Here is a 57,671-nt window from a genome sequence, read left to right as displayed (position 1 = left end):
CACAGATAAAGAGGATAACTAATAAAAACACAAAACCTCACTGTAGATGAGGTTCATAAGCTGGTTGACCTTGATGTCAGTCTTATCACAATATCATCATATTTACGTACGTAAAGTTTTATATGATTTTTTCCACGTATCGATCCATCTCTAATGGAACATCTAGCATCATTAACATACCTTCTATTATCCCCTCTGCCTTTTGTAATTTTTTACCTATATGCCCATCAGAACAATTGTGCTTGTTAGCAAGTTGCATAAATGTCATTCCGAATAAATAGTAATCAAGCAATAGGTCATGCATATCACTATTCTTTTTATTCAATTGCGCCATACAACTAGAAATAATTATTGCATCGTCTTCACAACATTGGGGGCGAGCCTTAACTTTACTTGGTATTAATCCACTAAACCCCGCAGCAACCGAATACCATTGGACCGACTCTGTATTATCTGCCGACCATGCACCCCATCTTTCTAATACCTGTTGTATATCACGCATTATGCCACTTCCTTATGTTGTCTTGAAAATACTAACTCTCTTACTTCGCAGGCATCAGTAAGCATATCGTTAAAGTCACCTCTATCGGGCCATCTCACTCTTACTGTCTCTACATCATTATTGGAAAGTAGGTTTTTATGCGCGCACTCCATAGCAGCTGCATGACCCGCTGCGTTCCAATCCATATCTGTAAAGATAACAAGATGAGTAACACCCTTCGGTGCTTTGAATTTTTTCATGAAGTTAGTATTGATGACCGACCAAGTATTTACACCATAGAGTTGCTTACAAGAAAGTGCGGTCTCTATACCTTCAGCAATGCCAAGTGTAGTATCGACAGGAAACATTCTTATCGCGACAGATTCTGCATACTCTAAATAATTGTCATCCTGCACAGCAGTCATTTTCTTCACAATATCAAGAGGTGCTTTTTTATCCCCTTGTAAATACGTTCTATGTAAATAACAGAGTTGCCCTTTAGCATCAGTAGCTAGTGACCAGATAGCTTGAAATTTGTCAGAACTATTACGAACAGGTTGATGATCACAATAACGGACGTTATCAAGTGGTAACTCAAAAACACCTCGATTCTGCAAATACTGCATGGCTGGTGTATTTTTAAGTATGGGTAGTTTGGAATAACAGCCAGTGATGCGTTGGAATAAATTATTCTTATTTATTTTAGTTGGCAAAATAGCTTCTTTTTCTCGCTGATTACCAATCAACACATCAATTTCATCTGCTAATGTTTTAAAGTCTTTGCCTTGTGTTCTTTCTAACAATTGAAAACCGTTACCCGAACCACACGTACAGATATAGGTTCCTCGCCCGTCTTTATCATCAATACGAAACTTTCCTTTTTGTCCGCAGATAGGGCATTTCCCTTTAAAGTGCTTACGCCCTGTTATAGGAGGCAACCCATAATGTGCAAATATTTTTGCCCATAGTCCTTTTACCGCATCAATGGTATTCACAGTAAACCTCCTTGCTGTGGCTGGTGGCTAATTTGAGTGCGTAAATTTTGAATATTGACTTGCGCCTTCTTGCGAGATTTAGCAAAGGCAATTTGTTTATATTTAATGAAGTTGCTCACTTCAGGTGTGATTTCTTGTGGCGTGTTGTGAAAACCTTGTGGCCATACACCAAATTTATCTTTGAAGGTATTGGATACCCAACCATCACTGATGGGCTTGCCCTGTGTCGCACGTTGATTCTGGTAGTATTTCAATTGAGACCACCAGCTTTGCTTATCTTCTCTGGTGTAAGTGCGCTCTTTTTTATTCAGTTTTTTTATGTTTCGGCTGGTATCAACATCGATATCTTCACCCACTAAAGGTTTAAACCCACATTTAGGGCAAACATAAACACCTGCAGGTTTCATGTAATGGCAAGAGGAACATTCTTTCGGTTTCTTCTCTCGTTTTTCTTGCTCTCTGCTAGACGAAGATTCACTCATACCGTCGTTTTTGGTAGGCAGTTCGTCATATTCAATATCATCGGGATAACCTAAGCGGTGAACTGAGCCGGAGTGATCAAAAATAAGGCAAGTCTCTTTTCCTGGTGCGGTACGTAATCCTCTTCCAATAGCCTGACACCAACGAATCTCTGATTTAGTTGGACGGGCGTAAATAATGCAACGGACATCACTATCAAAGCCGGCAATCAATGTTCCCACGCTCACAAGCACCTTGGTCGCGCCTTGCTCAAACCGATGAATAATGATCTGACGCTCATCATGTGGCGTATCTGCGGTGATCACCTCAGCATTGACACCTGCACGATTAAACTCGACGGTGACAAAATTGGCATGACTGACTGTGACGCAAAAGCAAATCGTAGGTAGATTTCGACCATTCACCAACCAGTTATCAACAATATCCCCCACCAAGTCCGCACCACTCATGATTTCAGCAATTTCAGCTTCTTTGTAATCACTGCCGAACTCTGCGTTGCTGGACGATTTTACTTTTGATAGATCTGGTTTAGTTGGTGCATAGAACTCGTATGAACTTAAATCACCACGTTTGATTAACTCTTTCATGGTGGTGGGTTTGATTAATGTTTCGTAGTAATGACCAAGGAATGGGGCAAAAGGCGTACCAGACAAACCAATTACCTTAAATTCACACTTACTGATCACTTCTAATATTTTTTTACGGCGTAAATGCGCCTCATCGATAATGAGTAAATCGATATTGTCTGGAAAGTCTCTACGAATCACGGTATCTGCTGATGCGATTTGAATTAAACGAGTCGGATCATAATTGGGATGATCGCGCCATACATAGCTAATTTCTTCTGCTGGCAATCCATACTCAATAAAACGACTAACCGTCTGATCAATTAAAATGGTGTAAGGAACAAGAAACATCACTCTCATTCCACGCTGAACATGTCCATCAGTAATAAACGCAGCTAATGCCGTTTTTCCGCTTCCTGTTGGGCTATAAATCATGAATGTTCTATTTTGCTTCCATGTCTGACGTAACATCGTCAATCCGCGTTCCTGTGCAAAATTTGGTGTGATTGTTAACATCGGTTTCCTCATCTGATAATTAGCACTGCCAAAGGAAGGGATTAATTTTGTTTCTTTGGACGTCTAAACGGCCGTTGGCTTTTTAACTCCTATAGAGATCTATATTTAAGATCTACTCACTCCCTTGGCTGTGCCTTCCCTAACACCCCTTTCAAAGATCACCCCCCTTTCCCCCCTAGAAAGTTTTCCCCTCTTCCCCAGAAAACAATCTAGACGGCTAAACGTCTTAGCTTCCAACACCTCCTAAATCCAATCACTGTTAAATCAATAACGGCTTTGCTGTGTACCCTTGCATTGCTCTCTGATAACGCTTTATGAACTCTCTTAATCTGACGTTAGCTTCATGGCGAGCTTTGTTAGCCTTACGGTAGGGAACTTGTTCACGTTCCCATTCCGCTTGATAAACTTCCGAATATTTAATTAATGCCTTCTGCCTCATGCTTGGACTTAACTTCATGAGTTGTTCCTGAATCCACTTAGCATCATCAGGAAAGTAATGTTCAGGCATCGGCATGTTGATTTGGTGCATGATTTAATCGCTCGTGTGTGTATGGAATTTCAGGATCGTAATGACAGAGAATTGCCACATCTTCAGGAACACCACGCCACTTCCATTTACCAACACCTTGGCTACTACGAGGCTTCCCTTTTAACGGGTAAGCTTTACCTATCGCAGCATTCGTTTTATGAATGCCTTTTAAGATTTCATATAAATTCATAATTTATCCTTGAAAGTTTTCTTTCGTTAAATCATATTAAAAAGAAAGTTAAGTTTCAATTCTTTTTGATATATTAGTTTCGGAATAACTTTTTGAGGCGAAAAAATGAGTACATTTGGAGAAAGATTGCTTGAGCGGCGAACTGAGCTGGGTATGTCGCAAGATGACCTTGCAAAATTAACAGGTGTGTCGAGAGTAACAATTAGTAAAATTGAACTCGGTGAATCTCAAGATACAAGATCAGCAAATCTTTTCAAGATTGCAGCAGCGCTGAAATGTTCACCAAAATGGTTACTTCATGGGAAAGAACCAAAGCAGGAAGTTACTGAGCAATTTGATAGAAATGTATCAAACCCAAGGCCATACAAACCGTCCCCAAAATATCCAGTATTGAGCATGGTTCAAGCAGGGAATTGGAATGAGGCTTGCGAGCCATATACACTAGATCAAATAGATGAATGGTATGAATCAGAGGTCAAAGTACATGGCTCTGCATTCTGGCTACGGGTGGAGGGCGATTCAATGACTGCCCCTATTGGGATTAGTATTCCTGAAGGCTCGCTTGTGCTTGTTGATACAGGTAGAGAACCTATAAATGGAAGCTTAGTGATTGCCAAACTGACTGATACCAATGAAGCTACTTTTAAAAAACTAGTAATAGATGGAAGTAGTCATTTTCTCAAGGGTTTAAACCCAGCATGGCCAATGATATCGATTAATGGTAATTGTAAAATTATCGGTATTGTGGTTCAGATGATGATGCGTTTCGTATAATATCTTAAACTTGCAAAACAAACTGCTGTATTTGATTGTTATTGTTTAAAACTCAGGGCACACATGCCCTTTGTTTTATTTAAATCTTATTAGCTCTGATAAAGTCTGATAAAGAAAGCCCTAAAAACTTAAGCTAGTTGCTGCAACTTGATTCTGGAAGGTTCAAAGCGCTATTCATGGAATTATCAAGAAAATGTACGAGAGTGAGTGGTAACAGATATCACATTAATTATAAGAATTACTGTATAAAAAACAGGAATGTAAAATTTTTTAGTACCTGTAATATAATCTGACACTTTCTTTGGAGCCTGCACATGACTGCGCCTGTAATTAGCTTTATTAATATGAAGGGTGGAGTGGGAAAAACCACTCTATGCATTAGCATTGGTGAATATTTAGCAAACTATAAAAATAAAAAAGTATTAATAATAGATATTGACCCTCAGTTTAACGCAACTCAATCTTTTATGGGGAAATTCGATAAAATTGATGAATATTTATCTTTGGTAAAACAAAAGAAAACGATAAAGAGAATATTTGAAGTAAACTCATCTATTTACGATGAGGATGAGCTTATAAAAAAAGAAGATATTATCTACAGTGTGTATCCTAATCTTGATATAATTCCTGGTGACATAAATATAATGTTTGAACACAATACTGTGGATAACATTAGGTTGATTAGAATCAGAAACTTTATTGAAGATAATGATTTAAGAAATACTTATGACTATATTTTGATTGATTGTCCTCCAACTATTTCTATGTATACTGAAGCATCTATTATGGCGTCAACACACTATATAATGCCAATGAGAATAGATCAGTACTCAGTCTTAGGTAGTAGCAATCTGTTATCAATAGTTTCTAAATTATCTAGAGATCAACGATTGTCAATAGAGCCGCTAGGTGTAATTTATACCGATACTGCTAAGAAGTTAACTAAGAAAACTAGAATAATTAAAACTGCTATAGAGACGGAGAAAGGAATCAGAGACCTTTATTTTTTTAGTAATCATTTTTCAAGGATTAGAAATCTGCAGGTTGGTCAACAACTAAATTTTGCATCAGCATATTCACAATCTAAGGATATTATAGATCGGATATGTTCAGAGTTGGAAAGCAGACTTAATGGAGATAAAAATGAGTCAGAATAAATTAATAACCAAAAAAAAATTGATGGAATTGAAGGACTCTGATTCTGTTGAGTTTATGGTTGGCTTTTTATCATTGGTTGTTTTTTCTAAAGAATTATTTAAATCTAACATGGAACTATATGCTTTTATTAAGCGTGTTTTCAAAGTTGAATTTAAAAATTATGTCATATCTTCTAGAACTCTGATGTTTTCTAGAGTTTCCAAGGATATTATAAGTAAATATTCAGAAGAAAATTATTCATCTGCTAAAAATGCTATTATTAATATTATTTATGAAAAACTAGATCAACAACCAGTAAATGAAACTAGTGTAGAAATAAAAACCAAGAGCAATAAGAAAAGAAAAGGCAAAAATACGACAACAGAAAGCATTTCTAAGTGGATTAAGGGATTTAGAGGTGAATAATTTTCTATCTACTGACCCTCATAATATATTAAAAACAGTATCTAAATTTAAAGATGATTTAAATACGATCCCTAGCCAGTATGTCAAGGATAGCCTGTTATCCACTTCAAAGAAAATAATTTTTCTAAAAATACTGCATGAAAAATCTTTAATGAAAAACAGGCACTTATTGAGTATGGTGTATGACTTCTTAGGATGTATTTCAACAATAAAAAACAATGAATACAGATACTTTTATTTCAATATCAGATCATGTATTGAAAACTCGATAAGATTTTTCTTGAACAAGGATAATGATGATGAGATAGGTGTAACTAAGATGTTCACCGAATTTAAAGAGCTTTATAAGGGAGTGCCTGGGGTTAGCTCAATAGCTAGAGTGTACTCTGATGCCTGTAACTACGTTCACAATAATATAAAAGCAGACATTGATATATCTAGAAGTTATAAATATATCGATGGAAGAAAAGAATTTAATGAAAAAAAAAGTAAACAATTGTGTAAAGACCTACTATCAGTGCATTCCTCACTAAATAACCTTCTAATTATAAATAATAGTGAAGACATAAAATATTCTTTCTTATATCTAAATGAAAATATTGAGTATTTAATAAATAAATCTTTTTTAGAAAAATTATACCAATCAGAAACAGCATTGTAATCTATCCAACCTGCTCCGGCGGGTTTTTTATTGTTCAAAATTCATCACTCCTATCCGCACTCAATCAACCGAAACTTTTCTTTCATTTCTTTGTTGACACAAAACTTGGATTTTTGTAACCTAGGTTTCGAAGGGTGATTATTGAGGGCGAGTCATGATCCAGATTATTGATGAATCAAAATTGTTACGAACAAATTCTCAGGTACAAACTCTGCTATGTTGTGCGCTTGAATCAAGCTCATCAAGTGAAATTCAATCACTGATAGAAATGGCAATAGAGAAAAGTAAGGCTATTAACTCTATTATCGAAAATAAACCTGAATCTTACCAGCAACCAAAGACTCCAGCGATAGAATCTCTCACTGCTTGCAACTCATTTGCAGAACGTTTACGTCTAGCGCTTGCTTACTCTGGAATGACTCAGGATGACTTAGCTTGGAAGATTGGATTATCACAAGGAGCTATTAATTCGTATGTAACAGGAAAAGTAAAAGAAGCTGGCATTGCTCGTGCAGGTGAGATTGCAGAAGCGATAGGGATAAATGCTGGCTGGTTACGTTACGGCGAAGGCGAAATGACAGATTTTTGCACCTCAAAAGCAGAGGAGTTATAAGATGACTATTTTACATTCTACTGCAATAGCCGATTTACCGAAACCTGACATACATACAGGCGTAATGTTACCTATGTTCTTGTTTCGTTTTTGGACTAAATCGGAGCATCCAGAGAAAAAAGAAGTTATGGCCACCAGTGCTGAACAAGCTAAAGAGTTATTAGGTGGCAACGTTGTCTTCTCTGCTCAATTTCCTTGCGAGGCTTAATTATGGCTCACGAACTCAACTTAGAAGCTGTTGCAAAAAAAAGTGACCAACTAAACGCCCTTTTATTCCAGCTCAATGCTGAACGTATATCGGGGCAACCTGAAATAGAAAGTTTAATCGGATTGGCTTACGAATTATCAGGTGACATTTCAGTTTGGTTAATCGAAGAAAATGCACAGAGAGATAATAGCGATGAATAACACTAAATTAAAAGAATCAGCCTGTGATGAATTAATTTATGCGACTTCTATTTCAAACATCATTATCAACGACAATGTAATGCCTAGCGATAATATGTTTAATGCGATTGAATCTGCAGTAGCTAATATAGAAAGAGCAAAAGAAAATGTATTAAGCATTAATACTGACAAATCACCAAGGGCTATCGGTGAAATTAAAATCAGTGATAACGATACAATTGAAACGGCTGTCGGATGTATTTTAAATACATTAGAAACTGCAATTAATTTAAAAGTAGCCGAAGAAAGCGGTCATATTAAAAATTACGATATTCAAATTACAAATTTAATCCAGTCAGCAACATTAAATTTAAAAACTGTTTATGAAAAAGTAAGTTTCACGGAGGCGTAATGAATATTGATGAATTAATTACTCTTCCTGACTTAAGTAAATTAACAGAAGGCGAGTTGGGAAAATTAAGAGCAAACTTAGACTTATCTATTGATTCACTCATTACGGGAATGAACATATTTGGTGAGTTTATGTTTTGGGCTGATAACAATGAAAATTATCAGGATGGGAAAAATCATATTAGTGATGTGGGATTATTTATAAGCCAAATATCGTTATTAATATCAATATTAAATGACAGGCTTGGCGGAATTGAATATGAAATATCAAATCGAAAAATAAAAGGAATAAAAAAATGAGTAAACAACACGAAGCTATTGAGAAGGCAACTGATAACCAAATTACTATTGCCATGCGCCCAGTTTATATTATTGCAGGTGCCAATCGTGCTTACTTAAGTGAACGTTCTGCACTAAATAAACTGGCAAATATTCTGACTGAACGTCAATTCCATAAAGAAGGCATTGAGACTAACTATGAAGGTGAACAATGCGAACTTGAAAATGGCACAATCGCTTTTAAGCGTGGCGAGCCGACTGAACACTTTATGGATCGCAAAGAAGCCAAACTAACTGAACTCCAAGAACGATTAAAGCAAGAGCGTAATATTGAACGCTTACAAAAAGAATATGCCAAAGCTATCGCTAAATATGATGATGCGGAAAAAGAAGCTGACAGATTATATTACGAATTAAATAATGCTTTAACCGATAAATAAATCATCTACTAAATAAAAATTAATTATAGCGTTCATGCTAGGGATTGCTGCGCTCTGAATCAGGAGTAAGCAACATGGATAAAGTGAACTTACTTGAAATAAGAAGAAAGCGTTTTATTAACTCGGTACTTATTTACATTAAACAAAATGGAAAGAAAGCTAAATTTAAATCAAAGGTAAATAATAAAACTGTTATTACAGAAATTAACTTTGAAAACTTAAATAACTTCTTCCGTGATGTCTATGAAGAAAAAGATTGCCGTCAACGTTGTAAGTGGAGTGATAAAGATATCTATAACACCTATGAACGTTTATATAAATCTAATGGTTCTATTTCTGAAATAGGTAAATTCATGATTGATTATATCGTTGAGTATTTGCCGCCTTACTTAAATGGAGAGGAATATAAATATCATGACGTATTCTGAATTCATGAGCAAGGGCAAACAATTAGAGAGCAAAGGATTTTATAGGCGCGCATTAGAACATTACAACCAAGCTTTCATTATTGCAGATCCACCTGCCAAAGGTGCAATGAGTTATCAACAAAAAATAAGTAATCAATCATCAAAGCGCTGTTTAGATAAAGCCAAAATTAAAATACCGGGTGGCATGTTATGAGTAAGAAAATAAAAAGTAGAAGAGGCGGAAGTAAAACTAAACAAGGACATAAAGGCACAGATTTTGACTGTTGGTTGAGAATGAAGCAAGAAGACAATCTCTTTCATCCAAACATATCTAAATACGTATCAACATTTCAATCCAATATTGATTTCGTAGAAATGCCACTAAATAGATCTATTCGACGACATATAAACAAAATAAATAAGGACATTTAATTATGCAATATTTAATCAATACAGAATTATCAATGACCTCAAAAGAAATCGCTGATTTAGTCGGCGCTCGTGAAGACAATGTAAAAAGAACCATTGAAAGACTAACTAATAGCGGTGTGATTTCCCACCCTCCATTGGAGGATGGAGCTAAATCAGCTAACGGAGTAATACCAAAACACTATTTATTTTCAGGTGAAGAAGGTAAGCGTGACAGCATTATTGTAGTTGCTCAATTATCACCTGAATTTACAGCTCGGTTAGTTGATCGCTGGAAAGAACTTGAAGATGAACGAGTCAAACCTAAATCACAGGCAGAAATTATTGCTGCTATGGCACTAGCTAACTTAGAAAGTGAACGCCGAATATCTCATGTAGAGCAAAAAGTTGAACAAGTAAATGAAGTCGTTGAGCAAATAAAACAAGGAACCATCCCTACTGGCTGGATCGGGTACTCTCTGGCTAGAACTAAATCAGGCATGACGGTGGATAAATGCAAAACACTCACCAAACAGTTCAATGTTCGCAAAAATACAATAACTATTCTTACGCCCGAAGGTATGCCTAGACCGATGGCCATTATTCATGAGGCTGATTTTATATCTGCATTCAAGACAATGATGAATGAAGCCGAGAAACGTGGCACTCGCTGGCATCATCCTAAAATGGGATTATTTCAGGCAATTGGCTGGGAGGATAAATGATGGCTTATTTTACTGATACTAGTAATGGCGTTATTTCTGATGATGGTGCTTTAATTTCTTACTCTGAAGCTGTAACAGCTCTTGAATCAGGTAAATACGATAAAGAGTTATTGAAAGGTTTATATTTAGCCGCTGCAGTCATGGGTAAGTTAGCTGATGAACCTGAAACATTAACACCTGAACAGCGAATTTCTGTATGGCGCTGGGTGGTAGCAACTTGCTTTATCCGCGAACTGCAAGAAAAAAATGGCACCACTGAAATTCGTAATGAAGAAGGCGGTGTTGATCTTGCCACTATTTACAGTAACGGAGAAAACGCTTTAACCATTTACCCAGCTTCTTTGCGCCTTTGTCTTGCAAGCCATTTTGAAAGCATTTTTATCGAAGAGTTAGGGGGTATCTATAAAGATTATTGTCCTGACTTCATCATAAAAGCCTATATCGGCTTTCTAGATATCTCTCTTGAGCATGGCCCTCGCCTATCAGAAAAAGGACGTGAAGGACTTTGTATTCTTCATGATGATTATATTCGCGAGTTAGAAGCTAATAACGGATTTCTAGCTATGCCAACTATGCACTAAGGACGGTAAAAAATGACAACTAAATTACCTTACATCGAGACAAGCCAATTAAGAGCTGCACTTACATTATTAAAAATGAGTGATGATGTTCGTCTTATTACTAATTGCATCCACATCAACGCTGAATATATCGAAGTATCTAATGGGCATGCAGTATTGCGCATGAAACACAATTCTGAATTCAGTGATGATATTGTTATTCAATTTGATGAAGCAATTCCTAGAGATGCTGAATATACACATATTAAATCATATGACGATGGTTCTTATGTCGCTATTCATTATAAACAAGAGAAGGATGAAAATTTCTATCCCTCCTATAAAACAAAGCTCACTTTAATTAAAGATAAGTACCCATCATTTAATTGTCTTTTTGAGCAGGAATTTATTAAAGGTGAAGCACCCTTAATACAGGCCATGTACTTAGCTTTACCTTATTTATTATTTGGTCGTGTTATTACAGGAATACTAAAAACAAAAAATAACAAGAATGTGCTTTTTAATTTTTCATCTATGACAAAAGACGCATTTGGAGATCCTAAATTACTTGTACTAACAGTGTCTGATAATGCTTTTGATATTACCGATAAAGTTTACAACTTAATTAAGGATGATGATTAATGACAACTTTAGATTTAAATCTCGTTAGTGTCATCAAAAATGCAGGTGGTGATGCTGGTGATATGACAGATGCTGTATGGAAAGCCGGTTATCGTAAAACAAATTTTACCATTGAGCAGATCATTGATATCACGGTGAGCATGACGGGTGATTCTATTTATTTAAAATTACCTCATGACAATTTGCCTAAGACATTGGATGACATTAGCAAATATTATTTAAACAATATCATTTTTGATGCTCATTGGGATAACCCACCAACAGTTGTTGCACAGGTCATTATGGAGAACGGGTATAGGAAGGGAGACAAAAAGTGACAACTACAACTCGATATATTAAGTGGAAGGAAATGATCCAGTTAACAGGAAAAAGCAAAACTACGTTATGGAGAATGTACGCAAGGCGAAATGAGTTCCCCAAACCAGAAAGAACAAAAGGTGGTACGTTTTTAGGCTGGCCAGAACATGTCTATGAAGAGTGGGTTAGAAGTGAAAAACTGTAATGCTAACTTGACCCGTTACTTGACCCGCATCTCTTGCGGGTTTCTTTTTAAAATCCTGTAACTCATTGATTTTAAATGGTACGCCCTACAGGATTCGAACCTGTGACCTACGGCTTAGAAGGCCGTTGCTCTATCCAACTGAGCTAAGGGCGCCTAGAAGAACTTAGACGTCAGCAAGAGTGCTGATAACGGGTGTGAATTATACGTTCAACATTCTGAGAGTCAACGCTTTTTCAACGATATCAAACTATATGGTCAAAATATGGCAAGTATTCGACTGACAGATTGCTCTTGATCTGACAAAATAGACCAATACCGTAATTGAATAATTTGGATGTATAGATGTCAGCAAGAATTATAGATGGGAAATCGATTGCGCAGACCATCAGAAGCGAAGTTGCAGAAAAAGTAAAACAACGTATTAATGCAGGAAAACGAGCGCCGGGTTTAGCTGTTATTTTAGTGGGTGATAACCCAGCATCACAGATTTATGTTGGAAGTAAACGCCGCGCTTGTGAAGAAGTTGGCTTTATTTCTCGCTCTTATGATTTACCAGATACTACCAGTGAAGCTGATTTATTAAATCTGATCGACCAGCTTAACGAAGACAACACCATTGATGGTATCCTCGTTCAGCTCCCCTTACCTGCCGGAATTGATAATGTTAAGGTTTTAGAACGCATTCATCCTGATAAAGATGTCGATGGCTTTCACCCTTACAATATCGGCCGCCTATGCCAACGTGCGCCTAAATTACGCCCTTGCACACCTCGCGGTATTGTCACTCTACTAGAGCGTTGTAATATTCCTATGAATGGCTTAAATGCCGTTATTATTGGTGCATCAAATATTGTTGGTCGCCCAATGAGCTTAGAGCTATTACTTGCGGGTTGTACAACAACAGTTACCCACCGTTTTACTAAAGATCTACGTTTTCATGTTGAGCACGCGGATTTAGTCGTTGTGGCGGTAGGAAAACCTAACTTTATTCCTGGTGAGTGGATTAAACCGGGTGCAATCGTGATTGATGTCGGTATAAACCGTCTTGAAAGTGGTAAAGTTGTCGGAGATGTTGATTTTGAAGCAGCATCTCAACGTGCGGGCTGGATTTCTCCCGTCCCTGGTGGTGTAGGTCCAATGACAGTCGCCACACTTATTCAAAATACTTTGCAAGCATGCGAAGAATATCACGACCCTGAAACAGGAAATAATTAATCGATGGAAACATTTCAATTAGATGGGCACGACTATGTCGAGCTTTGTGATTTATTAAAACTTCAAGGTTGGACTGAGAGCGGAGCTGCTGCTAAAAGTGTCATTGCTGAAGGTTTGGTGAGTGTTGACGGTGAAGTTGAAACCCGTAAACGCTGTAAAATTGTTGCTGGAAAAATTGTCACCTTTGGTGAGTTTTCCGTTAGCGTCAGCAAATAATCAGCAAATTAATTAATATTGAAAAAGCGTCGCTATCTCAGCCTCGCTTTTTTTCTTTTTAACCCTTTTTTACCTTCAATGCGCTTTTTCTTCCTCTTTTTTCTTATTTATTCATATTAAAAAAAATAAATCAGCATAACCAATTGAATAAAAACAAAATTATAAAATTTGATTTAATATATTTAAATTTAGATCATCATTTTTAAGCTTATCTATGGTTATAATCTCCTCTTGCAGTTCAGCAGATTGTACATTTTATAAAAAAATAGATAAAAAGAAGTGCTATAAGTTATTATTTTATATATGGATAACACTTTTTAACCATTACTGTAAAACTTCAGCAACAAACCTTTTTATTGATACTTTTATCCGTTTATTCATGTTTAAATGCACTAAAATGTGATTTAGATCTAATTTATTTCTACTTTCATTAGGCAAAAGAACATTGTTTGTACTAAATTACAGGTTATAATTTGAAACGATTCAGCTTAATGATACTATTTTAGTTGTTATTTTGTGATATTTAAGTTTTTTTGCCCTTTATCTAACAGGAGATTTTATGCTCGGCTTACCCACTCAAGGTATCTCTGTCTTTGCTAAATTACAGCAAAAATCGATGCCTGTTCTTTTATTTAAGGTAAGGAACTAGCATGAAACACAGAGTAGCAACCATCACACTTAACCCTGCATATGATCTTGTTGGTTTAAGTAATCCTATTGAACTTGGTGAAGTTAATCGTGTTAAAACGGCTGGCTTCCATGCTGCGGGCAAAGGCATCAATGTGGCTAAGGTTTTAAAAAGCCTTGGCGTTGATGTCACTGTTGGCGGTTTTTTAGGCAAAGAAAACCAAGATGGATTCCAAAAAGAATTTAGTGAATCTGGTATCGCTAATCGTTTTCAAATGGTTGAAGGTCGTACTCGTATTAATGTCAAACTCACAGAACCCAATGGCAAAGTGACTGACTTCAACTTTTCTGGTTTTGAAATCACAAAACAAGACTGGACTCGCTTTGTTAACGACACGCTAAGTTGGGCGGGTCAATTTGATATGATTTGTGTCAGTGGTAGTGTTCCTCCTAGCGTTGATCTCAATGATTTCACTGCATGGATGACTCGCTTGCGTAGCGAATGTATGTGTTTGATCTTCGATAGTAGCCGAGATGCTTTTGTCGCGGGATTAAAAGCCTCCCCTTGGCTTGTTAAACCTAATCATCATGAATTAGAAATTTGGGCAGGTAGACCCTTACCTGAACTTTCTGATGTTGTGCAAGCGGCACAAACATTACGTCAGCAAGGTATTGCTCACGTTGTGATTTCATTAGGTGAACAAGGTGCGATGTGGGTTAATGCATCTGGCGCATGGATGGCAAAACCACCTAAATGTGATGTCGTGAGTACAGTCGGAGCTGGAGATTCAATGGTTGGTGGCTTAATTTATGGTTTAATGATGCGACAAACCAGTGAACACACCTTACGCCTTGCTACTGCCGTTTCTGCACTTGCTGTAAGCCAAACCAATGTTGGTATTCATGATCGCGAACAATTAGCAAAAATGATGGCTGAAGTCGAATTAACCCCTCTAAAATTATAAGTAATAACACTCAGTGGTAAATTGAATAATATTAAGTAGAATTACCACTGCTTCAATTAAATATATTAACGCTAGGTTATAAAAAATCCAAAATAGAATCTCTTTAATTGATTAATATTTATTTATTATTAAATCAAACTTTATTTTTTCTATTTATTCGATAAACTTCACTTTAATAAAATTTAATAAAGATATTCTAAAGCCAATAAAAACTTATTTCTGTTTTTAGGAGAAGTTATGGAAAGGCCCATAGTACTTTTATGGATACAAGTTATTTCAGTATTATTTTTGGGTGTAAGTTTATTTATATTAGTTGCTGGGGCTCCGATTTATTTATTAGCAATGGCAATGGGTGGAGGCCAAACAATGCTAGTGGGATTGTTTATCATGCTGTGTCTAATTATAACAATGATAATGCAAGTTACAGTATGGATAAAACTAGCTAGAAATAGTAGAAATGCTTACTCTTTTTTAAAAATTTCATGGGTATGTTTATCTATTTCGCTCTTTTTTATACTTAGTATTTCGATGTCATTAACAAATATGTCTGAAGTTAGCTTTGTTGTTTTTTCTATTATCGTTATCTTAACACATCGACTCTTTTTCTCTGAAAATGTAATTGCTTATTTTGAAGATAAACAAAAAGATAGCGAAAGAGAAACAAGTATTATTAGTCAATAAGTTAATCATCAAACAAAAAAATATCGGATATTAAATATCCGATATTTTTATATTAAACACGCATTAAGTGTTATTACTCAATTGTCGTATTAGTTATTACGACGCCAAACTGTTCCTTGAGGACTATCTTCTAAAACAATCCCCATCGCTGTTAACGCGTCACGAGCAACATCAGCTGCCGCCCAATCTTTATTTTTACGAGCATCATTACGCTGTTGAATTAATGATTCAATTTTTTCAACTTCACCAGCATCATCCGCTTTAGCACCACTTTGTAAGAAGTGCTCAGGCTCTTGCTCTAACAAACCTAATACTTTAGCAAGCTTACGTAACACTGCGGCTAAGCCATTCGCCGCATTCATATCAACCGATTTTAGACGATTAACTTCACGCGCTAAATCAAACAAGACTGAATAGGCTTCTGGTGTATTGAAATCATCGTTCATAGCGTCAATAAATTGCGCTTCAAACGCTTCGCCACCTACTGGTTGAGCATTTGCATCAGTGCCACGTAATGAAGTATAGAGGCGCTCTAATGCAGTACGAGCCTGTTTTAAGTTTTCTTCAGTGTAGTTAAGTTGGCTACGATAATGGCCTGATAATAAGAAGTAACGCACTGTTTCAGCATCGTAATAAGCCAATACATCACGAATAGTAAAAAAGTTATTAAGTGATTTAGACATTTTTTCTTTGTCTACCATCACCATACCAGAGTGCATCCAGTAATTAACATAAGGACCATCATGGGCACAAGTTGATTGCGCTATTTCATTTTCATGATGAGGGAACATTAAGTCTGAGCCGCCACCATGAATATCAAAATGATGTCCTAACTCTTTACCATTCATCGCAGAACATTCGATATGCCAACCAGGGCGACCGTCTCCCCACGGAGATTCCCAGCTTGGCTCACCCGGTTTGGACATTTTCCATAAGACGAAATCCATTGGATTGCGTTTTACGTTAGCCACTTCAACTCGAGCACCGGCTTGTAGTTGCTCTAAATCTTGGCGAGAAAGTAAGCCATAATCAGGATCAGTATCAATAGCAAACATGACATCGCCATTGTCAGCAACGTAAGCATGTCCACGTTTAATTAGCGCTTCTGTTAATTCAATAATTTCTGCAATATGGTGTGTTGCACGTGGCTCTGAATCAGGGCGAGCAATATTTAATGCATCAAAGTCTTTGTGCATTTCAGCTAACATACGAGTGGTTAATTGCTCACATGTTTCATTATTTTCAATCGCACGTTTGATGATTTTATCATCTACATCCGTTACGTTACGAACATAGTTAACATCGTATCCTAAGTAACGCAGATAACGGGTTATGGCATCAAAAGCCACAAAGGTACGTCCATGACCAATATGGCATAAGTCATAAATAGTGATGCCACACACGTACATACCTATTTTTCCTGCATGGATAGGTTTAAATTCTTCTTTTTGGCGAGTGAGAGTATTAAAAATCTTTAGCATCAGTGGACGTTCCCGTTTTCAACTGTACGTGTTTATTACGTTTTTATATAAAAGAAAATAACAACTACTATAACATGATATTAATCAGGATATTGGATCTTGAAGGCAAAGCAAACTCAAGATTAAGGTTTTTATCTTACTCTGCTTAGCGCTTATTTTCACTGTTCAATCGTTGATAGCGAACAATCAAACTTCTATTACTTGGCTAAATTTTGGCGAAAAGTGTTTTTTCCTTCTATTACTGATTTATTTAGCAAGAAAAAGTAGAGCGAGAAAAAGATGCATACTGACTAAATTAGGCAACTGTGATATAAAAACGGGACTGTTGTTTATGCCCAAATCTGGGTAAAGCTAAAATTATATTAGGATCTGAATATGGTTACTTTTCATACCAATTACGGCGATATCGTGATTAATACATTTGCAGACAAAGCACCTGCAACCGTAGAAAATTTTTTAGACTACTGTAAAGAAGGATTCTACGATAACACTATTTTCCACCGTGTCATCAATGGTTTTATGATCCAAGGTGGTGGCTTTGAACCGGGTATGAACCAAAAAGCGACCAAAGCACCTGTAAGAAACGAAGCAAACAATGGCCTAGCAAACAACCGCGGTACATTAGCAATGGCTCGTACAAACGATCCACATTCTGCTACTGCTCAATTCTTTATCAACGTTGCAGACAACGATTTCTTAAACTTCCGTGCTGAAAACGCAAATGGTTGGGGATATTGTGTCTTTGCTGAAGTTGTTGAAGGCATGGACGTTGTTGATAAAATTAAAGCGGTTTCCACTGGTCGTAGTGGTTTCCACCAAGATGTTCCTCGTGAAGATATCATCATTAAAAGTGTCACGGTTAGCGAATAAGCCTCACTTTTTATGTGTACGCTTTTTATTGCAGACCTGCATCTAAGTGAACATGAACCGGCAATCACTGCCGGTTTTCTTCGCTTTTTAAAAGAACAAGCCATTCATGCAAAAGCACTTTATATCTTAGGTGACTTTTTTGATTTTTGGATAGGTGATGATGATCCCAATCCTTTACATCAACAAATTGCTCAAGCTCTGATGACGCTAAAAAAAGCAGGAGTGCCTTGCTATTTTATTCATGGAAATCGTGATTTTTTAATTGGCTCTCGTTTTGCAAAAGAGAGTGGTATCACCTTACTTCCACAAGAAAAAGTGCTCGAAATTGAACAGCACCGTATCTTAATTTTACATGGTGATACGCTTTGTACTGACGATGAAGCTTATCAACGCTATCGTAAAAAAGTACACAATAAATTTATTCAGCGCCTATTCTCACTACTGCCTCTATTTATTCGACTGCGTATCGCTGACAAAATGCGCTCACGTAGCCAGCACGAAAATCAGTACAAATCAGATGCCATTATGGATGTGAATCCACAGGCTGTGATAGATACTTTTAAACATTTTAATACAGAATGGATGATCCACGGTCATACGCATCGCCCAGCAATTCATACAGTCAACATTGATGACAAAATACATTATCGTGGTGTATTAGGTGCTTGGCATACTGAAGGTTCTATGTTTAAAGTGACTGCTGAAAAAATAGAATTGATTCATTTCCCCTTTTAAGTTGTTTCGCTTATTTTCTTCATAAAAAGGCTGTTTTTTCTTTACGCAAACGTTTTCCTGTACGTGTTAGCGTGATACTATCATGCTCAGTTTATTAGGCTATATCCGTTTATGCTTACAGGAGCAGTTAAGTAATGTCTTCTCAAGTTGGTCTAAATACCTCTTCCGCTCGTATCGCCATTGTAATGGGCTCTAAAAGTGACTGGGCAACAATGTCTCATGCCGCTGATGTACTAGACGCACTACAACTTCCTTATCATGTTGAGATTGTCTCTGCACACCGTACCCCTGATAAGCTGTTTAGCTTTGCAGAACAGGCAAAAAGTAATGGCTTTGATGTCATTATTGCAGGAGCGGGTGGTGCAGCCCATTTACCGGGTATGCTCGCAGCAAAAACACTCGTTCCTGTATTAGGTGTTCCTGTTCAAAGTGCAGCATTAAGCGGTGTTGATAGCCTTTACTCTATTGTGCAAATGCCAAAAGGTATTCCCGTAGGAACATTAGCAATTGGTAAAGCAGGTGCCGCCAATGCTGCTTTATTAGCCGCTCAAATTTTAGCGTTACACTCACCTGCTATTTTTGAAGCACTAACAGCATGGCGCACAGCACAAACTGACGATGTATTAAATAACCCAGATCCAAGGGAGGCACTATGAAGCCAGTTTGTGTTCTTGGAAATGGTCAATTAGGGCGAATGCTAAGACAAGCTGGTGAGCCTTTAGGAATTGCGGTTTATCCAGTAGGATTAGATGCAGAGCCTGAAGCTGTTCCCTATCAAAAAAGTATAATCACAGCTGAAATTGAGCGCTGGCCTGAAACTGCACTCACCAAAGAGTTAGAACGTCATACTAACTTTGTAAACCGTGATATTTTTCCATTACTTGCTGATAGATTGCCTCAAAAACAACTTCTCGATGAATTGGACTTAGCAACAGCACCTTGGCAACCATTAACGTCACCAACACAATGGTCTGATATCTTCGCTCAACTGGGTGATTTTATTATTGTAAAGCGCCGTATTGGTGGTTATGACGGCCGTGGTCAATGGCGCATTCATCCCGGTGAAGAACAGCAATTACCTGCTGAAATTTATGGTGAATGTATTGTTGAACAAGGTATTCCCTTTTCAGGTGAAGTTTCACTAGTGGGCGCGAGAAATAGCAATGGTGACTGTGTTTTTTATCCATTAACACACAATCTTCATCAAGATGGCATCTTACGCATGAGTGTTGCATTACCAACCCCTGCATCGGAACTACAACAATCAGCAGAAAAAATGCTAACTGCCATCCTTAATAAACTCAATTATGTTGGTGTAATGGCGATGGAGTGCTTTATCGTTGATAATAAATTACTTATTAACGAATTAGCTCCTCGAGTTCATAACAGTGGTCATTGGACACAAAATGGAGCCTCAATTAGCCAGTTTGAATTACATCTACGTGCAATTTTAGATTTACCCATGCCAAAACCTGAGGTTTGCCAACCGGCAGTCATGGTTAATTTGATTGGTACTGATGTCAATCCTCAATGGCTTTCATTGCCATTAGTTCATTTACATTGGTATGAAAAAGAAGTGCGCCCTGCACGTAAGGTTGGGCATCTCAATCTTGTGCACCGCGATAATCTCCCTCTGAAAGAGACACTCAAATCATTAAGCTCAATGCTCGATGATGCCTATCAGTACCCTATCAAATGGGCTTTAGAAAAATTAAGCTAGCAGTCCGACTCATAAAGTTAGAGAATAATAGCCTTTAAACGAACAGACCTCAGATAAAGAGGTCTGTTATTCGCTATTTTCTCCTGATTATTCAGGTTACTGCACCCATTTGATGGAGTCAGGATGCAAGTCAAGCAACAGATTTTTGGGCCCGCTTATCAGTGGAGTATGCTGATATTATTAGGTTTTGTGTATTTTTTAGCTACCGCAACCACATTTACCTCTTTAGGTGTTGTTCTTCCTAGTATGATAAACGAGCTAGAGTGGAACTGGACTCAAGCAGGCCTTGGCTTTACGTTATTAGGATTAACCTGCGGCCTTGCAAGTTTTTTACCTACATTACTTATCCGTAAATTAAGTGTTCGCCTTACACTACTTATTGGGTTGATCATTTTTGTCAGTGGTTTCTATTTTCTTTATGAAACATACACCATTGCACGTTATTTTCTTGGTACTGCACTGCTAGGTATTGGTTTTACGCTACTAGCTACTGTACCTGGCACTTATGTTATTTCTCGCTTATTTGAAAAACAGTCCTTTGCCTTTGGTGTCTATTTTACCATTGGTGGATTAGGTGGTGTTGCTGGACCTTGGATCTACTTTTTAGCAACCCATTTATGGCATACATGGCGAATGCACTGGCTTATTTCAGCAATCACACTCACTGTCGTTACTCTTCTCACCATTTTATTTTTACGCGAAGGTAGTAAAGAGCAAGAACACGCAAAAAAAATTAGCCAACTTCAAACCACAAAACGTATCTATCAAACTAAAGAGATTTGGACAGCTCGTCATGCTTTAAGAACATGGCAATTTTATGTTATTGCTGCGACTTACACGGCCTTTTTATGGTGTGGGATCACAGTCAATAGTTTTGCTGTTGCACATATTATTGAAAATGGTTTTGGTGAAACTATTGCCGCGACACTATTAAGTAGTATGGCATTTATCAATGCTTTCTCGCGCTTAGCGGGTGGAGCTATTGGTGAATGGTTAGAACCTAAAAAATTACTTATCGCAAGCTTAAGTATTATCATCATAGGGTTACTTGCGCTAAGTATGGCTAATTCTTGGGTTTACCTGATCTTATTTACGGTTTGTGTCGGTATTGGTTATGGCATGACGTTTTTGGCATCAAGTATATTGCTTGCTAACTATTTTGGTCGCTCACCTTACCTTGAGCTATTTTCAGTGATGAATTTAATTTCAACACTGGCTTGTTTAGCTCCCTTCTTTGCTGGAGCAATCAAAGATATTTCAGGTAGTTTTACACCGGCATTCTTGATTTTAACCATACCTGTTTTACTGATTTTAGCGGTCACTCTGTTTATGAAACCACCCGTTTATCCTAAATTTCAGCATGCCAGTAAGCAGCAAGAAGAACCTAAAGTAACTAGGTAATTAAACCTATATAAAAGCATTTTCTAAGGAGATGTTAAGCTGATGAATGATGCATTAATAATAAAATACTCAATAGGTATAGGCATTGCTTTAGCCTGTTTTGTCGGTTTTTTCGTTGTATCTCTTTTTCATGATAAGAAGAAAAAGCGCCGTAGAAATATTATTATTCATATCAGCCAAGCGGTCTTTCTCTGTAGTTTAGTCATTATCTTAAGCCAATATTGTGAAATGGCTGTCGTTGATTTTAATCTCCATTTTATCTCTTTTAGGATGATTAATTTCTTTACCTATGTCGCTATCGCGTTAATTTTAATGCGTAAATTTTTCTTATTGATTAATTTATTAGAGAAATCACAAATTAATAAAGGGAGCGATCCTACTTCAGCTCGTATTATTTCCCGCATATTTAAAATCACCCTTTTCGTCATTATCATCTTACTGTTTGGTGAGCATTTTGGTATGAGCTTATCTGGTTTAATGACCTTTGGGGGATTAGGCGGTATTGCCATTGGTATGGCAAGCAAAGATGTGATGAGTAACCTTTTTTCAGGGGTGATGCTCTATTTTGATCGCCCTTTTAATATCGGGGATTGGGTACGTTCTCCTGATCGTAATATTGAAGGCACCGTGGTAGAAATCGGTTGGCGTATTACAAAAATCATTACCTTTGATCATCGCCCCCTTTACATTCCAAACTCTGTTTTTTCCTCTATTAGCGTAGAGAATCCCGGTAGAATGACCAATCGACGCATCGAAACAGAATTAGGTTTACGTTATGAAGATTCAGATAAAATAGGTGCCATTGTTGAGGACATTCGCACTATGCTGATGCAAAATGATAAAATTGACACTCAACAAACCTTATTAGTTTATTTTAATCAATTTGCAGACTCTTCACTCAATATCATGGTGTATTGTTTTACCAAAACGACAGTCTGGGCGCAGTGGCTTGAAGCTCAACAAGAAGTCTATTTGAAGATGATTGATATTGTGCATAAACATGGCGCTGATTTTGCTTTCCCATCTCAAACTGTTTATATCGAAAAGTCTTCACCTATCGCGCAATAATAGAAGATAGATAAGTTTATTTTCTCATAGACTTATCCATTCACCCACTTATTAAAATGGTGATTTATGCACTCAAAACGCATAAATCACCTTGGTTATCTTTTAATTTATTTCAATCACATTCACAACCACGTATATTGTTCGCCAATTCTTCCATTGATAAAAACGCGAGTATAATGAAAAAAATGAAGTTGGCATGTCACCCTACTCTTTCACACTATTTTTATTGTGAACGTCCGATAGTTGATATTGTTGATGCAAATTTAACGCAAGTATCAGCAGTAGTGTTGTCATTGTCAGATATTGAGTCTGGCGAATTAGATCGCATTTATCAAACAGGCTTTCAACTACCCGTATTTATTGCAGTTAATCTCAATGATGCAATCAATGCTGAATTGCTTAATCAGGTTTCAGGGGTTGTGATTACGGATAAAAGTGCACATCAAAAAAATAGTACGTTAATTAATAAAGCGGCACAGCAATATGAAGAGAGTCTGACCACACCATTTTTTTCACGCTTAGTGAATTATGTTGCCGAAAAGAACGTCGCTTTTGATTGCCCAGGTCATCAAGGCGGGGAATTTTTTCGTCGTCATCCTGTTGGCGAACAGTTTTATCAATATTTTGGTGAGAATCTATTTCGCTCTGATCTCTGTAATGCTGATGTGGCAATGGGTGATTTGCTTATTCATGAAGGAGCACCTTATGATGCCCAAACTTTTGCAGCGCAAGTGTTTAATGCCGATAAAACCTACTTTGTTTTAAATGGAACATCCTCTTCTAATAAAGTTGCTTTAAATGCCTTATTGGCACCAAATGATTTAGTGCTATTTGATAGAAATAACCATAAATCCAATCATCATGGCGCACTAATTCAAGCAGGAGCAACACCTGTTTATTTAGAGACGGCTCGCAATCCCTTTGGCTTTATTGGTGGCATTGATGCTCATTGCTTTGAAGAGCTCTATTTACGCCAACAAATTGCAGAAATTGCGCCAGAACGCCAATTCGATAAACGCCCATTCCGTTTAGCGGTTATTCAACTGGGCACTTATGACGGTACGATTTACAACGCAAGGCAAGTGGTTGATAAAATAGGTCATCTTTGTGATTATATTTTATTTGATTCTGCATGGGTGGGCTATGAACAATTTATTCCAATGATGAAACAGTGTTCGCCTTTGTTACTAACGCTTAATGAAGACGATCCTGGTATTCTCGTTACTCAATCAGTTCATAAGCAATTAGCTGGATTTTCACAAACCTCACAGATACATAAAAAAGATGCTCACCTTAAAGGGCAATCACGTTATGTTAATCATAAACGTATGAATAATGCTTTTATGATGCATGCATCTACCAGCCCATTTTATCCCCTTTTTGCGGCTCTTGATGTCAATGCAAAAATGCATTCTGGCAAAAGTGGTGAAGCAATGTGGATGAGTTGCGTAAAACAAGGCATTGAAGCCCGTAAATCATTACTAAAACAGTGCCAATTTATTAAGCCTTTTATTCCTGAAATCATCGATGGAATTGCTTGGCAAGATCACGACACAGATGAAATCGCTCACGATCAGCGTTTTTTCAATTTTATTCCTAATGATAATTGGCATTCATTTGAAGGTTACGCCGCCAATCAATATTTTGTTGATCCTTGCAAATTAATGCTTACAACGCCAGGGATCGATCCTCATACAGGGGAATATGAACCTTTTGGTGTGCCTGCATCTATTTTGGCAAGTTATCTACGTGAACACGGCGTTATTCCTGAAAAAAGCGACCTCAATTCAATCTTATTTTTGCTGACTCCCGCAGAGCATCAAGCGAAGTTTGAGCGCTTAATTTCTTTGATTGTTCAATTTGAAAAGCACTTAGTTGAAGATGTGCCATTAGAACAAATATTGCCTTCTGTTTGTCGTCAATATCCATCTCGTTATCAGGGTTATACATTGCGCCAACTCTGTCAGGAAATGCATGATATTTGTGTCAGATACAATATCAAGTTACTGCAAAAACAGATGTTTAGAAAAAGTCACTTTCCTAAGCGAGCACTAAGTCCACAACAAGCTAATATTGAGTTTGTTCGTGGTAATATTGAATTGTTACCTTTAAATAAATTAGCAGGCCGAATTGCTGCTGAAGGTGCTTTACCTTATCCGCCGGGTGTTTTATGTGCTGTACCTGGTGAAATTTGGGATGGTGCTGTTTTACGTTATTTTCAGGCTCTTGAAGTCACTATTAATCAACTTCCAGGCTTTTCAACTGAACTTCAAGGGGTTTATATTTATGATGAAAATGATGGCAATAAGCGAATTTATGCTTATGTTATAAAAGAATAATTATCTTATCTTTCCCTATAAAAAATGCTGATGTTTAATAACATCAGCATTTTATTTAACTCTATTTATAAGCCTTATTTATTTCAACTATTCGCCTTGAATTCGTCGATACTGCCCTTTATCTTGCAACAGCCTGACGCCTAATATACTGCCACATAATGAAAGTAATAATGCCGCAACAATAGGTACGGTGATCCACATTCCCCATTGTGGTTGCCAAGGGAAATCAAACACCGATATTTGTAATAAGCTTAATGCGACCTCAGCACCAATCGCCGCAGCTAATCCCGCCATTAAACCTAATAATGCAAATTCAGCCCAAAGAGTCCGTCTTAATAATGATTTACCAGCACCTAATGTTCGATACACCACCAGCTCAATGCGTCGTTGTGTCATTCCTACCTGAATTTGAGCAACTAACAATAACGCACCACAAATCATGACTAATCCAACCATAATCTCTAATGCTCGACTGACTTGCTGTAAGATTTGTTGAACTTGCTGAATTAATGCGCCTGTATCTAACACGCTTACGGTTGGAAATTGCCGATTAAGCGCAGTAATTAATGTGCCTTCACCATTGTAATAAAAGCTACTCATCCATTTTTCCGGCTGATTACTTAATCCTTCTTCAGAGAAAATAAAGAAGAAATTAGGGCGCATATTCTCCCAATCAACATGGCGAATACTCGTAACAATGGACTTAAATTCACGAGTATCACCGACAAATGTTAGTTCATCACCCAACTTGATTTCGAGTTGCTCTGCAACGCCTTGATCAAGAGAAACACCATTACCGACAGGTGGCCAAGTTCCTTCAACAATGACGTTATCTTTAGGTAATTCACTGTGCCACGTTAAGTTAAGCTCACGACGAACCGTATTATTGCCAGCATCACGTTTATCAGCCCACTCTTTGGCATTATGTTCATTAACCTGTGTTAAACGCGCTAATACCACAGGGAATGCATCCGTAGGTTCAACCTTATATTGTGCCAATAAGGTATTAATTTCTTGAACTTGAGGTGCAGACATATTGATTAGAAAATAGTTAGGACTATCTTCGGGTAATTGCTTTTGCCATTTTTCCAGTAAATCACCTTGAATAAGGACTAAAAGCGTTAACAACATAAATGAAAGTGCGAAAGCAGCAAGCTGAGTCATCGTTTGAAAAGGTTGTCGCAATAAACGAGTTACTGCTAAACGCGCACTGAGTTGGCGAAATTTAAACTGCTTTAATACCCATAATCCTAACCAACCAATTATTCCAAGTAAAAAAGCAATAACAACAACACCAAATAGAATTGACCAGAGTAAGACGCCTGTTCCCGCAAAAAGCGTTAAAGCACCGACAATAATTAAGCCCACTATCGGTAAATAATAACGAAGAGGCCATATAGGGGCCGTAGTATCACTTCTTAATACTCGAGAAGGTTGTGTTGCCATTAATTGATAGTAAGGCCTTAATCCTGTTAATAAAGCAATTAACAGTAAAGAGCCCACAGACCATATCCATGGCAAAAAGCTCGCCTCAGGCAAACTTTTTGGTAAGACTGGCGCTAAAATTTGTAGCAGTATTGCCTCAAAAACAAGCCCGACTAATGAGCCAACAATAATTGCGCCAATGAGGATCACTCCCCATTGTCCAACAATCCACTTTCTCAATGCACGTTTATCTGCACCTAACGTTTTTAATACCGCAATTAAAGTATGACGACTACGGCAATAATGAGCCATTGAAACGGCAACTGCCGATATAGCAAGCAATAACGTTAATAGCGCTGAAAGCAAAAGAAAGTTTTTCGCACGCTCCATTGATTGTGAAAGTGCTCCACTATCTTGTTTTAAACTATTCCAACGCTGATCGGGTTTTAATAGTGGGTCGAAGCGTTGCTGATAACTATCAATTACAGACTCATTACCTGCAAACATATAGCGATAAGTCAGACGGCTTCCGGGTTGCACTGCTCCAGTTGCTTCAACATCATCAAGATTAATTAAAATACGGGGGGCGATTTGAAAAGGATTAAACCCGCTGTCTGGCTCTTGAATTAATACACCACCAATAGTAAATGAGGCATCGCCTACATCAATTTTATCGCCAACTTTTATATCAAGTAATTCAAGTAATCTGGCACCAACAAGTGCAGTTCCTTTTTCAGGTTTTAACCCTGCGGGCTCTGTTTCTAACTCACCATACAGTGGATATAATTTATCCACAGCTTTCACCAGCGCAAGCTGAGGTGTATCGCCTTCAGGAGCATAAGACATCGTGGTAAATTGCATTTGGCGACTGAGAGTTAACCCTTCCTTATTCGCCTCTGTAAGCCAGTTTTCATCAACGGGATAAGATGCACGTAAGACTAAATCGCCAGCAATTAAATCACGACTTTGAGCGTAAATACTTTTATCAATGCGATCACCTATACGCCCTAAAGCAAGCACACAAGCAACCGCTAGCGCTAAAGAGAGCCAAACAATTAATAGTGCAGGAGAACGCCATTCACGCCAAAACCAACGCCAAATCATGACTCCTCCTTAAGTTGTCCATCTACTAATCGTAATCGTCTTTGGCAACGAGCTGCCAGCTCATTATCATGAGTCACTAAAATTAAGGTTGTTGCATAATCTCGGTTAAGAGAGAACAGCAAGTCAGCAATTTTATCGCCTGTTTTACGATCAAGATTCCCTGTTGGCTCATCAGCAAAAAGAATAGCTGGCTGAGTACAAAATGCTCTTGCTAATGCAACGCGTTGTTGCTCACCACCAGACAGTTGTGCTGGCATATGGTATAAACGTTCGCCTAATCCTAACAGCTTAAGTAAATCAACTGCACGCGCATGACTGTGCTTTTCTGATTCGCCTTTTAATAATGCGGGCAACTGCACATTTTCAAGTGCATTCAATGTTGGGATCAACATAAATGATTGAAAAACAAAACCAACATGTTGAGCGCGTAATTTAGCTCGCTCTTCTTCATTCATTTTTGTGAGATCTTCACCCATTAAATGCACGCTGCCAGAACTACCATCATCTAATCCAGCAATGATCCCTAACAGGGTCGATTTACCCGATCCTGACTCACCGATTAACGCAATTGTTTGTGCAGGCTCGACAACTAACTCAACACCCTGCAATATAGAGATCTGACTATCACCTTGTCCTACTTGTTTGGTTAACCGATGAACTTCAAGAACCTTTTCCGTCGACATACATTTTTCCTTATCGTTATGATGATGTTTAGCTTTAAGGCAATTGCTGCTGATACCTTTTTAATCTTTGGTGACAGCTTGAGTGCAGGATATCGTCTTCCAATTGAAAGTGCATGGCCACAACGCCTTGCTGATAAATGGAAAACAACCTACCCTGAAATTAATGTTGTTAATGCAAGTATTAGTGGTGAAACTGCCTTTCAGGGGAAAAATAGGCTTCCTGATTTATTAAAACAGCATCAACCTCGTTGGGTTTTAATTGAATTAGGTGCAAATGATGGCTTACAGGGATACCCTGTTGCACAAACAAAAGAGGCATTACAAAACATCATTACACAAGTAAAAGATGCCGGTGCAACGCCACTTTTTATGCAAATAATGATTTCACCTAATTATGGTAAACGTTATACACAATCATTTTCAGCGATCTATCCAAAACTCGCTGAAGATAATGCGCTTCCTCTACTTCCTTTTTATATGGAGCAAATCGCTGATAAGCCTGAGTGGATGCAAAATGACAGCATACACCCCAATGAAGATGCTCAGCCTTTTATTGCTCAGTGGATGGATGAAACATTATCCCCTTACTTAACACGTTAGACTATTCTGACAGTAGTTGACGTAGATTAAACGAGATTAATTGTAAAATTATGCAAAAAACGGTATTGATTACAGGAAGTTCCAGTGGAATAGGGCTCTGTGCCGCCAAAGCACTAAAGAAAAGAGGCTATCGAGTTCTTGCGGCTTGCCGTAAAGGTGAAGACCTTGAACGCATGGAAACACTGGGATTAGAACCTATTCATCTTGATCTTGATGATCCAAAAAGTGTTGAAAATGCGGCACTAGAAGTTATTCGCCTAACAAATGGTCGTTTATATGGATTATTTAATAATGGCGGATTTGGTGTTTATGGTCCATTAGATGCCATTACTCGTTCACAAATGGAAAAACAGTTTTCTACTAATTTTTTTGGTTTACATCAGCTGACTACATTACTTCTACCAGCAATGTTACCGCACGGTGAAGGCAGAATTATTCAAACGAGCTCTGTAATGGGGATTATCTCAACACCCGGTCGAGGTGCTTACGCAGCGAGTAAGTATGCTGTAGAAGCATGGTCTGACGCATTAAGAATGGAATTAGCGCATACAGGCGTTAAAGTGAGTTTAATAGAGCCTGGTCCAATACGTACTTGCTTCACCGAGAATGTCGCTCAAGCAGAAAAAGATAAACCAGTAAAAAATCCTGGGATTGCGAGTCGTTTCACACTAACGCCTGAAGATGTAGTGAAAAAGCTTATTCATGCTTTAGAAAGCCCAAAACCTAAGATACGTTATCCCGTAACCCTATTAACTTATGCTGTCAAAATACTAAAACGCTTTCTACCTGACACACTAATGGATGCAATTTTAAGTCGCCAAAGTGGCAAGGCTTGATTTTTCGGGTTTCACCCTTACTTATTAATAAAATAGCTTTATAAATCGCATCTATATTTAAAACTCTCAAAAAGGGGCAAGTTAATGTTAGCAACTGCACATATTGTTGATGTAAATGAATCAAATATTCAACAAGTTATAGAACAATCGATGACTAAACCGGTCATGATGTATTTCTATTCAGAACGTAGCCCTCATTGTGCAGAGCTTGGCGCAACATTAGATAAACTAGCAGCCGAATTTGCTGATCAATTTATTTTAGCTAAATTAGATTGTGATGTTGAACAAATGATTGCCTCACAATTTGGTCTACGTGCTATTCCAACTGTTTATATTTTACAAGAAGGTCGCCCAGTTGATGGCTTCCAAGGCCCTCAACCTGAAGAAGCAATTCGCCAAGTGTTAGCAAATGTATTACCCAAACCAGAAGAATTAAAAGCGGCACAAGCGGCGCAATTACTTTCTGAAGGAAAAGCCGAGGAAGCTCTACCTTTGCTTAAAGAAGCCCATCAACTCGCACCTAAAAACAGTGAAATTACCCTTGCGTTAGCGGGCGCTTTAATTTCTTTAAATAAAAATGAAGAAGCTCAAACGCTGCTAATTACCATCCCATTACAAGATCAAGATAGTTACTACCATAGTTTGTTAGCGCAAATTGAATTACAAAAACAGGCTGCTGATACGCCTGAAATCCAACAATTGCAGAGCGATTTTAATCAACAACCTGAAAATACCAATCTTGCCATTCAACTTGCACTAAAATTACATGAAGTTGCTCGCAATGAAGAGGCGTTAGAGTTGCTATTTAGCTTTATCAAAAAAGATCTAAATGCAGGTGATGGGCAAGTTAAGAAAACCCTGATGGATATTCTATCAGCCTTAGGTACTAATGATAATTTGGCGTCTAAATATCGTCGTATGGTGTATTCTTTACTTTATTAATTTTATTTTCTTATTCAAGCAGACTTAGGACAGGTATATGGAAATAGTCATTGGTATTATCATCTTATTCGCTATTATTTTAGTTTTATGTGGTGTTAAAACCGTTCCACAAGGTTATCAGTGGACTGTCGAACGTTTTGGTCGTTACACTCGAACTCTGACTCCAGGACTCCAAATTCTCGTGCCATTTGTTGATCGTATTGGTCGCCGTATCAATATGATGGAACAAGTACTGGATATTCCTTCTCAAGAAGTCATTTCTCGTGATAACGCCAACGTCAGCATTGATGCAGTCTGCTTTATTCAAGTTATCGATCCTGTAAAAGCCGCGTATGAAGTTAATAACCTTGAACTTGCGATTATTAACTTAACACTCACTAATATTCGTACGGTGTTAGGCTCAATGGAACTTGATGAAATTCTTTCTCAACGTGACCAAATCAATAGCCGCCTTTTACTGATTGTTGATGATGCAACAAACCCTTGGGGTATCAAAATTACCCGTATTGAAATTCGTGATGTCCGCCCACCAAAAGAATTGATTTCTGCAATGAATGCGCAGATGAAAGCTGAACGTACTAAACGTGCCGACATTCTTGAAGCTGAAGGTATTCGTCAAGCGGCTATCTTAAAGGCTGAAGGTGAGAAACAAGGACAAATACTGAAAGCAGAAGGTGAGCGTCAATCTGCGTTCTTACAAGCAGAAGCCCGTGAACGTGCGGCAGAAGCAGAAGCCAAAGCAACACAAATGGTATCTGAGGCCATTGCAAAAGGTGATATGCAAGCAATTAACTACTTTGTTGCTCAAAAATATACTGATGCACTGTCTCAAATTGGTTCAGCTAATAACAGTAAAGTTATTATGATGCCATTAGAAGCAAGTAATCTCATGGGTGCGATTGGCGGTATTTCTGAATTACTCAATACCCAAAAAAGTGACTCTGGCAACAAGAGCAATTAATTATGATTGAATGGATTAGTGCTCAACCTGCACTTTTCTGGCTTTGTCTTGGTGGCTTGCTGTTAATTACAGAAATGTTAGGAACAGCAGGATACCTTTTATGGTCAGGAATGGCGGCTCTGTGTGTATCGTTGATCACATGGATATTGCCTATTAGCTGGCCTATTCAAGGTATTTTATTTGCGATATTAACGGTTATTAGTGCTTTACTTTGGCACCTTTGGCTTAAACGCAGAAAACTATCAAAAGAAGCTGAAAACTTAAATCAGAAAACGCATCAACTGATTGGTGTTCATGCTGTTTTATTATCAGATACTGAAAATGGTTTTAGTCGCGTAAAATTAGCTGATGGCAGTTGGCGTGTTTATTCAGACACGCCATTACTTGCTGGCGATAAGGTAACAGTAACCGCAATTGATGGTATTACCTTACAAGTGATTGCGCTTAAATCGGCTGTTTCTGGTGATGACAACACCCTGACAAATGATTGATGATGGGGCAATCTGCACCATCATCTCCGGGGCACTCGCTGGCTAATAACAGTAATCGCTGGCGAATGGCATTAAGCTCATTAATTGTTTTCTCAATTTCGGCCACTTTTTTTAAGGTGGCTTCTTTCACGTCAGCACTATGACGTGAAGGATTTCTTAGCAACATCAATAAAGCACGGCACTCTTCTAAATTAAAGCCCACCTCTCGTGCTTGTCGTAATAATGTCAACTCTTCGATATGTTAAGCCTGATAATAGCGATAGCCGTTTTCACCTCTTCCCGGTGGCGTTATCAAGTCTTTTTCTTCATAAAACCGAATAGCTTTAGCTGTTAATCCTGTTTTATTTGCGATTTCACTAATATTCAAAATTCCCCCTTGACCTTCCCCTTGCGGAAAGGTTTAGCCTTTATCTCAATAAGAAAAAACCTTTAAAGAAAGCAAGTTACCGAATATTGCGCAATAATAGAGGTAACGCTTTTATGTCGGAGATAAATTAACATGGCAAAAACTATAATACTCGCACTACAAGGACTTTCCTGCTCCCACTGTGTTAACAGTGTAAAAAAAGCACTTGATGCTCGCAATGATATAGAGCAGGCAATTGTGACTATTCAATACGCTAAAATTGACAGCGATGCAACTGCTGAAAGCTTAATCAAAACAATTGAAGATGCAGGCTATGAAGCAAGTGTAGCAACACAACCCGATGTAAAATTAAGCCTAAGTGGGCTTAACTGTATGAAGTGTGTCGGTAAAACTGAAAAAGCATTATTAGCCATTGAAGGCGTTGCCGCAGTTAATGTGACAAAAGAGTCAGCTGAAATTTTTGGTGATGCTACGGCAGATACTTTAATTGCAGCGATTACGGCGGAAGGTTTTCAAGCAAGCCTAGCGCCCACTGACAACATAATTAATTTAACTCTATCTGGCTTAAATTGTGGTCACTGTGTCGGTTCAGTTAAAAAAGCACTAGAAAATACTGCAGGTGTTGAAACAGCTGAAGTTGAATTAACACATGCAAAAGTGACTGGTTCTGCAACCGCTGAAACCTTAATTACTGCCATTACAGAAGCAGGTTTTGAAGCACAACTAGCAGGTACTGATTTCCCAAAAACTGAGCCGCTGACGCAAACGCATGCACAACTGGAAGCATCGTCAGCGGCTGTTTGTGATATTCCAGTTGAGAATGCTGATATTGATAATGGCGCTGAAATTGATACTGACGATGACAGCAGTGTTCAGCTTTTAATTGATGGCATGACCTGTGCAAGTTGCGTAAGCAAGGTTCACAAAGCATTACAATCTGTTGATGGCGTTGAAAATGTGCGTGTAAATCTTGCTGAACGTAGTGCATTAGTGACTGGTGAAATCGATCATGACGCACTTGTGACTGCTATTGAAAAAGCGGGTTATGGCGCTGAAATTATTCAAGACGATGTAAAACGCAGAGAACGTCAGCAAGAAGTTGCTGTTGCCAATATGAAACGTTTTCGCTGGCAAGCTGCATTAGCCTTAGTTGTTGGTATCCCTGTAATGATTTGGGGAATGATCGGCGACAATATGATGCTGACAGAAGCCAATCACAGCATCTGGTTAGGCATTGGTATTGCAACGCTGTTTGTAATGATTGTTGCTGGTGGTCATTTCTATCGTAGCGCATGGCAGAGTTTAAAAAACCGTAGTGCAACAATGGATACCCTCGTTGCGTTAGGAACAGGAACAGCGTGGCTCTATTCCATTACCGTGAACTTATGGCCAGAAGTGTTCCCTGCCCAAGCGCGACATCTCTATTATGAAGCCAGTGCGATGATCATCGGTTTAATCAATCTGGGTCATATGCTTGAGCAAAGAGCACGCCAGCGTTCATCCAAAGCACTAGAACGGCTATTAGATTTAACTCCGCCAACAGCAAGAGTCATAACTGAAAACGGTGAAGTTGAAATGCCATTAGCTGATGTTAAACAAGGAATGACCTTACGTTTAGCAACAGGTGATAAAGTGCCGGTTGATGGTGAAATTATCCAAGGTGAAGTATGGATGGATGAGGCAATGCTGACAGGCGAGCCAATTCCACAACAAAAAACTGTGGGTGACACTATTCATGCGGGAACAACGGTTCAAGATGGCTCAGTTCTATTTAAAGCGGCAGCGGTGGGAAGTAAAACAACACTTGCTCGTATTATCAAATTAGTTCGCCAAGCGCAAAGTAGTAAACCTGAAATAGGCCAGCTAGCGGATAAAATTTCAGGTGTATTTGTACCTGTTGTCGTCGCTATCGCTCTTATTGCTGGTGCTATTTGGTATTTCTTTGGTCCGTCGCCACAAATTACCTATGCACTGGTGATTATCACAACCGTTCTTATCATCGCTTGCCCTTGTGCTTTAGGTTTGGCTACTCCTATGTCGATTATTTCAGGTGTAGGTCGTGCGGCTGAATATGGCGTGTTAGTTCGTGATGCAGACGCACTACAACAAGCGAGCAAACTAGATACTTTAGTCTTTGATAAAACAGGAACACTGACAGAAGGTATGCCTCAGGTCACTGAAATTCATACTTTCAATCAAGTAGATGAAACTCAAGCACTTGCATTGGCAGCATCGTTGGAAAATGGTTCTAATCACCCATTAGCTAAAGCCATTTTAACGCGAGCTGAAGGCATTGATTTACCTGAAATAAGCCAATTCCGCACTCTTGCAGGAATGGGGTTAAGTGGCGAAATTAACGGAAAAACAGTGCTTTTAGGCAACCCTAAATTGATGCTTGAATCAGGTATTGATATTAGTGAAATTAATTCACTTATTGACACTCAAGCAGCGAAAGGTGTTACTCCAGTCTTATTAGCTCAAGAAGGTAAGATTGCCGCCCTTCTCTCTATCCGTGATCCTCTAAGAGAAGATACTGTAAGTGCATTACAACGTTTACATAATCAGGGCTATCGCCTAGTGATGTTAACGGGTGATAATCCAATTACTGCAAATGCAATAGCAAAAGAAGCAGGTATTGACCAAGTTATCGCAGGTGTCATGCCTGAAGGTAAAGCACAAGCGATAATAGAGCTTCAAGCACAAGGTCGTCGTGTTGCAATGATTGGTGATGGTATTAACGATGCGCCAGCACTAGCAAAAGCAGATGTCGGTATTGCAATGGGTGGAGGTAGTGATATTGCTATTGAAACAGCAGCTATCACATTAATGCGTCATAGTTTGCATGGTGTTGCCGATGCGGTTGAGATCTCAAAAGGTACACTACGTAATATGAAGCAGAATTTATTCGGTGCCTTTGTTTACAATAGCTTAGGTATCCCTATTGCAGCGGGTATTTTATATCCTTTCACTGGCACACTGTTAAATCCAGTGGTTGCGGGTGCTGCAATGGCGCTGTCTTCCATTACTGTTGTTAGCAATGCAAACCGTTTATTGCGTTTTAAACCTAAGCAATAAACTAAGTAAGCTTTAATTAAAAAAAACACCGCTTTTTTACTTATTAGTAAAAGCGGTGTTTTTACACTTCAATCAACTGAAAATAAAAATATCTCTATTATTCTTCATTCTATAAATTTTCACTTAAAAATAATAAGGTAAAAGACACCTTATATAACAAAGGAAAATCTATGAATAATTACAGATGGGATGTTATATACGCTTGTTCAGGTAATTATATAAATAAACAATTATCTAATAATAAAAATCAACTTATTCAATCTTTTGAATATGAAGATTCGGAAATTAAAATCACAGGAATTTTTGACTCATGGAAAATTGTTTCTGGTGGTAGTGGTAATTTACTTCAATTTGAAACTCCTATTAAAACAGGGGTGCTTTTCATTAAGCAATTCAATGAAACAATTACTCTTAATAATGTGATTCCCTTAATAGAAATGCAATTAAAGTTAATTAAAGGGAGTGATCAAACCGTACTTTATAAACTTGTTTTTAATTGTTTAATAGAAGGGAAAAACAAAGGTGATATGACTTTTGGTGCAGTCACTGTGATTAACCCAGATGTGAGTGGAAACTTAGGAAAATATCTTCGATCTCACCCGCAAGAAGCCTCTTTAGGTGCAGCACTACTCACTATTGGTTTATCTCGTGTTTTTATACAAAATGCAGAGCAACTTAATTTTGTATTTGCCAATATATTACCTTCACCAACAGGAGAAAATGCAAATTGGTTGACACCTAAAAAACTTACCTATGCCTATCAACAGCCTGTCAGTGGTGCTTTAGGTGGTATTGCCATTTTAGGTATGTTAGAGAATGTATCGATCACTAATTTACCTCGTAGTTTTGATACCAATTTATTATTTAATAAAGATTTTGGTTTTATATTATCGGCGAGGGCTTTTCTATTAAATGTTGTTATACCTTCATTGCCTTTAAGTTTTCAAGGGAATTCTACTTTTTATGATTTTCGTTTAGAAAATAATGTAATAAATTTAAATAATAATTTTAATCTTAATGCAGTCAAAGTTGATTTAATTTATTACACACCAACAGTCACCGACATTAATTTTCATATTGAAGATAATAAAATGTGGTGTTATGTTTCAACACATACAAATATCACTGGATTAACCGGAGCTTATATTATAAATACTGTCACATCAATTAATCCATCCTCATTTAATGTATCAACAAAAACATTGTCTTTTAATTCTGATCCAAATAAATCAGCAACAAAAAATGAACATATTCCATGTTGGGAACAAGGACTAGGTGCTTTAACATTTGGCATTATGAATATTGTAATTGAAGCCATCAGCCTTTCTATTGAAAACTCAATGGGTACACTCACCTCATCAAAAACAGCTCAATCATTAAGGGAGCTAGCGCCAGGACTCGTCAGTTGGAATGGTCAGCAGAATATGACGATTGATGCGGGTGGGTTAGCCGATAATGTTTATATGCAAGGAAAATTAAATTAAGGAAAACATTATGAATAACTCAGTGAGCACATTTGGTTGGGATACGGCTTATCTCGCTTCTTTTCCTATTGTAAATAAAGCAATAATGGTACAAAAAAGCTTTCCAAGCACTTTTGACTATAAAGACGCTACTGATATTATGATATCGGGACATTGGGACATTGGGACATTGGGAGTCATGGCAATTAATCCCAGCTGGTGCTGGAGGTGATGTTCAATTGAAAATGAAGCAGGTGCAGAAGCCACCATTTCAGGTTCAATTACGGGTTCTATTGGCATCGCTAAAGCCGTAACTCAACAAGAATATGATCAAATTCCTGCTTTAAACACTTTTTCCACTAATTGTATAGGTGCAACACAATGGACTTCTTTATCAAATTACACCTTACTTGGTGCCAATTTTCAGACTAGCCTAGTTATGGGGATCTCAATGGATGTAGATAATTAATCCAATCATTTATTTTTTGATGATACTGTGATACCAACAACCTAATTATATGAAAGATAAATCATCTCAAAGAGAAGATTTATCTTTTTTCCAAAGATTAAATACTGAATTATCAATCAATTAAAAAAAAGCCGATATTTCTATCGGCCAGTCAAAGAGGAATTTCTCATTATACAAGAGAGTCATTACTCCGCCCTCTTAGCGCTAGAATAGCAATATATTATAAATATTTCATTATTTTTTATTATTCATAAAATAAATATAACATTGACATAAAAATCACTCTAATAATAAGGGTGTTTATTTATATTAAATAAAAAATTAGCATTCAGAATATATTAGTGAAAAATCAACATCATTTTATTTTTAAAAGGATTTAAAATTGAAATATAAAAATATTTTTATCGCAACAGTATCTATCATTTATTCTTCCTGTGTTTTTTCAAACACAGTAAATACCCCCCCATTCTCTGATGTAATCACGCCAGAAAATGAAGAGCGAGAAAATAAAAAAAGCTATTTAGCATCAACGGTTTTTAATCAGATAGTTGATAGTAATTTAATTAATATAGTAAAAGGAACAAATAAAGATAAAGAAGCCTATGGTATTGAATTAAATAGTAGCGTAGCTAAAGATTTAGAAAAATACTTAAGAAATCGAAATTTAACCGATTCTGCCGATCTTATAAAGCAAAATATCGTTAATAAAAATGGTTATATTTATATTCAATCTAGCAATAGTGATTTAAAAATGGGAATGGTGGGTTATTTATCAGAAAAAGATTTATTGACCGAAAAAAACCGTAATGAAGTTATTAATATAATCAAGCATGCGGAAACAATGATCTACAGTACTCAAGATAGTGCATTAACATTAGATGATCTAGAGTCTCCCGAGAGACTACATAAAATAGTCGATAATCTCAATACCAAAAACCGTTTTCTATTGTTATTAGAAAAAAACACAAAACAAGATCTAGCCCAGATGAGTAAGTTACAAGAGCAAGATACTAGAATGCTAAATAATTCAATTTTAGATAATAAGAAAAGATTATCAGAAAACATTAAAAATAATGAGACTAAAATTCAAGAACAAAAGTTAATTATTGATAACAATAATGAATTAACGGAAAAAAATAAAAATGATATTGATACAAACACGCAAATTATAAATAGTAACACTGATAATATAAGAGCGAACAAAAGTGACATTGACAATATTACGAAAGACTATATAGATAATCTAAATATTAATGGAAATAATATTTCATTAAAAAGCCATTTTGCAACGCTCTATACTGAACAATCAATCTCAAGAAATGAATTTAAAACATTAAAAAGTGACTTTGAATATTTTAAATCTGACACTCAAAACCGTTTTTATAAAGTCGAAAAACGTGCTAACCAAGGTATTGCCTCTGTTGCGGCAATGAGTAATTTACCTTTTACCGATACAGCAACATTTAGTACAGCCATTGGTATTGGTAATTATCGTAATGCCACAGCCCTCGCTTGGGGTATGCAATATCGTATTAATGAAAATGTTAAAGTCAGAGCATCAACAGCATGGAATGAGACAAATAGTTGGGTCTCTGCGGGGGGTGTAGGCATTAGTTGGTAGTCATTCAGCCTAAAGTAAAAACAGAGAAAGCTAAGTAAAGCTTCGTTTTCTCTGTTTCATTCAATTAAAAATCCGTTATGCTGAGGTTTAGTGATCGACACTTAAAGGAGCGTATCAAATGACGGGTATTTTTCAGAAAGTTAAAAACTGGATAGGGATAAAAAACGCTCAGCATTATCCTTACCCTGCCGTTGATATTACGCTACCAAATAATATCTCTTTACACCTTGTAGGCAGTATCCATATGGGTGTTCCCACAATGTCACCACTCTCCAATGTGCTTATTAACGAAATAAAAAATGCAGATGCGATTATTGTTGAAGCGGATATCTCAACGGATGTACAACCTTTTGATCAAGCCTCTCTCTTTAGAGAACCATTAGAAACTCGTTTAAATGAAACACTTTTTTCTCAAATTCTTCAACACTGTGAAGATCTCTCGCTTTCTCTTTATCAAATTGAAAATAAACCACTTTGGCAAATTGCGTTAATTTTACAATCAACCCAAGCCATGCAACTTGGATTACAACCGCAATATGGTATTGATTATCAAGTCATTCAGCATGCAAATAAACACCAAAAAAACATCATAGAGCTTGAAGGTATTGAGAGTCAGGTCGCACTATTATTGGATTTTCCTCATGATGGTCAGCAATTACTCGAGGATACGCTAAGAAATTGGCACGATAATGCACGTACATTGCAAATCATGATCAATTGGTGGTTAAATTATAATAGTAGAGAGAAACAACCGCCTTTACCGAATACCTTTAGTAAAGCTGTATTTGATATTTTGATGGAAAGCCGTAACCAAAAATGGGTAAGCACGTTATCAACATTACCCGCAGGTCGTTATGTGGTAACTGTCGGCGCCCTTCATTTATTTGGCGAAGAAAATTTGATCGATTTATTAACATCCCAAGTATAAAGATATTGTTCTAACCTTGTAAGTAGGAATAACTATGACTCCCGCTGTAAATTTACTGGAAAAACAAAAAATCAAATTTACCCTTCATCCTTATGAGCATGATGCTAATGTCCATAATTTTGGTGATGAAGCGGTCGAAAAACTCGGTTTAGATAACCGCCAAGTATTCAAAACACTTTTAGTGGCCTTAAATGGAGATGCTAAGAATCTTGCCGTTGCAGTAACACCGGTTTCTGGTCAGTTAGATTTAAAACTCGTTGCTAAATGCTTTAAGGCTAAAAAAGCAGATATGGCAGATCCCCAAATTGCACAAAAGGTCACGGGTTATTTAGTGGGTGGAATAAGTCCATTAGGTCAGAAAAAACGCCTACCAACAGTGATTGATGAACAAGCACTCGAATTTGACACTATCTTTGTTTCTGGTGGTAAACGTGGCTTAGATATTGAATTATCAGCAAAAGATTTAGGCACTGTATTAGGTGCTCAATTTGCACTTATTCGTAAAGAGTCATAATCCTTAATGATTTTTTATTTTAAGGCTCATCCTCAAAATAAGAAATTAACGTGATTTAGACCCCAGACAAAAGGCGACATTAGATGTCGCCTTTTGTCTATATAAGCGTTATTGGTAAGATTTATTTTTTGTAAACAATTTCGCCTTTAGGTTCGAAATCATCAGCTTTCAATGGAGAGTGTGATTCGATATAACCTTTTAATACTTCAGCATCAACGAAACCCGTATTTACATAACCTGGGTGTGTATCAATTTTCGGATAACCATCACCACCAATACCGTTAAAGTTCAGTGTCGCCATACGGTAAGATTTTGTTTTATCTAATGGTTTACCTGCAATTTTAACATCGCTAACTTTACAGTCTGCATCTACGGTTAAGCTAACATTGTAGAATTGTGCATAAGCACCAGAGTCTACTTTCATACATGCAACAGCTGATAAATAAGGTTCGACTTCTTCACCTTTAAAATCAACATAAACCAGTTCGTTCGCGAATGGTTGAACTTTCAGAACATCTTTGTAAGTGATATCACCAGACTCAATAGAATCACGAACACCACCACCGCTCATAATGGCAAAGTCTGCATTCGCACGTTCAGCTTGAGCTGATAATAATAGACGTGCCATATTGGTTTGAACAAAGCGAACTTTACTACGATCACCTTCTAATTTACCAACAACCTCACCCACTTTAACATTCAGTTGCTCGCCACCTTTTTCTTGGTAAGGTGTCAGCAGTTTCATCATTTCAGGGTTATGAGGAATTTCTTTAGTGTAGTAAACGAGTTCAGTTGTGCCATCGTCTTTCTTCACTTTCTGATTTAAGTTGATTGGGATTAATTGGTAATGTTTTAGCGTGAATACACCATTACGGAATTCGAAATCTGCACGACCAACATATTTGCCCCATTCATGAGCCTGAACAATCCATGTACCATTTTGGTTATCTGGTGCACAAGGTGTTCCTGGTACATAATCCGCTTGTTTGTAGTTTTTATTCTCTTGAGACATACAAACAGGATCTTGTGAGTGACCACCCACAATCATATCAAGGTAACCTTTTGGTAACGCACGCGCCATTTCCACATCACCCGGTGCGTTAGAGCCGTGATTACCATCATCATAGTGACCCATATGAGTTGCTGCGATAATAATGTCTGGTTTTTCCGTTGTACGCAGTTCTTCTACAACTTTTTTAGCTTCATCAGACGGTTTGCGGAATTCAGTATCGGGGAAGTTTGCTGGGTTACCAATACGCACAGTATCATCAGTCGTTAAGCCTAATACTGCAATTTTGACACCTTGCTTATCAAAAATGGTGTAAGGCTTGAATAAACGCTCACCCGTACTTTTTTGATAAATATTTGCAGATAAGAATGGGAATGTTGCCCATTTTTCTTGTTGACGTAAAACCTCTAATGGATTATCGAATTCATGGTTACCCAATGCCATTGCATCATAGCCCACAAGATTCATACCTTTAAAATCAGGCTCTGCATCTTGTAAATCAGATTCTGGTACACCCGTATTGATATCACCACCTGATAACAGCAGTACGCTACCGCCTTTTTTAGCCACTTCATCACGAATATTATCAACAACCGTTTTTTGTGCAGCTAAGCCATATTCACCACGATCGTTATGCCAGAAATGACCATGATGATCATTAGTATGTAGAATAGTTATTTCGTAGGTTTTATCCTTTTCCCATGCCTGAGACATCGCAGGCGCCATCGCTAAAGAAACCGTCAATGCGCATGCTGATAATTTAAAAGATAAGCTCATGGTATATCCCCATGTATATTATTTATTGAGAAGGTTCTGCCATGGTTCTACAGTAGAAAAAGAAGACAGAAGTTAAATACTTTTGCTGTATTTTATGACGTAGGTTATATAATTTTTTTATTATTTCATTGATCCAATAGTTTTTTTGAGACATGAATCAAACTCTATTTCTCACAAAAGCACTCAACTCCAAATAGATGTAAACTAGACCAATAAAAATAGAAACAATTTATTAACAAAATAATGTGGCAGGGAATTAAAATGAGCAATGCCGATCCAACACTTCCCATAGAAGAAACTGACGTTTTACAACGAAAAGCCAATAAGCGTAATACGGTTTTTAGTATTTTAACTGCTATCAGTTTTTCACACCTTCTCAATGATATGATCCAATCATTGATATTAGCTATTTACCCTATGTTGCAATCTGAATTTTCTCTCAGCTTTGTGCAAATAGGGATGATAACGTTGACGTATCAAATTACAGCATCCTTGTTACAGCCTTTTATTGGTCTCTATACTGATAAATATCCTAAGCCTTACTCATTACCTATTGGTATGGGTTTTACGCTAACAGGGCTTATTCTTCTCGCCTTTGCTGATACATTCCCAATGTTATTACTCGCAGCAGGATTAGTCGGTACAGGCTCGTCTATTTTTCATCCTGAATCATCTCGTGTTGCAAGAATGGCATCAGGTGGAAGACACGGGCTGGCACAATCACTATTCCAAGTGGGAGGCAATTTAGGCAGCTCTTTAGGTCCTCTTTTGGCGGCTTTACTGATTGCTCCTTATGGCAAAGGTAATGTCGGTTGGTTCTCTCTTGCTGCATTACTGGCCATTATAGTGCTATTACAAGTTAGCCGTTGGTATAAAATTCAACAAGAAGCTCAGAAAAAACAACCAATGGTGCTAAACAACAAAGCAATATTGCCACGTAAAGCCCTTTTTGGCTCTTTAGCCATTTTACTTATTCTGATTTTTTCTAAGTATTTTTATCTTGCAAGCATCAGTAGCTACTATACTTTCTATTTAATACATAAATTTGGCGTTTCAGTGCAAAATGCACAAATTCACCTATTTGTTTTCCTCTTTGCTGTCGCTGCTGGCACCATGATTGGTGGCCCCGTAGGCGATAAAATTGGCAGAAAATACGTTATTTGGGGATCTATTCTTGGTGTTGCGCCTTTTACGCTGATACTCCCTTACGCTAGCCTTTATTGGACTGGCGTACTTACTGTATTCATTGGTGTGATTTTGGCTTCAGCATTTTCTGCTATCTTAGTTTATGCTCAAGAGTTAATTCCGGGTAAAACTGGCATGGTTTCAGGGCTTTTCTTCGGACTTGCTTTTGGGATAGGAGGGATTGGTGCTGCGGTCTTAGGATATGTTGCTGATCAGAAAAGTATTGAATATGTCTATCATATTTGTGCTTATCTCCCACTATTAGGTATTTTCACCATTTTTCTTCCTAATATTGGGGTGGATAAAACTGAATAACTTGTAATTATCCCTGTTATCTAAATGAACTAGTAACAGTGTATTTCTTACTTTAAAAGGTAAGACTGATTAAAATAACATAAAAAAGTGCATTTGCATCAAAAAACTCAATCAACTTGCTATTTTTATAAATAATCGATAATTTTTAGCGAATTTATTGCATGAATACGTTAAACTATCAGCCTGCTATATTACTCGCCCCCCGATACATGTAGTTTTATAAAAAGAAGGAGAATTGATGCCGCATTCAACACCCCTCATTACCACCATTGTTGGTGGGTTAGCACTTGCTTACATTTTAGGCATGATCGCTCAACGGCTAAAAATCTCACCTTTAGTAGGATATCTTGCTGCGGGTGTACTCGCTGGTCCATTTACTCCCGGCTTTGTCGCTGATACATCTCTCGCCCCTGAACTCGCTGAAATTGGCGTTATTCTGCTAATGTTTGGTGTAGGTTTACATTTTTCGTTAAAAGATCTGATGGCAGTGAAAGCCATCGCTATTCCGGGTGCTATTGCTCAAATTGCAGTAGCAACACTATTAGGGTTGGGATTATCAGCATTTTTTGGCTGGGGTTTATTTAGTGGCATCGTGTTTGGTTTGTGTCTTTCAACTGCAAGTACCGTCGTTCTTTTACGAGCACTTGAAGAAAGAGGTCTGATTGATAGCCAACGAGGTCAAATTGCCATTGGTTGGTTGATTGTTGAAGACTTAGCAATGGTATTAGCCCTTGTACTACTCCCAGCTATTGCCAATATGCTGGAAAGCAGCGATCAAACCAATGTTTCTCAACTCATGATCAATTTAGGTATCACAATCGGTAAAGTCGTAGCCTTTATCTTAATCATGATGATTGTTGGTCGTAAGCTTATTCCGTGGATCTTAGCTAAAACCGCGGCAACAGGCTCTCGTGAACTCTTTACGCTGAGTGTATTAGCACTCGCTTTAGGTATCGCTTACGCTGCGGTGACTTTATTTGATGCCTCTTTCGCATTAGGTGCTTTCTTTGCGGGTATGGTGCTTAATGAGTCTGAGTTAAGCCACAGAGCCGCACAAGATACCTTGCCATTGCGTGATGCCTTTGCTGTTCTGTTCTTTGTGTCCGTTGGTATGCTGTTTGATCCAATGGTATTAATTGAACATCCTCTTGGTATCTTAGCAACACTGGCTATCATTATTATTGGTAAATCTGTCGCCGCGTTGGTGCTTGTACGAATGTTTGGGCATTCTCGACGAACAGCCTTAACCATTTCTGTCAGTCTTGCTCAAATTGGTGAGTTTGCCTTTATCCTTGCAGGTCTAGGTGTGGCGCTAAACGTTTTAGAGCCAGATGCACGTAATCTTGTTTTAGCTGGTGCTTTAGTCTCGATTATGCTAAACCCAGTTCTGTTCTCTTTATTAGACCGTTATCTGGCAAAAACAGAAACCAAAGAAGAAGTGGAACAGCTACAACAAGAAGAGCTGGAAGAAGAGATGCCTGTCCCTGTTGATATTTGTGGTCACGCCATTATCGTCGGCTATGGACGTGCAGGAAGCATGCTTGCTGAAAAATTATTAGCTCAATCTATTCCATTAGTGATTATCGAAAATAGTCGTAATAAATTTGCTGAGTTAAAAGAGAAAAGTTTAAACACAGTACTGGGTAATGCATCGACTAAAGAGTCACTTGCTTTAGCCCGTATTGATTGCGCTAAATCTTTATTACTGACGATACCGAATGGTTATGAAGCAGCAGATGTCGCTGAAACGGCAAGAAGTATGAACCCTGATTTAAATATCATTGTTCGCGCCCATTTTGACGATATTATCGTGCGAGCTAACTATGATGAAGAAGCTTCTTTTATCCTTGAAAAAGGCGCAAATCACGTCGTTATCGATGAAGATCAAACAGCATCTGCAATGGCGGATATGCTAATTAAAGAAGTTGAATTTGGTTGCGCTATTGATGATACACCTGAAAATGGTCAACAAATCATTGCACCTAGTGCAGCGCAATAATCAAACACAGGTAATCACTTAAATCCATAGAATTTAAGTCAATAAAAAACCTATCAATAAATGTTGATAGGTTTTTTTATTTCACACTGATAAAACAAGACTTAGAAACAATACAAACTTAGCGTTCCCAATAGGCTTCTTCCAAGCTGTCTTCTTTTTCAGGTAAACCGCGCGTCAAGCGTGGAGAATGCTGGCTTAATACTTGATAACTCACTCGGTTAGCATATTTACATACTTGTGCTAATGATGAGTAAGTTAAATAAGTCCGAGGATGCTTACTTGAATTTGGCACATTAATGCGATGATAGCTATTTGCTGTAATATCATGCAGTAATGCTGATAATGCTGCATCACCCGCACCATTGGTATTCATAATTTTTTCAGGGCCACCCATATAAGGTTCAATATGAGAATAGACTTTCTCTGGCTCTTCACAATCTTTACGACGCATTGCTCGACTAAATTCATAACGATTAAATTCAGCAATAGCACCGGGTAATAAAGGATGTGTGGTTTGGCGCTTAAAGCTGTGTTCTGTATAGCCACCCATATAAAGCCCAGCAGGTCCCGCAGTACAAAGCACTAAATCAACCCATTCTAAAGCAACATCGGAAGCCAACAGAGGATCTGCATGCCCAGTTAATTCAAAAGCTTCATCTTCATTCATGGCGACAACAGAAACGTGCTCTTTTAAGAAATCACGCCACCATTGTGGATCATCTGCAATAACATATTTTGTGCCAAGTGTGAGAACGACCGGCACATCATATTTTTTCGCATACTCAATCGCTTTCATGGTTGCTAGTGGCATCGGTTCACCTGGTTTACAGCGAACTAAGTAAGCCGTTAACACCAATGCGGAAGCTTCTGCAATCACCTCTTCCGGAATGCTTTCAGGTTTAAGTTGATTCATTTGACCGGGGCTAATAGCAAATGTGCGTTCACCATTTTCCGTGATCAGCGTAAAGCAGCGCCCAATGGCACCATCAACACCTTGGAGGTAATTGAGATCAGTACGGCTAGATGTGTTACATAAATAACGATAAGCATAGCTACCAATCTGAATGTTATTACACATAGTACCTAATAACACAGAGCGGTCGTCAGCCAATACAGAGTAGTTATGTAGCGTATTACCAATAGTGCCACCAGCGAATTCGTGTGTTATCAGATTATTGTCTGTTAATTCACGATAAAGTGCCTCTGCGACATCATCTTCAATAACAAGAGAGTGTCCCTGACTCAAGTTATAACGGTTAATAAACTCTTCATCAACTTTCGCTTCAATATCAACCAATGTTTGGTCAATACCCACGATATAAGCGCGAGAGGATTCACTCTCCGTCATATTGATGATGGGTTGTAATAGAGGATCTCGTAAACTAACGGGAAAATAGTGTTTGGATTTTCGTTTGCCAGGGAATTTCATTGTGAACGATGCTACACAGCTAAAAAAGATGCGCAATGTTAACACAATATTATGGGAGAGGCAGTAGGTGTACGTCAGTACACCTACTTATTTAAAGATATTTTTATGCGGTTTTACGACGGCTTCTTACCATATAGCTCAGTAAAACACCCATAACAGACAGAATGAAACCAACAAAAGCGGCACCCACTAAAATCAGAGCACGTTTAGGTGCATCTTTTTTAGTTGGTTCGTAAGGCTTCAACATATATTTGAATGGTACAAATTGAAGCTCGCCTAATTTCACTTTTTCTAACTGTTGAATATTGTATAAACGGTTTTTCAGATCTGTGCTTACTGTTGTTGGATCAGTAATAGCTTCAGTGATTGCCAGTTTACTGCCTAATGCATCAGAACCCATTGCAATAGAGTAATCAGGATCATCTTTAATCTGCGCACCTTCACTTGAAATCGGTTTTTTCACGCCAGCCGCATTAGCAATTTCTAACGCATATTTTAGACGTTGCACATTCACATTACGTGCATTGGCAATACGCTCTAAATCCATTTCATAGGCTTTTTGCGCAAAACTTAATTTACGTTCAATTTGGTCATCAATTTCATCTTTTACTTCCATACGCACTTTGGTGGAAATAAAACGAATATAACCAGAAAGTAAATCATAAGCCTCTTCTGAAGTTGGTGCAGTAAAGCTTAGATTAATTTCTCCACTAAACTCATCTTCACTTTTTTTATCATCTGAAGCTTTTAAATTAATGTCTTTGGTGACAATTGATTCAATAAGTCTACGTTGATCCAACGGCGTTGGATTTTCCATTTTAGCCAACAAACGTTTGTAATAATCCGTACTTATTAAATATTCTTCACGTAAAACACGAGAGTTATAGTTATTGATAAACTTTTGATAAACAGATGAACCATTCACACCAGTATCAACATCCACTAAGCTAAGCTCAGTCAATGTTGCTCTTAATTGCTTCATTTCATCAAGCATTGGCTTGGTAATTGCAGCTTGGCTCGTCCATTTTTGTGGTAAAAAACTTGCAACAGTAAAGCCAACGATAGCAAATAATAACGTGATACCAATAATGACAAATTTTGATTTATAAATAACAGAAAATAATTCAAAAAGATCGATTTCATCGTTCTGTTTTAGATAGAAATCGTCAAAATGTCCTTTATCAACTTCTGAAGATTGTGGTTTTGAAAGCTTACTATTCATTTTCCTGCCTAAATTTAGGTAATGCAGTGTCCGTTTATCAGCACTTTTAGTGGTTCACACTAAAATACTTAAAAAATGAGAAAAGATAAGTTTATATATAACTGAAATATGATCAAATTAATATATCATCAAATCCGATAATTTTATTTATCGAATTCAGTAATTATTTTTTACATACCTCTCTGATCATCGCTTCTAGCAAGTCAATATGCTCAGGATCATCATTTAATGCCGGAATGTATTCATACTGTTTGCCACCACCATGAATAAAGAACTCTCGGTTCTGTTCATTAATTTCTTCTAATGTTTCCAAACAATCAGATGAAAATCCTGGGCACACAACCTGTACATGTTCAATCCCTTCACTTCCCAGTTTTTCCATCGTTTTATCCGTATAAGGCGATAGCCAAGGTTCACGGCCAAAACGTGACTGGAATGTCAACATGACTTGTTCTTTAGGATAACCTAGCTTCTCTTCTAATTGCTCTTTTAATTTTTCTGTTGTGAGGCAACACTCATCGTAATAAATATCACCCGTTTTGATAAAACGCTCAGGTATACCGTGGAAAGAGAGAATTAAACGATTGGGTTTGCCATATTGCTGAAAACTTTTCTCAATAGAGGTGACAAGTGCTTTGATATAAAGCGGATGAGTAGGATAACTACGAATAAAGTGAAGAGAGGGCATTGTACGCATGTCTTTAAAAATTCGACTGACACCATCAAATACCGCAGCAGAAGTAGAGCAAGAGTATTGAGGATAAAGTGGTAACAAAATAATGTTCTCAACACCTTGTTGTAATAGTTTTTCAACCCCTTCATTTAGTGATGGATTGCCATAACACATTCCTAACTCTACAGGGATATTAGGTAATCGCTGAGCAACCGCACGTTGTTGCGCTCGACTATAAACTAAAAGTGGCGATCCCTCATCCATCCAAATCTGTTGATACAATTTAGCCACTTTAGGTGAGCGAAACGGTAATATAGCCCCTTGTAATATTGGTTTCCAAATCAAAGGAGAAACATCAACAACACGAGGATCGCTAAGAAATTGTGCCAAATAACGTCGAACAGCCCCCGTTGTCGGCGCATCAGGTGTGCCTAGATTAACCAAAAGAACACCATACTTAGCATCATTCATACTATGACTCCTTAGAGTTATTTTATTAGGATAACCAAAGAGTAGAAGAATAAAGGAAAATAATAGATTGTGCTTGTCAATTTATTGGATCGCGCTTTTTATCTCATCTTCTTATTTTTAAGATAAAAAAAATCCCGGCTCAACCGGGATTAGTCATCACAATGACGAATTAGCCAAGGATACTTTTCAGTTCAGCGTTAATTTCGCTTACTTTTTGTGTACCATCAACTTTGAAGTATTTCGCATTGTTTGCTTTAGCTTCATTTTGGTAATAAGAAACTAATGGTGCAGTTTGAGTATGGTACTCAACTAAACGTTTACGAACAGTTTCTTCTTGGTCATCTTTACGCGTTGTTAATTCTTCACCCGTCACGTCATCACGATTTTCCACTTTAGGTGGATTAAATTTCACATGATAAACACGACCTGATGGTGCGTGAACACGACGACCAATAATACGATCGACAATGATTTCATCCGGTACAGCGAATTCCAGTACGAAATCCACGTTAATACCCGCTTCTTTCATTGCATCAGCTTGTGGAATTGTTCTTGGGAACCCATCCAACAAGAAACCATTACGGCAATCGTCTTGTTTGATGCGCTCTTTAACTAACGCAATAACTAATTCATCAGTCACTAACTGACCATTGTCCATCAGTGCTTTTGCTTTCAGTCCTAGTTCTGTACCTGCACTTACTGCCGCACGTAACATATCACCAGTTGAAATCTGTGGGATACCATAGTTTTCTTTAATGAATTGAGCCTGAGTGCCTTTACCAGCGCCTGGAGCGCCTAGCAGAATGATACGCATCGCGTAAATCCCCTTGCATTTAATTTTTTATATTTAAACTCGAAAACGCATTACCATACCATTTTGTGAGGTCATCGCTCAAGAAATCACGGTAGCGATTGCATTTTATTTTTTATCGAAAAAGAAAAAACCACGCTCTCTTTTCAGATAAACGTGGTTTAAATGTTTGAAAACGAAAACAGTTACGCTTTTTGAACTAAAAGTTGATTCACTAAGCGAATAAACTGGTTTGGATCCTCTAAAGAGCCTCTTTCAGCAAATAGAGCCTGATCCAGCAATAAATTTACCCAATCCGCAAACAACGCTTCATCGGTTAACTCGGCAGTTTGTTTCACTAATGGGTGATTTGGGTTCAGCTCAAAGTTATATTTCACTTCTGGTACTGCTTGTCCTGCTGCTGCAAACAACTTGGCCATTTGTGTTGTCATTTCATCAGCACTGGTTGTCACAATTGCCGGAGTATCTGTTAAACGATGTGTTAATTTCACATCTTTAACTTTATCCCCTAGCAAGGTTTTAATGCGTTCAACAAAAGGTGCTAATTGTTTATCTGTTTCTTCTTGCTCAGCCTGCTTCTCTTCATCAGCAAGTTTATCAAGAGATTCATCTGCTTTACTGACAGACTGGAATGATTTGCCATCAAACTCAGTCAGGTAATTCATCATCCACTCATCAATACGATCAGATAACAGCAGTACTTCGATACCTTTTTTGCGGAACAGCTCTAAATGAGGGCTATTTTTCGCAGCGGCATAGCTATCAGCAGTGATGTAATAGATTTTTTCTTGGCCTTCGACCATACGGTTAACGTAATCTTCCAGTGAAACTGTTTGAGCATCGCTGTCATTATGCGTTGATGCAAAACGCAGTAATTTAGCAATAGTTTCAATGTTAGATGAGTCTTCTGCTGGGCCTTCTTTTAAGACTAAACCAAACTCTTTCCAGAATGCTTGATACTCTTCAGGCTTGTTTTCTGCCAATTTTTGCAACATCTGTAATGCACGCTTAGTTAATGCACTGCGTAAATTACGTGTAACAGAGCTATCTTGTAAAATTTCACGAGAAACGTTTAACGGTAAATCATTAGAATCCACTAACCCACGGATAAAACGTAGGTAATTAGGCATAAACTGCTCAGCTTCATCCATAATAAAGACACGCTGAACATAGAGTTTTAAACCATGGCGTTGTTCACGATTCCATAAATCCCAAGGCGCTTTTGAAGGCACATATAATAAGCTTGTATATTCTTGCTTACCTTCTACACGGTTATGTGCCCAGCTTAATGGATCTGCGAAATCATGAGAGATATGTTTATAAAACTCTTTATACTCTTCATCACTCACTTCAGCTTTGTTTCGAGTCCACAGTGCTTGCGCTTTATTAATTTTTTCCCATGTTACAGTGCCGTCTTCTTCATTTTTCGTTTCAATTTCAACAGGCAGAGAAATATGGTCGGAATATTTACTAATAATGCTACGCAAGCGCCAATCATCTAAATACTCATCTTCACCTTCACGTAAATGAAGCGTAATTTCAGTACCACGATCAGCTTTTTCAATATCAGCAACGGTGTAATCACCTTCACCTTCAGATTCCCAAAAAACACCTTTATCGGCGCTTTCACCAGCAGCCCGAGTACGTACTGTCACTTTATCTGCAACGATAAACGCAGAATAGAATCCAACACCAAACTGACCAATTAATTGGCTATCTTTAGCTTGATCTTGTCCGATAGATTCTAAGAATGATTTTGTACCTGATTTTGCAATAGTACCGAGATTATCAATGACTTCATCACGAGTCATACCAATACCATTATCACTGATAGTCAGAGTACGAGCTTCCTTATCAGTGGAAATGCGTACATGCAACTCGCCATTATTTTCATAAAGCGCTGCATCTGATAATGCACGGAAACGCAATTTATCAGCCGCATCTGATGCGTTAGAAATCAATTCGCGAAGGAAAATTTCTTTATTGGAGTAAAGAGAATGGATCATTAATTGAAGAAGTTGTTTAACTTCTGACTGAAATCCTCTTGTTTCCTGACCTTTCATACTCATTTTTACCTCAATTAATCCTAATTTGGCGAAAAAAATCAATATGGATAAAAAGTGGGGATAGTTAAGCAAGTTTCAAGGGTTGAGTAAGAAATTAAGCTAATAAAAGTGATTACGCACCTTATATGATTAAAGTTTGAGCCAAAATAATACTTGTTGGATATTTTTAGTTGTATATTTTATTATACAGCGATATTAACTTGGGTTTATAACTATGAAAGCGTTATTACAGCACTGTTTATTGGGTATTGGCTTACTCTCCCTCTCTTTTTTCTCTTATGCAGATAGACAAATCGTAGACCAAATTGGTCGCACCGTTACCATTCCAGATAAAGTAGAAAGAACGGTAGTTTTACAACATCAAACCCTCAATTTATTAGTTCAGCTTGATGCAACAGATAAAATTGTTGGCGTGATGTCTAATTGGAAGCAACAACTTGGTGATGGATATGCACAATTAGCACCATCGCTAGAGAAAACACCTAAAGTCGGTGATCTCACCAGTTTTGATGCAGAGAGTTTAGTCAAACTGCAACCTCAAGTTGTCTTTGTCACCAATTATGCCCCTAAAGAGATGATTGATAAGATTTCTGCATTGGGTATTCCTGTTGTTGCAATTTCATTGCGTAAAGAGAGTAACGACGATAAATCAAAGCTTAATCCAACATTACAAAACGAAGAACAGGCTTATAACGAAGGGCTAAAAGAAGGTATTTTATTGATTGGTGATATCGTCAATAAATCAGAAAATGCACAAGCATTAGTTAACGATACCTTTAAACAACGTGAGCAGGTTAGCCAGCGCTTACAAGATATTCCTAAATCGCAACGAGTCCGTGCCTATATGGCCAATCCTGATTTAACCACTTATGGCTCAGGAAAATACACGGGACTTATGATGGAACATGCAGGCGCCTTTAATGTTGCCTCATCAACCGTCAAAGGCTATAAACAAGTTTCTTTAGAGCAAGTTATTGCATGGGATCCAGAAGTTATTTTTATTCAAGACAGATACCCTCAAGTTGTTGATGAAATCAAACAAGATGCACGTTGGCAAGTGATTAGTGCGGTTAAAAACAATCGCATTTATTTAATGCCTGAATATGCAAAAGCGTGGGGTTATCCAATGCCAGAAGCCATGGCAATCGGTGAATTGTGGATGGCAAAAAAACTCTATCCTGAAAAATTTAGTGATATCGATATGCAAAAAGCAGCTAATGATTGGTATCAAAAATTCTATCGTACTCAATATCAAGGAAAAGAGTAAGATATAACACCATGATATTTTCCCTTTTTGCAGCAGGTAGCTTAAAAACCACACTACCTGCTTTTATTGAGCATTATAAGCAGAAAACAGGCGAAAAGTGGGCGCTTACATTTGGACCCGCTGGACTTTTGCGTCAACGAATTGAACAAGGGGAAACCTGTCATTTATTTCTTTCTGCTGATGAAAATAATGCTCAACAATTAATCAAGAAAGGCTTTGCACTGCAATATGCCCCTTTTATTGCCAATCAGCTTTGCATTACCGCTCGTCGTAACGGTGTAAATGAAGAAGATAACTGGCTTAGTGTATTATCAAATACCGCATTAAAATTAGCGATATCCACACCAAAAGCAGATCCATCAGGGGATTACAGTTGGCAACTTTTTAATAATATTGCACAAATTAATCCAGAGTTAAGTCAGGCATTAAAAATGCGAGCACTTTCTTTGGTTGGAGGTAAGCATTCACTTACTATCCCTCAAGGTAGAATGGCTGCTCATTACTTAATTACAACACATCAAGCTGATGCCTTTATTGGCTACCAGCACTATCAAGCACAACTCAGTCAATTTCCTGAATTAAAGATATTCGATATTCCAAAGCCTTTTAATGTTACCGCGCACTATTGTGCAACACTTATTCATTCTCAGGCTTATAGTTTATATCAGGAGATATTATCTCCTTATGCTAAAGCGTATTTTATTAAAGCTGGATTTTTACCGCTAAGTTAGGTTCCCTTCTTAGCGGTAAGTAATCTTATGTTACATCGCTATTTTTGGGCGTCATTGACAATGATAGCGTTAGCACCTGCTTTTGCTTCATCTAATGCGTGTTTTATCGTATCAGCGTGAGCAAGTACAACACCTAAACGGCGAGAACCCGCAATTTCAGGCTTGGCGAAAAGGCGAATTTGACGATCCGCCTTCAACGCTTTTTCAATACCAGAATACACAATATTCGTACTATAAAGCTCAGGTAAAATAACCGCTGATGCACAAGGGCCTAATTGGCGAATTCCACCAATGGGATAGCCTAAAAAAGCACGAACATGAAGCGCAAACTCTGATAAATCTTGAGAAATTAGTGTCACCAATCCAGTATCATGAGGGCGAGGTGAGACTTCATTAAAAAATACCTCATCACCTTGAACAAACAACTCAACACCAAATAAACCATAGCCCCCTAAGTTCTCAACCACTTTACTCGCAATATGCTGTGCTTTAGCAAGCGCGATGTCACTCATCTTTTGAGGTTGCCATGATTCACGGTAATCCCCTTTTTCTTGTCGATGACCAATAGGGGCACAAAAATGGGTACCATCAACAGCGTGAATAGTCAGTAACGTGATCTCAAAATCAAACGGGATCATTTTTTCAACGATAACGCGTCCTTTTCCTGCTCTCCCGCCCTCTTGCGAGTAAGTCCAAGCTTGAGCTAAATCGTTTTCATTACGAATAACACTTTGCCCTTTTCCAGATGAACTCATGACAGGTTTTACAATACAAGGGAAGCCTATTTCTAGAGCAGCTTTTTTAAAGCTCACTTCATCATCAACAAATTGATAGTTCGATGTAGGTAAATGCAGTGTTTCCGAGGCTAAACGACGAATACCTTCTCTATCCATAGTTAGCTTTACAGCACGGGCACAAGGAACAACTTTTTGCCCCGCTTGTTCTAATTCAACCAGTAACGTTGTTGCAATAGCCTCAATTTCAGGAACGATAAAATCAGGTCGCTCTTGTTCAATAACTTGCTTTAACGCATCGCTATCCAACATATTTACAACATAATGACGATGAGCAATATGCATAGCTGGAGCATTGATATAGCGATCAACGGCAATCACTTCAATTCCCAAGCGTTGGCATTCTATCGCGACTTCTTTGCCTAATTCACCGGCACCTAATAACATCACTTTTGTTGCACTTGCTGTAAGAGCCGTACCCAGCACTGTCATTTTTTATCCTCACCATTAATAAAAATCACAATCACGCAAACGATTGCCTTTCATATAGCATAGCGGATTTAGCTTGATAGAAAAATAGCCAGACAAAAAAATAATCTGACAGATAAATAAAACAATTACATTGTTTGGCTACGCTTTCCTTTTTGAATTTTTAGATAATTAAGGCGTTTTCGGATAAGTGCTAAGATACAGCATAAAAGTCCTAACCAAATCAGTGAGAAACTCACGCCTTTTACTTCATCAAAAGCTTCGTGGAATAAGAAAACAGCCAGTAAAAATTGAATGGTAGGTTCAATGTATTGCGCTAATCCTATCACGGTTAACGTGGTTCGTTTGACTGCAGCAGTAAAGAATAATAACGGCAAGATAGTCACTGGAGCTGTTAAGATATAATAAAAACGAGTCAAATTATCAGCCGAAGGTAATGCACTTTTATCGGTAACAACCAACCAAATCGTAGCGCCTATTGCTAATGGCATTAACCAAAGAGTTTCCATAAATAAAGACGTGATCACATCAAAACGAATAAACTTACGAATTAATCCATATACAGCAAATGCACCGCCCATCATTATAGCCAATACAGGTAATTCACCGTACATCCACAATTGATAACCCACACCAGCACAAATTAAAGCAACAGCCCATTTTTCTGCTGAATTAAGCTTTTCTTTAAGAAATATGACGCCTAATAAAATTGAGAAAAGCGGATTAATAAAATACCCCAAGCTCGCTTCTAATACTTGTTGATGTGTTAATGCATAGGTAAATGTACACCAAGAAACGGCCATAGCCATTGAGCTAAATAGACACATAAAAATAGAGCGCTTATCTTGTAAAACAGCGCGCCATCGTGTCCTATTTTTAATAAAGAGTCGTACGAGTAATAAAAGAGGGATAGACCAGATCAAACGCTGAGCCAACATTTCTAACGGCTGCGCTCCCGGTAACAGCCGATAAAACAGAGGAGTAATTCCCCAAAGAATATAAGAAAAAATGGCTAATACCGCGCCCGATTGAGCCCACATTTAATGTTCCATCAATAAAAGTCGATAAGATTTAATATCATACGCTTAAAACCGACAGAACAATATGATCAGCATCGCTGATTGATTAAACATCAGTACAACAGCATAGATGAGATAAAAAAATCTCCACAAATAACCACTCCGAGAAAAGTCGTTATAAATGGAGAATAGGAAAATCCATTAAGGGAAAACCGTGGTAAAAACCACAACCAGAAAAAATAGGTAAGTTGTTAGAAAATCTCCCTAACATGCAAAGGCGGTTGCTGCTGAACAAAATCATGTAATTTTTTACGACTTGGTGCCGCGGCTATTGCCCCCTTTTTAGTGGTGGCTAAAGCGCCACAAGCAGCTGCTTGCGTCACTATTTTTGATAGATATGGTTCATCTTCAGCAAAACCATATTCAGCAAGCGCAGCTAACAAGCCTGACATAAAGGCATCGCCAGCACCGGTTGTATCAATACATTCAACGATAAAGGCACTAAATGCGACTTGGGTATTTGGCGTTAAAACTAAACAACCTTTAGA

61 protein-coding genes, 1 tRNA gene and 1 pseudogene (1 of these 63 only partly in view) are annotated in these 57,671 nt (G+C 37.7%); 44 read left to right on the top strand and 19 right to left on the bottom strand.

Annotated features, from left to right (window positions below; translation table 11 throughout):
- Window positions 1-118 precede the first annotated feature (118 nt).
- The 5 genes from ABN212_RS15645 to ABN212_RS15625 all read right to left on the bottom strand — a co-directional run bounded on the left by ABN212_RS15645 (window position 119) and on the right by ABN212_RS15625 (window position 3,757).
- Window positions 119-502, bottom strand: a complete 384-nt coding sequence (locus ABN212_RS15645; RefSeq protein ID WP_071425844.1) for an antiterminator Q family protein — start codon at window positions 500-502, stop codon at window positions 119-121.
- Entirely contained in the window at window positions 502-1,476 is a 975-nt protein-coding gene (locus ABN212_RS15640; RefSeq protein ID WP_349443395.1) for a DUF7146 domain-containing protein, read from the bottom strand. Before ABN212_RS15640 ends, ABN212_RS15645 begins: the two co-directional genes overlap by 1 nt.
- Entirely contained in the window at window positions 1,473-3,038 is a 1,566-nt protein-coding gene (locus tag ABN212_RS15635) for a DEAD/DEAH box helicase family protein (protein WP_349443394.1), read from the bottom strand. The genes ABN212_RS15640 and ABN212_RS15635 overlap by 4 nt, the downstream gene beginning before the upstream one ends.
- Before the next feature lie 259 nt (window positions 3,039-3,297).
- Entirely contained in the window at window positions 3,298-3,495 is a 198-nt protein-coding gene (locus ABN212_RS15630; protein WP_261260698.1) for a hypothetical protein, read from the bottom strand.
- Window positions 3,496-3,538: 43 nt separating this feature from the next.
- Window positions 3,539-3,757 carry a hypothetical protein gene (locus tag ABN212_RS15625; protein WP_196540068.1) on the bottom strand — a complete coding sequence of 73 codons (219 nt, stop codon included), beginning with the start codon at window positions 3,755-3,757 and terminating at the stop codon, window positions 3,539-3,541.
- 105 nt (window positions 3,758-3,862) lie between these two features.
- Between ABN212_RS15625 and ABN212_RS15620 the strand changes: the two genes are divergently transcribed.
- From ABN212_RS15620 to ABN212_RS15535, 18 genes are all read left to right on the top strand, one after another.
- Entirely contained in the window at window positions 3,863-4,531 is a 669-nt protein-coding gene (locus ABN212_RS15620; protein WP_261260697.1) for a LexA family protein, read from the top strand.
- A gap of 314 nt (window positions 4,532-4,845) precedes the next feature.
- Window positions 4,846-5,688 carry a ParA family protein gene (locus ABN212_RS15615; RefSeq protein ID WP_261260696.1) on the top strand — a complete coding sequence of 281 codons (843 nt, stop codon included), beginning with the start codon at window positions 4,846-4,848 and terminating at the stop codon, window positions 5,686-5,688.
- On the top strand, window positions 5,675-6,094 hold the full coding sequence (locus ABN212_RS15610; protein ID WP_261260695.1) for a hypothetical protein: 420 nt from the start codon (window positions 5,675-5,677) through the stop codon (window positions 6,092-6,094). The genes ABN212_RS15615 and ABN212_RS15610 overlap by 14 nt, the downstream gene beginning before the upstream one ends.
- Window positions 6,087-6,755: a hypothetical protein gene (locus ABN212_RS15605; RefSeq protein ID WP_261260694.1), complete on the top strand. Its 669-nt coding sequence runs from the start codon at window positions 6,087-6,089 to the stop codon at window positions 6,753-6,755. Before ABN212_RS15610 ends, ABN212_RS15605 begins: the two co-directional genes overlap by 8 nt.
- A gap of 154 nt (window positions 6,756-6,909) precedes the next feature.
- Window positions 6,910-7,368: a helix-turn-helix domain-containing protein gene (locus ABN212_RS15600; protein ID WP_261260693.1), complete on the top strand. Its 459-nt coding sequence runs from the start codon at window positions 6,910-6,912 to the stop codon at window positions 7,366-7,368.
- A gap of 1 nt (window position 7,369) precedes the next feature.
- Window positions 7,370-7,576 (top strand): hypothetical protein, encoded by a 207-nt coding sequence (locus tag ABN212_RS15595; RefSeq protein WP_261260692.1) that lies wholly within the window; start codon window positions 7,370-7,372, stop codon window positions 7,574-7,576.
- A gap of 2 nt (window positions 7,577-7,578) precedes the next feature.
- Window positions 7,579-7,776 carry a hypothetical protein gene (locus ABN212_RS15590; RefSeq protein ID WP_261260691.1) on the top strand — a complete coding sequence of 66 codons (198 nt, stop codon included), beginning with the start codon at window positions 7,579-7,581 and terminating at the stop codon, window positions 7,774-7,776.
- Entirely contained in the window at window positions 7,769-8,167 is a 399-nt protein-coding gene (locus ABN212_RS15585) for a hypothetical protein (RefSeq protein ID WP_349443393.1), read from the top strand. Before ABN212_RS15590 ends, ABN212_RS15585 begins: the two co-directional genes overlap by 8 nt.
- The gene (locus ABN212_RS15580) at window positions 8,167-8,466 is read left to right on the top strand and encodes a hypothetical protein (RefSeq protein WP_349443392.1); all 300 of its coding nucleotides are present in this window, start codon (window positions 8,167-8,169) and stop codon (window positions 8,464-8,466) included. The genes ABN212_RS15585 and ABN212_RS15580 overlap by 1 nt, the downstream gene beginning before the upstream one ends.
- Window positions 8,463-8,885 carry a hypothetical protein gene (locus ABN212_RS15575; protein ID WP_261260688.1) on the top strand — a complete coding sequence of 141 codons (423 nt, stop codon included), beginning with the start codon at window positions 8,463-8,465 and terminating at the stop codon, window positions 8,883-8,885. The genes ABN212_RS15580 and ABN212_RS15575 overlap by 4 nt, the downstream gene beginning before the upstream one ends.
- Before the next feature lie 74 nt (window positions 8,886-8,959).
- Window positions 8,960-9,313 (top strand): hypothetical protein, encoded by a 354-nt coding sequence (locus tag ABN212_RS15570; RefSeq protein WP_261260687.1) that lies wholly within the window; start codon window positions 8,960-8,962, stop codon window positions 9,311-9,313.
- Entirely contained in the window at window positions 9,300-9,506 is a 207-nt protein-coding gene (locus ABN212_RS15565; RefSeq protein WP_144063639.1) for a hypothetical protein, read from the top strand. The genes ABN212_RS15570 and ABN212_RS15565 overlap by 14 nt, the downstream gene beginning before the upstream one ends.
- The gene (locus tag ABN212_RS15560) at window positions 9,503-9,724 is read left to right on the top strand and encodes a hypothetical protein (RefSeq protein WP_261260686.1); all 222 of its coding nucleotides are present in this window, start codon (window positions 9,503-9,505) and stop codon (window positions 9,722-9,724) included. Before ABN212_RS15565 ends, ABN212_RS15560 begins: the two co-directional genes overlap by 4 nt.
- Before the next feature lie 2 nt (window positions 9,725-9,726).
- Entirely contained in the window at window positions 9,727-10,425 is a 699-nt protein-coding gene (locus ABN212_RS15555) for a Rha family transcriptional regulator (protein WP_250916818.1), read from the top strand.
- The gene (locus ABN212_RS15550; protein ID WP_237612588.1) at window positions 10,422-11,006 is read left to right on the top strand and encodes a hypothetical protein; all 585 of its coding nucleotides are present in this window, start codon (window positions 10,422-10,424) and stop codon (window positions 11,004-11,006) included. The genes ABN212_RS15555 and ABN212_RS15550 overlap by 4 nt, the downstream gene beginning before the upstream one ends.
- A 12-nt stretch (window positions 11,007-11,018) precedes the next feature.
- Window positions 11,019-11,627: a hypothetical protein gene (locus tag ABN212_RS15545; RefSeq protein WP_161769678.1), complete on the top strand. Its 609-nt coding sequence runs from the start codon at window positions 11,019-11,021 to the stop codon at window positions 11,625-11,627.
- Window positions 11,627-11,944, top strand: a complete 318-nt coding sequence (locus ABN212_RS15540) for a hypothetical protein (RefSeq protein ID WP_161769677.1) — start codon at window positions 11,627-11,629, stop codon at window positions 11,942-11,944. The genes ABN212_RS15545 and ABN212_RS15540 overlap by 1 nt, the downstream gene beginning before the upstream one ends.
- Window positions 11,945-11,976: 32 nt before the next feature.
- Window positions 11,977-12,129 (top strand): helix-turn-helix transcriptional regulator, encoded by a 153-nt coding sequence (locus tag ABN212_RS15535; RefSeq protein ID WP_161769691.1) that lies wholly within the window; start codon window positions 11,977-11,979, stop codon window positions 12,127-12,129.
- A 76-nt stretch (window positions 12,130-12,205) separates the two neighbouring features.
- On the opposite strand, the gene ABN212_RS15530 is transcribed toward ABN212_RS15535, so the two are convergent.
- Window positions 12,206-12,282: transfer RNA gene (locus tag ABN212_RS15530), tRNA-Arg, on the bottom strand.
- A 189-nt stretch (window positions 12,283-12,471) separates the two neighbouring features.
- Between ABN212_RS15530 and folD the strand changes: the two genes are divergently transcribed.
- From folD to ABN212_RS15510, 4 genes are all read left to right on the top strand, one after another.
- Window positions 12,472-13,344 carry a bifunctional methylenetetrahydrofolate dehydrogenase/methenyltetrahydrofolate cyclohydrolase FolD gene (folD, locus tag ABN212_RS15525; protein WP_099074709.1) on the top strand — a complete coding sequence of 291 codons (873 nt, stop codon included), beginning with the start codon at window positions 12,472-12,474 and terminating at the stop codon, window positions 13,342-13,344.
- A gap of 3 nt (window positions 13,345-13,347) precedes the next feature.
- Window positions 13,348-13,560, top strand: coding sequence for a ribosome-associated protein YbcJ (gene ybcJ, locus ABN212_RS15520; protein WP_109371317.1), 213 nt, complete (start codon window positions 13,348-13,350; stop codon window positions 13,558-13,560).
- Between the two features lie 650 nt (window positions 13,561-14,210).
- Window positions 14,211-15,152, top strand: coding sequence for a 1-phosphofructokinase (gene fruK / locus ABN212_RS15515; protein ID WP_196533997.1), 942 nt, complete (start codon window positions 14,211-14,213; stop codon window positions 15,150-15,152).
- Window positions 15,153-15,389: 237 nt separating this feature from the next.
- Window positions 15,390-15,833 carry a hypothetical protein gene (locus ABN212_RS15510; protein ID WP_109371321.1) on the top strand — a complete coding sequence of 148 codons (444 nt, stop codon included), beginning with the start codon at window positions 15,390-15,392 and terminating at the stop codon, window positions 15,831-15,833.
- Between the two features lie 89 nt (window positions 15,834-15,922).
- Here the strand turns inward: ABN212_RS15510 and cysS are convergent, their stop codons facing one another.
- Window positions 15,923-17,314, bottom strand: a complete 1,392-nt coding sequence (gene cysS, locus ABN212_RS15505) for a cysteine--tRNA ligase (RefSeq protein WP_198620840.1) — start codon at window positions 17,312-17,314, stop codon at window positions 15,923-15,925.
- A 375-nt stretch (window positions 17,315-17,689) separates the two neighbouring features.
- Here cysS and ppiB point away from each other — a divergent pair, with 375 nt between their 5' ends.
- The 7 genes from ppiB (at window position 17,690) to ABN212_RS15470 (ending at window position 25,447) form a co-directional block, all read left to right on the top strand.
- Window positions 17,690-18,184: a peptidylprolyl isomerase B gene (ppiB, locus tag ABN212_RS15500; RefSeq protein ID WP_036934689.1), complete on the top strand. Its 495-nt coding sequence runs from the start codon at window positions 17,690-17,692 to the stop codon at window positions 18,182-18,184.
- Window positions 18,185-18,196: 12 nt separating this feature from the next.
- Complete coding sequence (locus ABN212_RS15495; RefSeq protein WP_100160151.1) at window positions 18,197-18,919, top strand: UDP-2,3-diacylglucosamine diphosphatase; 723 nt, start codon at window positions 18,197-18,199, stop codon at window positions 18,917-18,919.
- A gap of 134 nt (window positions 18,920-19,053) precedes the next feature.
- Window positions 19,054-19,575 (top strand): 5-(carboxyamino)imidazole ribonucleotide mutase, encoded by a 522-nt coding sequence (gene purE, locus ABN212_RS15490; RefSeq protein ID WP_196533995.1) that lies wholly within the window; start codon window positions 19,054-19,056, stop codon window positions 19,573-19,575.
- Window positions 19,572-20,639 carry a 5-(carboxyamino)imidazole ribonucleotide synthase gene (gene purK / locus ABN212_RS15485; RefSeq protein WP_198620841.1) on the top strand — a complete coding sequence of 356 codons (1,068 nt, stop codon included), beginning with the start codon at window positions 19,572-19,574 and terminating at the stop codon, window positions 20,637-20,639. The genes purE and purK overlap by 4 nt, the downstream gene beginning before the upstream one ends.
- 123 nt (window positions 20,640-20,762) lie before the next feature.
- Window positions 20,763-22,040 (top strand): MFS transporter, encoded by a 1,278-nt coding sequence (locus ABN212_RS15480; protein WP_109371331.1) that lies wholly within the window; start codon window positions 20,763-20,765, stop codon window positions 22,038-22,040.
- 42 nt (window positions 22,041-22,082) lie between these two features.
- Window positions 22,083-23,108 (top strand): mechanosensitive ion channel family protein, encoded by a 1,026-nt coding sequence (locus tag ABN212_RS15475; RefSeq protein WP_109371333.1) that lies wholly within the window; start codon window positions 22,083-22,085, stop codon window positions 23,106-23,108.
- A gap of 176 nt (window positions 23,109-23,284) precedes the next feature.
- Window positions 23,285-25,447: an ornithine decarboxylase gene (locus ABN212_RS15470; RefSeq protein WP_432807468.1), complete on the top strand. Its 2,163-nt coding sequence runs from the start codon at window positions 23,285-23,287 to the stop codon at window positions 25,445-25,447.
- An 87-nt stretch (window positions 25,448-25,534) separates the two neighbouring features.
- Here the strand turns inward: ABN212_RS15470 and ybbP are convergent, their stop codons facing one another.
- On the bottom strand, window positions 25,535-27,976 hold the full coding sequence (gene ybbP / locus ABN212_RS15465; RefSeq protein WP_198625885.1) for a putative ABC transporter permease subunit YbbP: 2,442 nt from the start codon (window positions 27,974-27,976) through the stop codon (window positions 25,535-25,537).
- A complete protein-coding gene (gene ybbA / locus ABN212_RS15460; protein WP_109371339.1) occupies window positions 27,973-28,659 on the bottom strand; it encodes a putative ABC transporter ATP-binding protein YbbA in 687 nt (228 codons plus the stop codon). Before ybbA ends, ybbP begins: the two co-directional genes overlap by 4 nt.
- On the opposite strand from ybbA, the gene tesA reads away from it, so the two are divergent.
- The 5 genes from tesA to ABN212_RS15435 all read left to right on the top strand — a co-directional run bounded on the left by tesA (window position 28,630) and on the right by ABN212_RS15435 (window position 32,489).
- Window positions 28,630-29,259, top strand: coding sequence for a multifunctional acyl-CoA thioesterase I/protease I/lysophospholipase L1 (gene tesA / locus ABN212_RS15455; protein ID WP_109371341.1), 630 nt, complete (start codon window positions 28,630-28,632; stop codon window positions 29,257-29,259). The two genes, ybbA and tesA, sit on opposite strands and share 30 nt — an antisense overlap.
- A 50-nt stretch (window positions 29,260-29,309) precedes the next feature.
- On the top strand, window positions 29,310-30,095 hold the full coding sequence (locus tag ABN212_RS15450) for an SDR family oxidoreductase (RefSeq protein WP_349443390.1): 786 nt from the start codon (window positions 29,310-29,312) through the stop codon (window positions 30,093-30,095).
- An 84-nt stretch (window positions 30,096-30,179) separates the two neighbouring features.
- Window positions 30,180-31,037 carry a co-chaperone YbbN gene (locus tag ABN212_RS15445; protein WP_196533989.1) on the top strand — a complete coding sequence of 286 codons (858 nt, stop codon included), beginning with the start codon at window positions 30,180-30,182 and terminating at the stop codon, window positions 31,035-31,037.
- A 37-nt stretch (window positions 31,038-31,074) separates the two neighbouring features.
- Complete coding sequence (locus tag ABN212_RS15440; RefSeq protein WP_100160140.1) at window positions 31,075-31,998, top strand: SPFH domain-containing protein; 924 nt, start codon at window positions 31,075-31,077, stop codon at window positions 31,996-31,998.
- A gap of 2 nt (window positions 31,999-32,000) precedes the next feature.
- Entirely contained in the window at window positions 32,001-32,489 is a 489-nt protein-coding gene (locus ABN212_RS15435; RefSeq protein WP_160230618.1) for an NfeD family protein, read from the top strand.
- On the opposite strand, the pseudogene cueR reads toward ABN212_RS15435, so the two are convergent.
- A pseudogene (cueR, locus tag ABN212_RS15430) lies at window positions 32,443-32,856 on the bottom strand (Cu(I)-responsive transcriptional regulator). The gene ABN212_RS15435 and the pseudogene cueR sit on opposite strands and share 47 nt — an antisense overlap.
- Before the next feature lie 132 nt (window positions 32,857-32,988).
- Here cueR and copA point away from each other — a divergent pair.
- The 6 genes from copA to ybaK all read left to right on the top strand — a co-directional run bounded on the left by copA (window position 32,989) and on the right by ybaK (window position 40,926).
- Entirely contained in the window at window positions 32,989-35,931 is a 2,943-nt protein-coding gene (gene copA / locus ABN212_RS15425) for a copper-exporting P-type ATPase CopA (protein ID WP_349443389.1), read from the top strand.
- A gap of 170 nt (window positions 35,932-36,101) precedes the next feature.
- Window positions 36,102-37,415 carry a TULIP family P47-like protein gene (locus ABN212_RS15420; RefSeq protein WP_198620847.1) on the top strand — a complete coding sequence of 438 codons (1,314 nt, stop codon included), beginning with the start codon at window positions 36,102-36,104 and terminating at the stop codon, window positions 37,413-37,415.
- 10 nt (window positions 37,416-37,425) lie between these two features.
- A complete protein-coding gene (locus tag ABN212_RS15415) occupies window positions 37,426-37,626 on the top strand; it encodes a hypothetical protein (protein ID WP_349443388.1) in 201 nt (66 codons plus the stop codon).
- A gap of 619 nt (window positions 37,627-38,245) precedes the next feature.
- Window positions 38,246-39,484: a YadA C-terminal domain-containing protein gene (locus tag ABN212_RS15410; RefSeq protein ID WP_198620848.1), complete on the top strand. Its 1,239-nt coding sequence runs from the start codon at window positions 38,246-38,248 to the stop codon at window positions 39,482-39,484.
- Between the two features lie 118 nt (window positions 39,485-39,602).
- Window positions 39,603-40,412, top strand: coding sequence for a TraB/GumN family protein (locus ABN212_RS15405; RefSeq protein ID WP_349443387.1), 810 nt, complete (start codon window positions 39,603-39,605; stop codon window positions 40,410-40,412).
- A 34-nt stretch (window positions 40,413-40,446) separates the two neighbouring features.
- Window positions 40,447-40,926 carry a Cys-tRNA(Pro)/Cys-tRNA(Cys) deacylase YbaK gene (gene ybaK, locus ABN212_RS15400; protein WP_198620850.1) on the top strand — a complete coding sequence of 160 codons (480 nt, stop codon included), beginning with the start codon at window positions 40,447-40,449 and terminating at the stop codon, window positions 40,924-40,926.
- A 121-nt stretch (window positions 40,927-41,047) separates the two neighbouring features.
- On the opposite strand, the gene ushA is transcribed toward ybaK, so the two are convergent.
- A complete protein-coding gene (gene ushA / locus ABN212_RS15395) occupies window positions 41,048-42,712 on the bottom strand; it encodes a bifunctional UDP-sugar hydrolase/5'-nucleotidase UshA (protein WP_109371359.1) in 1,665 nt (554 codons plus the stop codon).
- 261 nt (window positions 42,713-42,973) lie between these two features.
- Between ushA and ABN212_RS15390 the strand changes: the two genes are divergently transcribed.
- Together ABN212_RS15390 and ybaL are read left to right on the top strand one after the other, a co-directional pair.
- Entirely contained in the window at window positions 42,974-44,212 is a 1,239-nt protein-coding gene (locus ABN212_RS15390) for an MFS transporter (protein ID WP_349443386.1), read from the top strand.
- A gap of 238 nt (window positions 44,213-44,450) precedes the next feature.
- Complete coding sequence (gene ybaL, locus ABN212_RS15385; protein WP_198625892.1) at window positions 44,451-46,211, top strand: YbaL family putative K(+) efflux transporter; 1,761 nt, start codon at window positions 44,451-44,453, stop codon at window positions 46,209-46,211.
- A gap of 118 nt (window positions 46,212-46,329) precedes the next feature.
- Here ybaL and ABN212_RS15380 read toward each other — a convergent pair whose 3' ends face one another.
- From ABN212_RS15380 to htpG, 5 genes are all read right to left on the bottom strand, one after another.
- Entirely contained in the window at window positions 46,330-47,640 is a 1,311-nt protein-coding gene (locus ABN212_RS15380; RefSeq protein ID WP_194951070.1) for an inosine/guanosine kinase, read from the bottom strand.
- A gap of 103 nt (window positions 47,641-47,743) precedes the next feature.
- Window positions 47,744-48,862, bottom strand: a complete 1,119-nt coding sequence (gene wzz(fepE), locus ABN212_RS15375; RefSeq protein WP_198625894.1) for an LPS O-antigen length regulator Wzz(fepE) — start codon at window positions 48,860-48,862, stop codon at window positions 47,744-47,746.
- Window positions 48,863-49,025: 163 nt separating this feature from the next.
- Window positions 49,026-50,006 (bottom strand): ferrochelatase, encoded by a 981-nt coding sequence (hemH, locus tag ABN212_RS15370; RefSeq protein WP_109371367.1) that lies wholly within the window; start codon window positions 50,004-50,006, stop codon window positions 49,026-49,028.
- 169 nt (window positions 50,007-50,175) lie between these two features.
- Window positions 50,176-50,820, bottom strand: coding sequence for an adenylate kinase (gene adk / locus ABN212_RS15365; protein WP_109371369.1), 645 nt, complete (start codon window positions 50,818-50,820; stop codon window positions 50,176-50,178).
- A 182-nt stretch (window positions 50,821-51,002) separates the two neighbouring features.
- Complete coding sequence (htpG, locus tag ABN212_RS15360; protein ID WP_196564422.1) at window positions 51,003-52,886, bottom strand: molecular chaperone HtpG; 1,884 nt, start codon at window positions 52,884-52,886, stop codon at window positions 51,003-51,005.
- A 211-nt stretch (window positions 52,887-53,097) separates the two neighbouring features.
- On the opposite strand from htpG, the gene ABN212_RS15355 reads away from it, so the two are divergent.
- Both ABN212_RS15355 and ABN212_RS15350 read left to right on the top strand, forming a co-directional pair.
- Window positions 53,098-54,150 (top strand): ABC transporter substrate-binding protein, encoded by a 1,053-nt coding sequence (locus tag ABN212_RS15355; RefSeq protein WP_232797520.1) that lies wholly within the window; start codon window positions 53,098-53,100, stop codon window positions 54,148-54,150.
- Between the two features lie 11 nt (window positions 54,151-54,161).
- Complete coding sequence (locus tag ABN212_RS15350; protein ID WP_198620854.1) at window positions 54,162-54,881, top strand: substrate-binding domain-containing protein; 720 nt, start codon at window positions 54,162-54,164, stop codon at window positions 54,879-54,881.
- Between the two features lie 38 nt (window positions 54,882-54,919).
- On the opposite strand, the gene purT is transcribed toward ABN212_RS15350, so the two are convergent.
- The 3 genes from purT to ABN212_RS15335 form a co-directional block, all read right to left on the bottom strand.
- Window positions 54,920-56,107 (bottom strand): formate-dependent phosphoribosylglycinamide formyltransferase, encoded by a 1,188-nt coding sequence (gene purT / locus ABN212_RS15345; protein WP_198625896.1) that lies wholly within the window; start codon window positions 56,105-56,107, stop codon window positions 54,920-54,922.
- Window positions 56,108-56,232: 125 nt separating this feature from the next.
- Complete coding sequence (gene rarD, locus ABN212_RS15340; protein ID WP_109371375.1) at window positions 56,233-57,144, bottom strand: EamA family transporter RarD; 912 nt, start codon at window positions 57,142-57,144, stop codon at window positions 56,233-56,235.
- Between the two features lie 230 nt (window positions 57,145-57,374).
- Window positions 57,375-57,671 carry the 3' portion of an aminoimidazole riboside kinase gene (locus ABN212_RS15335; RefSeq protein WP_109371377.1) on the bottom strand. 651 nt of this gene lie beyond the right edge of the window, so 297 of the gene's 948 nt are visible here — the last part of the coding sequence; the start codon falls outside the window, past its right edge; its stop codon occupies window positions 57,375-57,377.

The organism is Proteus genomosp. 6, from assembly GCF_040139785.1.
GTDB lineage: Bacteria > Pseudomonadota > Gammaproteobacteria > Enterobacterales > Enterobacteriaceae > Proteus.
This window is presented reverse-complemented; position numbering and strand designations above follow the sequence as displayed.

What these genes read in the sequence shown, in the direction of transcription:
- ABN212_RS15565 (WP_144063639.1), top strand. Translation starts at nt 9,300, where the DNA reads ATGACGTATTCTGAATTCATGAGCAAGGGCAAACAATTAGAGAGCAAA.
- ABN212_RS15545 (WP_161769678.1), top strand. Translation starts at nt 11,019, where the DNA reads ATGACAACTAAATTACCTTACATCGAGACAAGCCAATTAAGAGCTGCA.
- ABN212_RS15440 (WP_100160140.1), top strand. Translation starts at nt 31,075, where the DNA reads ATGGAAATAGTCATTGGTATTATCATCTTATTCGCTATTATTTTAGTT.
- ABN212_RS15580 (WP_349443392.1), top strand. Translation starts at nt 8,167, where the DNA reads ATGAATATTGATGAATTAATTACTCTTCCTGACTTAAGTAAATTAACA.
- ABN212_RS15535 (WP_161769691.1), top strand. Translation starts at nt 11,977, where the DNA reads ATGATCCAGTTAACAGGAAAAAGCAAAACTACGTTATGGAGAATGTAC.
- folD (WP_099074709.1), top strand. Translation starts at nt 12,472, where the DNA reads ATGTCAGCAAGAATTATAGATGGGAAATCGATTGCGCAGACCATCAGA.
- ABN212_RS15495 (WP_100160151.1), top strand. Translation starts at nt 18,197, where the DNA reads ATGTGTACGCTTTTTATTGCAGACCTGCATCTAAGTGAACATGAACCG.
- ABN212_RS15390 (WP_349443386.1), top strand. Translation starts at nt 42,974, where the DNA reads ATGAGCAATGCCGATCCAACACTTCCCATAGAAGAAACTGACGTTTTA.
- ABN212_RS15590 (WP_261260691.1), top strand. Translation starts at nt 7,579, where the DNA reads ATGGCTCACGAACTCAACTTAGAAGCTGTTGCAAAAAAAAGTGACCAA.
- ABN212_RS15585 (WP_349443393.1), top strand. Translation starts at nt 7,769, where the DNA reads ATGAATAACACTAAATTAAAAGAATCAGCCTGTGATGAATTAATTTAT.
- ABN212_RS15560 (WP_261260686.1), top strand. Translation starts at nt 9,503, where the DNA reads ATGAGTAAGAAAATAAAAAGTAGAAGAGGCGGAAGTAAAACTAAACAA.
- ybbP (WP_198625885.1), bottom strand. Translation starts at nt 27,976, where the DNA reads ATGATTTGGCGTTGGTTTTGGCGTGAATGGCGTTCTCCTGCACTATTA.
- ABN212_RS15635 (WP_349443394.1), bottom strand. Translation starts at nt 3,038, where the DNA reads ATGTTAACAATCACACCAAATTTTGCACAGGAACGCGGATTGACGATG.
- ABN212_RS15610 (WP_261260695.1), top strand. Translation starts at nt 5,675, where the DNA reads ATGAGTCAGAATAAATTAATAACCAAAAAAAAATTGATGGAATTGAAG.
- ABN212_RS15420 (WP_198620847.1), top strand. Translation starts at nt 36,102, where the DNA reads ATGAATAATTACAGATGGGATGTTATATACGCTTGTTCAGGTAATTAT.
- ABN212_RS15555 (WP_250916818.1), top strand. Translation starts at nt 9,727, where the DNA reads ATGCAATATTTAATCAATACAGAATTATCAATGACCTCAAAAGAAATC.
- ABN212_RS15620 (WP_261260697.1), top strand. Translation starts at nt 3,863, where the DNA reads ATGAGTACATTTGGAGAAAGATTGCTTGAGCGGCGAACTGAGCTGGGT.
- ABN212_RS15435 (WP_160230618.1), top strand. Translation starts at nt 32,001, where the DNA reads ATGATTGAATGGATTAGTGCTCAACCTGCACTTTTCTGGCTTTGTCTT.
- ybcJ (WP_109371317.1), top strand. Translation starts at nt 13,348, where the DNA reads ATGGAAACATTTCAATTAGATGGGCACGACTATGTCGAGCTTTGTGAT.
- ABN212_RS15575 (WP_261260688.1), top strand. Translation starts at nt 8,463, where the DNA reads ATGAGTAAACAACACGAAGCTATTGAGAAGGCAACTGATAACCAAATT.
- ABN212_RS15595 (WP_261260692.1), top strand. Translation starts at nt 7,370, where the DNA reads ATGACTATTTTACATTCTACTGCAATAGCCGATTTACCGAAACCTGAC.
- cysS (WP_198620840.1), bottom strand. Translation starts at nt 17,314, where the DNA reads ATGCTAAAGATTTTTAATACTCTCACTCGCCAAAAAGAAGAATTTAAA.
- ABN212_RS15645 (WP_071425844.1), bottom strand. Translation starts at nt 502, where the DNA reads ATGCGTGATATACAACAGGTATTAGAAAGATGGGGTGCATGGTCGGCA.
- ABN212_RS15600 (WP_261260693.1), top strand. Translation starts at nt 6,910, where the DNA reads ATGATCCAGATTATTGATGAATCAAAATTGTTACGAACAAATTCTCAG.
- ABN212_RS15445 (WP_196533989.1), top strand. Translation starts at nt 30,180, where the DNA reads ATGTTAGCAACTGCACATATTGTTGATGTAAATGAATCAAATATTCAA.
- ybbA (WP_109371339.1), bottom strand. Translation starts at nt 28,659, where the DNA reads ATGTCGACGGAAAAGGTTCTTGAAGTTCATCGGTTAACCAAACAAGTA.
- ABN212_RS15405 (WP_349443387.1), top strand. Translation starts at nt 39,603, where the DNA reads ATGACGGGTATTTTTCAGAAAGTTAAAAACTGGATAGGGATAAAAAAC.
- adk (WP_109371369.1), bottom strand. Translation starts at nt 50,820, where the DNA reads ATGCGTATCATTCTGCTAGGCGCTCCAGGCGCTGGTAAAGGCACTCAG.
- ABN212_RS15480 (WP_109371331.1), top strand. Translation starts at nt 20,763, where the DNA reads ATGCAAGTCAAGCAACAGATTTTTGGGCCCGCTTATCAGTGGAGTATG.
- ABN212_RS15470 (WP_432807468.1), top strand. Translation starts at nt 23,285, where the DNA reads ATGAAAAAAATGAAGTTGGCATGTCACCCTACTCTTTCACACTATTTT.
- ybaK (WP_198620850.1), top strand. Translation starts at nt 40,447, where the DNA reads ATGACTCCCGCTGTAAATTTACTGGAAAAACAAAAAATCAAATTTACC.
- ybaL (WP_198625892.1), top strand. Translation starts at nt 44,451, where the DNA reads ATGCCGCATTCAACACCCCTCATTACCACCATTGTTGGTGGGTTAGCA.
- copA (WP_349443389.1), top strand. Translation starts at nt 32,989, where the DNA reads ATGGCAAAAACTATAATACTCGCACTACAAGGACTTTCCTGCTCCCAC.
- ABN212_RS15380 (WP_194951070.1), bottom strand. Translation starts at nt 47,640, where the DNA reads ATGAAATTCCCTGGCAAACGAAAATCCAAACACTATTTTCCCGTTAGT.
- ABN212_RS15550 (WP_237612588.1), top strand. Translation starts at nt 10,422, where the DNA reads ATGATGGCTTATTTTACTGATACTAGTAATGGCGTTATTTCTGATGAT.
- ABN212_RS15510 (WP_109371321.1), top strand. Translation starts at nt 15,390, where the DNA reads ATGGAAAGGCCCATAGTACTTTTATGGATACAAGTTATTTCAGTATTA.
- tesA (WP_109371341.1), top strand. Translation starts at nt 28,630, where the DNA reads ATGAACTTCAAGAACCTTTTCCGTCGACATACATTTTTCCTTATCGTT.
- htpG (WP_196564422.1), bottom strand. Translation starts at nt 52,886, where the DNA reads ATGAGTATGAAAGGTCAGGAAACAAGAGGATTTCAGTCAGAAGTTAAA.
- ushA (WP_109371359.1), bottom strand. Translation starts at nt 42,712, where the DNA reads ATGAGCTTATCTTTTAAATTATCAGCATGCGCATTGACGGTTTCTTTA.
- ABN212_RS15415 (WP_349443388.1), top strand. Translation starts at nt 37,426, where the DNA reads ATGAATAACTCAGTGAGCACATTTGGTTGGGATACGGCTTATCTCGCT.
- ppiB (WP_036934689.1), top strand. Translation starts at nt 17,690, where the DNA reads ATGGTTACTTTTCATACCAATTACGGCGATATCGTGATTAATACATTT.
- purT (WP_198625896.1), bottom strand. Translation starts at nt 56,107, where the DNA reads ATGACAGTGCTGGGTACGGCTCTTACAGCAAGTGCAACAAAAGTGATG.
- rarD (WP_109371375.1), bottom strand. Translation starts at nt 57,144, where the DNA reads ATGTGGGCTCAATCGGGCGCGGTATTAGCCATTTTTTCTTATATTCTT.
- ABN212_RS15540 (WP_161769677.1), top strand. Translation starts at nt 11,627, where the DNA reads ATGACAACTTTAGATTTAAATCTCGTTAGTGTCATCAAAAATGCAGGT.
- ABN212_RS15630 (WP_261260698.1), bottom strand. Translation starts at nt 3,495, where the DNA reads ATGAAGTTAAGTCCAAGCATGAGGCAGAAGGCATTAATTAAATATTCG.
- ABN212_RS15615 (WP_261260696.1), top strand. Translation starts at nt 4,846, where the DNA reads ATGACTGCGCCTGTAATTAGCTTTATTAATATGAAGGGTGGAGTGGGA.
- fruK (WP_196533997.1), top strand. Translation starts at nt 14,211, where the DNA reads ATGAAACACAGAGTAGCAACCATCACACTTAACCCTGCATATGATCTT.
- ABN212_RS15570 (WP_261260687.1), top strand. Translation starts at nt 8,960, where the DNA reads ATGGATAAAGTGAACTTACTTGAAATAAGAAGAAAGCGTTTTATTAAC.
- ABN212_RS15350 (WP_198620854.1), top strand. Translation starts at nt 54,162, where the DNA reads ATGATATTTTCCCTTTTTGCAGCAGGTAGCTTAAAAACCACACTACCT.
- ABN212_RS15355 (WP_232797520.1), top strand. Translation starts at nt 53,098, where the DNA reads ATGAAAGCGTTATTACAGCACTGTTTATTGGGTATTGGCTTACTCTCC.
- ABN212_RS15625 (WP_196540068.1), bottom strand. Translation starts at nt 3,757, where the DNA reads ATGAATTTATATGAAATCTTAAAAGGCATTCATAAAACGAATGCTGCG.
- hemH (WP_109371367.1), bottom strand. Translation starts at nt 50,006, where the DNA reads ATGAATGATGCTAAGTATGGTGTTCTTTTGGTTAATCTAGGCACACCT.
- ABN212_RS15475 (WP_109371333.1), top strand. Translation starts at nt 22,083, where the DNA reads ATGAATGATGCATTAATAATAAAATACTCAATAGGTATAGGCATTGCT.
- purE (WP_196533995.1), top strand. Translation starts at nt 19,054, where the DNA reads ATGTCTTCTCAAGTTGGTCTAAATACCTCTTCCGCTCGTATCGCCATT.
- ABN212_RS15450 (WP_349443390.1), top strand. Translation starts at nt 29,310, where the DNA reads ATGCAAAAAACGGTATTGATTACAGGAAGTTCCAGTGGAATAGGGCTC.
- purK (WP_198620841.1), top strand. Translation starts at nt 19,572, where the DNA reads ATGAAGCCAGTTTGTGTTCTTGGAAATGGTCAATTAGGGCGAATGCTA.